We start from the raw sequence: 57,671 nt of genomic DNA, 5'->3' as shown, positions 1-57,671 counted from the left end.
AGCTTTGCGTTTTCCAGTTCTTCATCTGTGAATTTCCGAATCCGACCCCGGCTATACAGATTGATAGCACCCAACACTGTATTGCCAAATTTAAGAAAAATCGAGAGTACGCTTACCAATCCCTCTTCTCGAATCAGACCTACATCACCCTGAGGCGTTTCCTGAATATTCTCAAAATAGGCATGCTCCACTCCGTTCTCAAGAAAAGGACGGATACTGCGAGAGGGAATGACCTGTCTTTTTATGTAATCCGTCTTAAACCCATAGCCTGCTTTAATCAGCATCTGCTTTTTTTCCACATCCCAGTGCATGCAGGAAACAGCATCCGCATTGAAAAATTCAGAGGCGGCTTTTGCCAAGGATGCCAGTGTCTGGCTGATCGGAGTCTCTCGGGTCAACTCAAATGAGGTTTTCCGGATCATTTCCAATTGATGTTTATATTTCCGGACATCGGATGCCAAACGCTTATTTTCTTGTAAAAGGGTTTGATTCCGGCCCAGTTCTGCGAACATACTTTTTTTCTTAATCCCGGTCTTTTTCACGACCGGTTTTTTCACTGTTTTTTTTGCCGGTTTGACAATCCGCTTTTTTTCAACCTGCTTACGTCCGGCTGAAACAGATTTTCGGGCAACTGTCTTTTTTTTAATTTTTTTTTGTATTGGCATAGCGTCTCCACACTGGCGACCAACTTCGGAAAAAACTATCAAACGGTATCTTCTGACAATATTTTATCTTTGTACAAACCAAGCTTTCCTATTATATGCAATGCCGGGAGGTAGAGCAAGGAAAACCATGAAACCAATGGACAATACTCGACACCAAGCATAAAGTATGTTATTTTATCGCGCTAACACGATAAAACCACAAGGATGTTTCATGACCGCAAGCATGCAGCAAAGAACACAAAAACTTGGACACGCACCTGTTGGGCGCCTGCTTTTCCAATTGGGCATCCCCGGTATGATATCTATGTTTATTATGACCCTGTACAATATCACCGACACCTTCTGGGTTGCCAAGCTGGGACCTGATGCCATCGCTGCCCTCACTGTAATTTTCCCCTACCAAATGTTATTGGTGGCCATTGGTGTCGGATCCGGCGCCGGATTTTCCTCACTCATCGCCAGACGCTTTGGCGAAGGCAAACACGAGGAAACCAACCACATCGCCGGTCAGGTCTTCCCCCTGACAGTAATCTTTGGCCTGCTCTTTGCTTTGGTGACCACTTTTTTTCCGCGACCCTTCCTAAACTTGCTGGGCGCCACCAGCGATATTTTCCCGCTCGCCTACAATTATTTGTTTTTCATCGGGTTTGGCGCCGGGTTTACTTTTTTTTCCATGATGAGCAACAATATTTTCCGCGGATCAGGCAATACCCTCGCACCCATGATTTTCATGGCCGTGGGTGCCATTTTAAACATCCTGCTTGATCCTTTCTTTATTTTCGGCCTGGCATTTTTCCCCGCCTGGGGTGTCAAAGGCGCTGCCGTGGCCACCCTGATCTCCCAAGGATGTGCTGCATCGCTAAGTTTATTTTACCTGCTTTGCTGTTCCGGATACCGGTTTCGTCTTGCTTATCTCATTCCGCACAAAACCATTCTTCTCAATATCTACCAGGTCGGATTCCCAACCTTTATCATGCAGACTGTCGGCTCAATTGTCATGACAATCGCCAATCATATTCTCGGCGGATTTGGCGCACACGCAATCGCCGCCAATGGACTGGTTTTTCGTTTAATGGGATTAATTGTGATGCCAATCGCCGGCCTGGCCCAAGGACTGATGCCGATTGTCGGATACAATTATGGCGCAAAAAAAATCCCGCGATTGTGGCGGGCGGTCAAAATCGCTTCCATCAGTTCTTTTGCAATCATCGGTGTAGGGTACTTATTTTTACAGTTATTTCCGGCTTTCTGGATCAGCTTATTTACGCGTGACGAAAGTTTTCTGCCCCTGGCAACACATGCCGCACGGGTGGCCACGTGTATGCTCCCCCTGATGGGACCACCCTTTATGTGGATCACAACTTTTCAGGGACTGGGAAAAGGCAGGGCTGCCATGCTGATTTCTTTATCACGCCAACTGATTTTCTTATTACCTTGTATACTGATTCTCCCCCGAATTTGGGGATTAAACGGCCTATGGATTTCAATACCCGTCTCTGATTTATTGGCTTTTATCATTGCAGGACTCTGGGTCCGAAAAGAATACCAATTCCAAATAAAAACCGAACCCCCGGCAACAGGTCCCACGCCGGACACCTTTGCGCTAACCGATCCGGCGGGTTAATTAATCCTCTTTTAAAAGCACCTCCGCTTCCGATATATCCGTGGGAAACAGATTATGGGGCACAGACTCTTTTCCTTTTGCTTCAGAAACCCGGTAGCGGGCGCATGCGGCATAATCCCCATGACAATATTTTTCTTTCAGTATTCCGGCAATATTAGGCATATTTTCCATTTGATCCTTAAAAAAAGGACATGCTCCAAGTTTTGGGCAAGCAGCCATATTCCAACACCTCTTTCGCTTCGCTTATTTTAGCATCGACACATTCTATCAAAAAACAAATGCATAATTAAAAAAAACGTCCAACAACTCATTTAAAAAAAACATCTTAGTATTTGCAGTACAAGCTAATTCATGTCAGAATATGTTTTTTGATTCGATTAATAGTATACAAGATTTCATGCGTGTCGGCTGTAAAATGACCTTTGGGTCATGCCATTTATGTATGTAAACAAGGAGTGGGATCATGAAAAAAACCAAGCTAAACTCCCGGGCTGTCGCCAAGAAAAAAAACAGTTTAAAAAAGTCCATTTCAAAAACCAAACCGGCAAAAAAAGCCAGACCCACCTTGGACAGTTCGGCACGTAACCGCATCATCAAGTTAATCAATTCTTCGTTGAACATCGACGAAGTCTTAAATCTTTCCATGAAACTCATGGAAAAAACCCTCAACGCCACCGCCTCATCTATCTTGCTGCATGATCCGGATAGTGATGAGCTGAAATTCTACCTTGCCACCGGCGCCAAAAAAGATATGCTCAAAGTCATCCGAATGCCGGCGGACAAAGGGGTTGCCGGAAAATCATTCCAAACCGGAAAAACCTTGCTCATTCCCGATGCTTCCAAAAGTTCTTTTTTCTATAAAAAAGTGGATGATAAAACAAAATTCGTTACAAAAAATCTTATCGCAACACCCTTGCCCATCAAAGGCAAACGAATCGGCGTACTCGAAGTCCTCAACAAAGCTTCCGGTACCTTCACCCAAACCGATATGCAAAAATTAAAAAATATGGCCCAGGAAATTTCGGTTGCCATCGACAATGCCCGGCTTTATGACGAAGTCAAACAGGCTTACATACAAAGTATGCTCAACATGGCCAAAGCAGAAAAATTCCGCGATCATGATACCGGACTGCATATTGAACGCTGCGGAGAGTATGCCGTCCGGCTGGCGCCGCAACTGGGTTTCGAAGAAAAAGAGCTCGAAAATTTGCGTGTTTCCATGATGATGCATGATATTGGCAAAGTCGCCATCCCGGATAGCATTTTGCTCAAGCCGGGCAGACTGGATGACGCTGAGATGGAAATTATGAAAACGCATACAACCAAGGGTGCGCAAATACTCGGCCAGGCTCCCCTGCTGCAACTCGCCATCCAGATTGCGACCTGCCACCATGAAAAATGGAAAGGCGGGGGGTATCCCAATAATTTCCAGGGAGAAAATATTCCTTTGGCTGCACGCTTGCTTGCCATTATCGATGTTTTTGACGCCCTTGCATCCAAGCGTCCTTACAAAGACCCCTTTCCGCCGGAAAAAGTAAAAGCCATTCTCCTGGAAGGCCGGGACACTCATTTCGATCCGGCTATACTGGATCTCTTTATTGCGCGGTTTGATGAAATGCTCGAAGTACACCGGAGTATGTCCTAACGATTATCCGGCAGCTTATTTCCCCGGTCATGTTTCAGCTGGTTGCCATCATCAGGGGCACGAAACAAGTGCTCCTGATTTTTTTAATCCTAAAAGCAGCAGGAGTCACTACACATAATGACAGGTTGGATTGCTTTTTTACAGTTAATTGCTGGTGGTGTTTTTTTATGGCTGGGTGGCGAAGGAGTTGTGCGGGGTTCCGCTTCTTTCGCGATGCGTCGCGGTATTTCCCAACTTGTCATCGGAGTGACCATTATTGGTTTCGGGACCTCTGCTCCTGAGCTTTTCGTCTCCATGATCGCCGCCTTGCAAGGCAATCCGGATATTGCCATCGGCAATGTTCTGGGATCCAACATCGCCAACCTCGGGCTTGTTCTCGGCACCTCCGCCCTGCTGGTTCCTTTGATGATTTCTGCAACAATCATTCGTTTTGAAATCCCTCTCGTAATCTTCACGGCCGGCCTGGCCTGGCTGTTTAGTCTCAATGGACAGCTTTCGCGCCTGGAAGGACTTTGTTTGCTCGGTCTTTTGGTTTTTTTTCTGCTGGTAATGATTTTTCGTGCCGGAAAAAGCAAACCCAGTGCGGTTAAGACGGCTGACATCGCAGACACAACGCTGCTTAAATCAGTTTGGTTTGATTTCGGATATTTAATCATTGGACTGGCAGCCCTGGCGGGCGGTTCAAAATTCTTTGTGAGCGGCGCTTCCACAATTGCCCGATTGTTCGGCATCTCTGAATTTTTAATCGGATTGTCCATTGTCGCCCTGGGAACATCTTTACCGGAAATGGTTGCCTCAATAATTGCCATCTTCCGGAACAAAGCCGATTTGGCAGTAGGCAATCTGGTAGGTTCAAACATCTTCAACATACTGCTTATTCTCGGTCTGGTCTCGAGCATTACGAACATTCCTATTCCAAGCAATGCCCTGGCTTTTGATTTTCCGGTGGTCTTTATTTTCTCGCTTCTGCTTTTACCCCTGGCTTTCACACAAAAACGCATCTCCCGCTGGGAAGGATTGCTGCTCTTATTACTCTATTCCGGCTATATAGGCTTCATTATACGACGCGGATAACACTTTTCTTTCATACAGGAAGTTAGCATGGCACATGTTCTCTTACTATTCATTGATGGTATTGGTTTGGGACAAAACAATCCTAAACACAACCCGTTTGCCGCCACCCAAACAACCTTGGGTTCAGGTACGCCGCTTTATTTCCCTCTCAACCCTTCAAAAAATGCGGCAATCGTGGTCCCCACCGATGCCGGTCTCGGCATTTCAGGCCTGCCGCAAAGCGCCACCGGACAAAGCACGATTTTATCAGGTGTCAATGCCGCTGCGCTTTTGGGCCATCATTTACCCGCGTATCCGAACAAACGCCTGGCACAGTTGTTGGCTGAAAAAGGCATCTTCACATGGTGCCGGGAGCAGGGCTTTTCCGCCACTTTTGCCAATGGCTTTCGCCGCGAGTACTGGGACATGGTTGCCAATGGCAAATGGCGGCACTCTGCCACAACCCTTTCTGTTTTGGGCGCACAAGGATACTTCCGCGATGAAAAAGATTTTGAAAAAGGTGCGGCGGTTTATCATGATATTACCGGCTGGTCACTGAGACACTCGGGTAAAAAAGTCCCTTCAATCTCCGTGCAGGAGGCAGGCAAACGTATTGCTCAAATCGTCAAAAAAAACCACTTCACCTTATTTGAATATTTCCTGACCGATATGGCAGGACACCGCCGGCAATGGGATATGGCAGTAAAACTTCTGGAAGAACTCGATGGCTTTATTCATAATATTCTGCGTGAAATCAATCCGGAACAAACGACGGTAATCCTTACCAGCGACCACGGTAATTTCGAAGATTTTTCAGTTAAATCCCATACAAACAATCCGGTGCCTACTATTATCTATGGACACCAGGGTTTGACTTTGGCACCAAGCATCAAGTCATTGACCGATATCGTCCCAACCATCCAAACACTGCTGCTCAATCGCCCGAAACGAAATCAACCGGGTGTACAAAAATCAATTTAACAGCCGACTAAAAATGGAATAGCGCTTGCGCAGATAATATTTGCGGAGAATAAACCGCTGATAACGATTTACTGTTTTATGATAACAATGGTGCTTACCCGCATCATCACCGGCAGCTGCCCGCATTTCCAGTAACCGTTGCGCGATAACTTCTTTTTTTCTGAATAAATTAAGCAACCGTTTTGTCACAATCCTGAACTCCTTACAAAAATAGGGTGGTGAATAACCAACTGCAAAAAAAATAATTTATTATGGAATGTGTGTTCACTCATTAAGTGTCGTCACAATCATCATTTTTATTAACTTTTTTTTAGAATTTGCTAAAATAATCCAAGCACTTTGTAAAACGCCATTAAAAAATGAGGGTTGTGTGCCATGAAACCGTCCTTGCCTCGTTTGCGAGATCAATTACATAAGAATGCCGACCCTGAGAAAGCCCGCATTTATCAACGCTTTTTCAAAACCGGCCCCGGCGAGTATGGTGAAGGTGACTGTTTTATCGGCGTTTTGGTGCCGCAAATCCGAAAACTTGTCAAAATAGCCGTGTCCCTCCCTCTAGTCCAATGCAAGAAATTGATTATATCACCCATTCATGAAGAACGAATGCTCGGTGTGCTGATTCTCGTTGCCAAATTCAAGCAAAGCCCGGAGCCTGTTCAAAAAGAAATCTTCATCCTCTATACAACCCTTTTCAACTATATTAACAATTGGGATCTAGTGGATTCTTCTGCCGAACATATTACGGGTAGTTTCCTCTTTCACAGGGACCAACACCCGCTTTTCCGATGGGCCAAGTCAGCGCATCTCTGGACCCGCCGAATAGCCATCATGTCGACTTTTCATTATATTAAGCACTTTGAATTTGAAACAACGCTCCAACTGGCAGATCAACTACTCAAAGATTCTCATGATCTGATTCATAAATCCGTCGGATGGATGTTAAGGGAAATCGGTAACCGAAACTTAATGATTGAAGAGAATTTTCTCAAATCCCGCTATAAAACGATGCCAAGAACAATGCTTCGCTATGCAATTGAAAAATTTCCTAAAAGACGAAGAAAACAGTACTTACTCGGAGACATATAAAAGCACAAATTTTATCTATTTTTTATCATTTTTCATCAAATCCAACACTCTTTATTATCAAATTGAATAGAAAGCTTGCTAAAAAATCGAGAAATCTTGAATTTACTGCCATAAGGTACATGAAAACAGGACTTACTAAGCCGAACCCCACCCGCTTCTTCCAAAATACCTTGCTTTGCTTTTTTTCCATATAATCGGTAATTAAATTGCGCCTTTTTGTTTTGCGGTAAATTTTTTAGTGAAAAGGTAAAAATGGTATGCGGTTTGATCTTGAAGACCTGACTGGCTGAAAAATCATGCAGCGAATTCCAGTATACCATTTTTCCATCTCTAAAAACCAACTGAACAATCGCATTATCCGGTTTATCCAGTTCATCTACAGACCATATTATAGGACTAATTTTCACTTTCAACATTTTTTCAATTGCCCGGACCGTCTCTGTGCAGGCATCAATAGAATTGGTGCCAGCCACCAAAATAAATAATTCCATTTCAGTTTGAACGGTTGCTTCAGATTTTAGAAAACTTCCATAGATAAAAATACCAACCATGAAGTCTTGCTCAATAAGTGTTTCTTTAACAATATTTATTATTTCCTTTGGAGATAAATCTGACATGAATAACCTCCTTCTATTTTTCTTATTATAAGATAAAATTTGTTTACAAGTCAAGGTTGAACGTGTCTTATAATAAGATCAAGCAATAAAAATCGCAGCACTCTTTCAACACCTACGTGATAATTTCGAGCATACTTAATTATATCATTTTATTTATTGCTTATTATTCTCTTATAATAAGACAGCCCGATTTACTATATATAACTACAGTGATAACTTTTAGAAATAATTCTTGCTTTTTTATATTCTTATCATAAGATTTTACATCTTCATGATTTTATAGAGCAAATTATTCTAATTCGTGTTCTGCAAAGTATCTTTATTTCTTATTATAAGATTTTTTACTGCATAAATTAGTATTGCTCACCCCAATTAGTCTTCTTAAGTGGCCACAGCGCTCAGCACAACTATATTTAATTTTATAAATGAAGTCCGGGAGACCGCTCTCTCTCCTGTGAAAGGCAAGGTATTCCACTAAGTACTTCGACTGAAATATGCATCCCCAAGATACTGCATATCCTGTCCATTTATTATTCGGATTAATTATCAGCTTATTAATTTATACATTTTAAAAAATAGCTCTATAAATCCCATCACACATATTGCCAAGATATTTCCTGGATTTTATAACTTTTCTGGATTTTATAGCGCTGATTTTTAGATTCGTCTGCTTTTCAAACTCAAAAACCCTTTAAAATAAACGTTTTTTGCCTCGCCAATATAAAACACTTGAAAATAAAGAGTTTTACAGTGTAGTGCCCGTTTGCGACACATCCCTGCCAAAAATCCTCAAAAGTGGCTGGCACCTTTTTGCTATGAATAGATTTGCTTCAATACTAGGACCATGCTACTATTATTTCAAAATTTATTTATTCAAGTGGATACCTATGAATGAACAATTCAAGGCATCATGGATTTAATACTTCAAGCGAGTCCAAGTGCTAAGACAGCCGGTTTGGTCAGTCACGATGGCATTCTCATTATGAAATCATCCAAGCCAACGTTCCAAGACACAAACGAACTGGAATTCCAAGCAGCCAGACTCTATCAATTCTCCAAGGCATGGTGGGACGAACTTGACTCCGGGCCGCTAAAAAAAATGATCCTCTCCGGAAAAAACACCACTTTCATTGCTTTTCCGATTGATGATGATGTATTACTTTTTATTGAAGCACTCAACACATTGAATCTTAATTGGGTTAATCAAAATATTTCGCATATAATAGCCAAAATCAAAAAAATCCTTTAGCACCGTCTTGCCCGCACACAAACCGGTTCAGGACTCACCAAATAGCCGATATTTTTTGAAAAATCATAGGTGTGTTTTTTTAATCCACTACCTACATCTGAAACCATATGATTGTCACTAGATCATGCCGCCCCACAGGGCAAAGTTCCGCACTTCAATCATCTTTTCAATCAGGGCTTAAGGTGAATTCTATATAATGTATCCGATTCTATCCATAACTCTTAGCATAATAAATAAAATGCGTTCTGGAATGTTTTTGTTATGTTTCTTTGAAGTTTTTGGATATTTATGCTATTCTTTTTTAATAGTCAATTCCTTATCCCTGGAGGTTCATCAATGAAAAGAATGTCTGCTCTGGTGATTACCCTGCTTACCATACTGGTTTTTACCCAATCTGCACTTTCTGCAACAACTCAGGATTTTTCAAAAGCTCTGGAAACGCTGTCAGATGATTTCTCTGTGGCATCAACCTGGATCAACAATCAATTGGCGAAAAGCATTGCTTTTGGTGCCAGTGGAACCATTCAACGGCCAGCTGCTGTGAAAACCCTACCTGGATTTGAAATTGGTATTACTGGCGGTCTTTCGGTAGCGATTGATGAAAGCGCACTGGTTGATATTGATACGTATGCCATTTCTTCAGATTTTTTAAATCTCCCCGCCTTTTTCTTTTCTCAAACCGGCATGATTCATGGCAAAATAGGCCTGGTAAAACTCCCGGCGGTTGGAAAAATTGATATTGGCGCAGGTTTCAGCAATTACGGATTAAACTATTCCGATGATTTCGACGGTCAATTTTCCCAATGGCAACTGGAGGGAAGAATTCAGCCGGAATTACCGGTTCCCTTTGATTTGAGTCTCAGTTTAGGTGTCGGCAATATGAAAGGCAATTACCGTGTACAAAACGGTCATACTGAAGAATTGAATTCTATTGAATACAATGGAAATATTTATACCCAAACCCTGGATACTGTGGTTTTCATGAGCAGTGACTGGGATATGACTGCCTACTACGCCAAAATAATCATCAGTCAAAACTTAATTTTTGTAACACCCTATGCCGGTATAGGACTCCAGACCACAACCGGTGCTGTCAATACGATTGTGGGTTCAACCGGCACGATTTCCCTGGATCCCGATCTTCCCGGTCCGATTGAATCCGAAAGCCTGACCGTCACAGGTCCTGCCGGCACAACCGCCGGTTCATTTGACTTCAAACTCTTGGGCGGAGTACAGTTCAATCTTTTCCCCATGGTCAGTTTAAATATTTCCGGTGAATATGGTAATAATGTCTATGCAGCATCACTTGGCTTGATTATCGGGTTACTGTAGCCCTCACAGGAGACGACATCTATGATCACGCAAAACAATGTCCAAGACTTAAAAAAATGGTTTGCAACATATGTACACGCCTTTGTCGACCGCTTCCCGGAAAGCCGGCATAATCTCCTGCTCAAATCAAATCACAGCATCAATGTGTGCAAAGAAATTCTTCATTTAGGCAAGGATCTGGAACTGGCGAAAGAAGATCTTCGTCTGCTTGAAATTACCGGACTTTTTCATGATATTGGACGCTTTGAACAATATGCCCAATACAAAACATTTGTAGATGCCAAATCTGAAAATCACGCCAGCCTGGGTGTCCGCGTTCTGTGGGAAAATAAGGTTTTTGACTGTCTTGAGGATGAATCCGAACGCGAGCTTATCCTGCGCGCCATTTCCTACCATAACCGGATTCATTTACCGGATCACGAATCGGAAAAATGCCTGATGGTTTCAAAAATGCTCCGTGATGCGGACAAGCTGGATATTTGGCGGTTGGTAACAGACTATTACCATAACCCACAACAAGAAAAAAATCCCGGGATTGAGCTTGATCTTCCCGATCATCCGCATATTTCCGAAGAAGCGGTCTCGGACATTATGTCTGAACGGCTGGTAAAAAAAAGCAGCATGAAGACGCTGAATGATTTTAAACTCTTGAAAATCGGTTGGGTTTATGACCTCAATTATCCCAAAACCATTCAGCTCGTCCTGGAACGCCACTATATTAAAAAATTACTTGATGTGCTTCCCCGCTCGGAAAAAACAACAAGGGTTGCCGTTAAAATCCAATCCTTTCTGGAAAAATACCGCTACTTGTCCATGCAAAACTAATTTTTCCAGCTGCAAGGAGACCCTATGACCAACCTGGTATTCATCCATGGTGTTGATTCGCAATCCACGGGATACAGCAACTTGCTATTTAAAAATATTCTCAAAGCATACAAAAAACAGCTTCTGATAAAAGGCCTGAAAAATTCAGTTGCCCTTGAAAAAACCGGACTGATGATGCAGCATGAAATTCTCTGGGCCAACCGTACCACCAATCTGACCAGCCGGTATCTGTCATTACAATATAATATTCCCCGTAGAAAGGGAAAATGGAATTTCCTGTATAAGGCCATTGATCCACTAGCCATCCAGACGCTTTTTTACACCAAAGACAAGGGGCATAAAACCGGCCCCATGAGTATTCTTCGCACTGTCCACCAGTCTTTTAAAAAATCCTGTGGAAACAAACCGGAAAAAACCATTGTCATCGCCCACTCCCTGGGCTCTGTCATTGCCTTCGACTATCTGTTTGGCTTCAGACGGTATAAACTAAGTAAACAGGTTAACATCGCCGGGCTCTTCACCCTGGGATCACCTATCCCGCTTTTCGCTTCCGCAATGGGATATGCGGAAAACCCTGTCACCATGCCGCCCAATCTTGCTCACTGGATTAATATCCTTGATCCGGATGACGGAGTTGCCCGCCATTGCCGTCTGCATTTCAAACGTTTATTCGTAGAGGACAAAGAAATCAACACCGGCTGGGATCCGCTGGGATCACACACCAGTTATTGGAAGTCTTCCGCAGTTGCCGAATTCATCGCACAACGCATGATTCGCTGGAATATCTGATCAATCCCATTTCCTCCGCCTGAAGAACACGCAAGGATAAACTCACCCCGGCAGTGCACCCTTTTTCCGCTTAAGTTATTCTCTTACGGGAACGAAACTAGCAAGATAGTATTATTCCCTGTTTGAAAGAGGTGATTTGCCTTGCAAAACCTTCCGCAACGAAAACACACACGCGTTAATGTCAATCTTTCCGTTTCCTGCCAATTCACTGATGATAAAATTCAAAAAAACATCTATTCATTGGGCCGTGTTTTTGATATCAGTTCAGGCGGCATGAAAGTCTGTTTGCCCATAAATTCAGATCCCAACCAAGGAGATAAATTTCAATATTTAATTAATCTGCCCCGGCCCTTTTCCCGGCTGGCCGGCAACGGAAAAATTCGCTGGATGCAAACCGATGAATCCCGGCAGCAGCTATTCTTGGGGATGACATTTACCGGTCTTTCCGCATCACAGATGCAGGACCTGGAGAGTATTATAGAGGAATTGTCAGAAGAGGACCTGGAGCCTATAAGAAACTATAATTGACAAATGATCAAACTAGAGTTGTTCTTCCTGATTCAATTGCCGCCGGCAACGCTGTCTATCCGCTCTATCCAGCCATGATAAACCATTGCCATAAGTTTGCTTCAAATCATAATAACGAATTTTTTCTTTCAGGGTTGCCGCTCCTGCCTGATATCTTTCTTTATAATACGCATATTGAACGTTACCGGGCAGACTTTCCAAATAATCTTCTGAAGATTGATATAATGGCGGTTGGCCGGTCAAGGGCGCGGGTGTTATGGATGCGTTCTCCGGGAGTATCTGACGATTGACATCTCCACCACTATTCCTCGACCCAGTCTGATCCCGCATATATTTATCTACAGATTTGTTTGGTGGTGCCAGCACAACCTGCCAATCTCGACCGCCACTCCCAATTACATTCAATGTTGCTTTATCCAGAATTTCAGCCCGGGCCCGGGCCGTGATATCCGGCAATTCAAAGCCCAATCGCTTTCCGCCAATAATAGATTTGGCGATTTGAAGTTCCACACGTGATTGCACATACCAGGTATGCGTAGGTTCAATGGAAAAAAGCACCGGAACTGCATATACCATAAACGGAACAACCTTAATATCATAATAGAGCGATGTCAGCATATGTCCGGCACTTACTGGAAACATCTCATAACGACTATTTTTCCCATCAATACCATTGGCTTCCGCTATTCTATCAATCCACTTCCGGCCGGTAATTTTATCGTTAAAATCGTAGAGTCCGCCTAAATGGTTCGCGGATGCCCCCACCATGGCTGCAATAGCCACCGCAAGTTCAGGAGGCGTTTTATAGCCATTTTTTTCACTAATCACGCCTACTTGCCGAACACCCAGCCATAATACCGCATTCCAATTCGTGATGCCGTTCAACATCCGCGCCTTCAAAGTCGCTGCGGAGAGCGCAATATTATCTGCCGCATTTTGTGCACGTACCTTCATGACGCCAATATAAATAACATTGGTCAATACCAAAGAGAACATGACCAGGAGCATCATCATCACAATGGTCATATAAAGCACATTGCCCCGTTCTTCTTTTCGCAAACGCTTTAGAAGCTGCTTCACCGCTACTCTCCTGCCTGAAAAAGATAGCCGGGTACTTTTTGCGTAATCGCAACATCCCCAATCACCGGTATAAGCGCATTGAGATGATGGACAACACGATATGCCCCATCCTCATAGTCAAATTCTGTGGCACCGCTGCTTAGGGTTTTACAAATTTCTTGGGCAACTTGCCGCCCGTTTCCCAAATCCTGTTTATCCATATGCGCCTGCCGGGCAGCCTCATAGACAGCCACCTTTACCACAATCGTACTGATCCCGATTTGTATGAGTTGGAGACAACCTCCAAAAAGTAACAGGACGATCGGGAGCGCAAATGCAGCCTCGACCATAGCCTGGCCTTTTTGGCGGCGAATCAAACACTGTAGTTTTTTTCTCCATAAAATCACGATACTTGCTCCTGCCCTGCTTGGTAAATTATTAGACTCATAGCGCTCCAAATAAAAGTTGTCCACTGTCACTGAATTGCCTTGGATGCTGGTTTTTTCCCGGAAAACCGGCACTGTATCCACACGCTAGCGCCGGTAATGCCGACAAAGTCAACCACGCCCCATGAACACTTGGGGTGCGTTTTTTCCTGAAAAAACCAGCATCCAAGGCAATCTTGATTGATCACTTATTCTCTAATTTGGACGCATATGTATTAGACTAAAAAACAAGATAAACCATGCACCTTTTTATTTTTTTTAATCAGCGATTAGTTGTTCCAGCTCATCAATCATTGAAGAAATCAGCACAAAACTTTTCCGCCAAAATTCAGGATGATTGATATCCGCTCCTGCGATGGCCGCAATCCGGGCCGGTTTTACTGAAGAGCCGGCTGCGAGTAATCGCTTAAATTTCGGAATAAAATCCACACCCTCATCCTTATATTGCTGGTAAAGCGCCATCACGAGTAAGTTGGCGAAATTGTAGGAATGAACATAAAACGGCACCGAAACCATATGCGGGATCGCTGCCCATTCCCACTGGTATTCAGCAGGAATAATCACCGCATCACCAAACATCAATCCTAATTCATGACGGTAGGCAGCACACAATTCATCCGCACTCATCAACCGTTCTGAAATCGTCCGGTGAATGGTCCGCTCAAACCGCGAAAACATATTCTGCCGATGCGAGGTGGCAAATATCTCCTCCAGTTTGCCGGCCAAGAGAGATATTTTTACTGCTTTGTCCGTTTCCTGTGAAAGCAAGTTTTCGGTTAATATCATTTCAGAAAAAATCGAAGCTGTCTCTGCCAGCGGAAGCACAGAATGAAAATTAACCAGTTTTTGCGGCATACTCAGCATGGCATGAACGGCATGCCCCAACTCATGTGCCATGGTGGAGACATCCCGTAACCGGCCTAGAAAATTGAGCATCACATAGGGTTTCAACGTCGGGACAGAAGATGAGCAAAATGCACCGCCCCTTTTTCCCGGCAGGGCAGGCGCATCGACCCGGTTTTCTTCAAACATAGAAAGCGCCAATGTATAAAGTTCCTGATCAAAACCACGAAAAGCATCCAGCACCATTGCTTGTGCCTCTTCCCAGGAATACCTCCGCGTGACCTGGGGCAAAGGCGCATAAATATCCGCCAATGTCATGTCCGGCAACGCCAATAATTTGGCCTTGATCCGGTAATAACGATGCACCAATTGGTTGGATTCTGTCGTGACATCGTGCAGCGCATCGATTGCTTCTTTGGCCAAATCATTATACACATTCATCACATCCATCGGGTTTTGAAAACCACGCAGTTTGCGCTCAATGTTATAGTCCTTCACCACCTGATTGAACACACTGGTGATGAGCAATTGATTGTCCCGATGACGTTCAAGAAACAGTTTCATGGCTCTGCGGCGCACATCAGCATCTGCGTGTTGGCGTAAAGCGCGCAATTCTTCACCACTGATGGTTTTAACCCGCCCCTCCAGCTCAAACTCAAATTTGAATTCCGTGGTAAACTCTTCATATAAATTTTGAAACGCCGTCTTTCCGGTTAAATCTTTTAAATTAATGATTTTCTCTTCCGGTTCGCTCAAATCATATTTCGCAGTCTCTTGCTTGCGCCTGATATAATAATGATAATCAGCAAGTTCAGGCGCGGATAAAAACGCTCGTGACTTTTCCGAAGAAATCTTCCCCAATTCAAGATCAAAAAATAATAAGTGATTTTCAATATCCGTTCCTTGTTCGCGAATTTTCATTTCAAACGCTTTGACCGCATCATTGGTTGTATCTACCGTGAGCAAGAGATTGGCATATTGACTCAGGCGGTAAACTGCCGAGATAATGGATTCCAGCAGCCCAAAAGCCATTGCCAAATGAGCAGGGGTCAAGCCGGCAATATTGCCTTTGTACTTTTCTTCAAATCCCACCGCCTGATGTCCGGCTTTTTCCAGTGTTCGATTGACATTGCCATCATCCATCCCGGAAAATAAATCCTGTAAATTCCAGCGGATTGTTTCCGGTGTGTTGTGTTTGGGTTGGGGCTGATGCATGCTAAACCTCACAGTCATTTATTTGAATGACTATTATAAATTTTTATTTCTTTCAGGTAAACCGGCAATATTGATTATTTCAAACAGGAAACAAACTCAGGGGCAAAGCCAAAAACTCCAATATTAAACATCGAATTATTTGGACTGTTCTTCAACATCAGGAAAAAATATCCTGATTTCAACCCGCCGGTTGCAGGCACGGGCTTTTTCCGTATTGGCGCGGCTCACCGGACGGGATTTTCCATAGCCTTGGCTGCGCACCCGGTCAGATGCAACACCCGTTTTTTTCAGGATATAATCCCCGACCATGGCAGCCCGCATGGCAGACAATTGTTGGTTATAACGCACACCGCCGACATCATCAGAGTGACCTGCACAAACCAGCTTGGACCGCTCGGGATATTTTTCAAGAATCGTATTGGCAGCCAATATTTTATCCATCATTGCAGGTTTGAAGGCAGCGCTGTCAAAATCAAATAATATGCCCGGAATCAAGATACCTTTCCCACCTGTCTGGGTAGCAAACAACCGAACCGGAATGGATCTGATTTTCCCCGACAAAAGAACACTGGTACGGTCGGCATAAACCAACTGAAGCACATAAGAATACCGCCGGTTTGTCGCCGCCACTTGCCCCTGGCTGTCTTTGCCGTCCCAAAGTATTTTCCCGGGCAATCTATCCTTGCCCGTCAGAGTACGCACCGTTTTTTGCGTTTTCTTTTCAACCATTTGCAGGGTCCATTGGGCAATCGGATAATCCTTGTCCAGTTGAAAGAGTACTTCCGGTTCTAAAATGCTGCCGTCTTTAAAGTACAACCGCCGCGGTGTTTGAAATGCCGGAATCTCCCGGGAAGCCGCCGGCTTACCTTCCGCCTTAAAGATAAGCTGATATTGATTTTTTTTCGGCATGAGGCGACCCTGCTGATTTTTCCCGTCCCATTTGAGATAGTCCGGTGGTTTCCCCATCCCTGTGATGCTTTTGACCATATTTCCTTTCTGGTCGCGAATTTCAAAACGCCAGTCCTTGATACGCGGGTCCACTTTCGGTGTTTTAAAGGTAACCGCACTCTCAAAATGTCGCGGGAGCTCTCTTAATTCCCTGACTTTGGCATGCCGGCCGGGCGCTTTCTCACCTGATGGCGGCACCGCCTTTTTTTCCTGCTGCAGAAAAACGTACGAAAGCGTAAAACGATGGGCAATCCCCAGGTTTGAAAACGGTTGATAGGCATAATCCAATCCAATATTTGCCAATCTAAAACCGGCCCCCAGCGAAAGCTCGCCTAATTCATTTTTAAAACGATATCCCCCTCGCAAAAACAGCATTTTTAAAAAACCATACTCCAAACCTGCCGTTGCATAACCATCTTCTTCAAGACCCAGCGGCTGAGTATAATCAGCCAGGATTTTCACCCGATGTCCTTCATACAAGGAAAAAAACAACCCAACGCCTGCCACCAACTGCATGGGCAACGGATCAGCCTCACTAATAAATGCCGTCCGGGCACCCACATTTTGCATTGCCAAACCCAATGCCAGCCAGCGCAATGGCGTACGATACCGCACACCCATATCCAGCGCTGCACCGATGCTGGAATACTCATCCAAACGGCTTTCCAGAACTTTGAGTCCCACGCCCGCCTCAACGTCTTTCCCGACAACATGCGAATAGGTAAGATGTAAAAGAAAATCGTGATAATCAATCGTGCCGACACGCATGCCTTGATCATCATACTCTGTAAAATCAGCACCCGAGGCATAAAACAGACGGCCTGACCAAGTACCGCCCAGCCAATTCGGGTAAGCGGCATCCAACTGTTCATAAACAAATTCATCAAACGCAATAAAATGTGTAAATGCAATTTCAGGATGGAGTTTCCCGGCCAATCCGGAAGGATTCCGGTTGTAGATGTCCAGCTCAACAAAATCAGCACACCCGGCAGATAATGCACCGGCCCGCGCCGGAATATCCAGCCGTAAAAACTCAGCACCACTCGAGGCCGTCCCGTTCGCAGGTCTCCCCAGGAATGCCGCAAGTAACAGCACAGTCATCAGCCCGACTTGGCGCTTTATCCGAATCGTTTTTGACACCATCAGCGAATAACCGCCACTTTCTTTTTGAGATTAATATTATCTGTTTTTATATAAATAAGGTAAACACCGGAGCGAACCGGAGAACCACTCGCGTTTTTACCTTGCCAGACTGCCTGAAAGATCCCGGATTCCTGTTCCTGATCTGAAATAACGGTCATAAGTTCTCCGCGCTGGTTATAAATTCTAATGGAAACGTGCTGGGCATGATCAAGCGGCACATCAATCGCCATCCCTTGATTGCCCCCAGCTTTAATCACATTGTTCCGGATACGCACCGAGGTTATACTTGGTTCAGGAACAGCGGTTGAAGTCGATGTCGCAACCGACGTGACGGTTATACTCGGTGTCTGTGTCGACGAATGATAGGGCGTTACCGTGGATGTAATCGTTGGTGAATAATCCGGGGTTTCCGTCAAGGTGGGTGTGTCTGTTGATGTCAATAGCGGTGTGGGTGTGTCTGTTGCGGTCATCGGCGATATTGGGGTCGACGAAAACGTGGGTGAAGGTGTCGCGCTGGCGGACACGGTCACCGTCGGCGAAAACGTGGGTGAGGGTGTCGCGCTGGCTGAAGCGGTCACCGTCGGTGATAATGTCGGCGTGAAAGACACTGTTACAGTCGGTGTTGGCGTTGGAATGGGATATTCCTCGTCAGCCCCGATATCCCAATTAATTGACCGAATCTCTCTGTCAATATCATCTGTAAATGGCATTGGCGTGTAGCCGCTCAAATTCATCCCATTATCTCTCGCACTGATATCACCCGGAGCCAGATGAAAATCACGTCCCGGATAATCGGCAAAGGCAACAATTGAATTATTCAACGCATTGGGTCCGGGGGCGTCACCAGACCTGATGTGACATCAAATATGCCTGAAAACCCGTCGCTACACCCCTGTGCAATATTATTCATTGCATAAACTATTCCGGAATTTTGCTGGAGTCCCCGGTAGGAATCCACAAAGGTATTATTTAGAATATGTGCTGTAAACTGCGAATCATCAATCTCAAGTGCAGCCACCCAATTGGTTCCGGACCGGTCAAAATTATAAAAAATATTGTTCCAGACAAATATAAGTCCATTGCCGGAATTATACAGTGTGATACCGGCATGCATGTTCTGATCTGTCGCGGTTCCGGAAAAAATGGAATGAGAAATATAAATTTCACTAGTACCGGGTGTCTCCAAATTAACGCATTTGCGCGAAACACTGGATACCGTGCTGATATTAAATTGAAGTCCTTCTATTCGAAAATAATCAATCTGAAAATAAATGCAGGTGGCATCGTTGGTAATCATACGGTAGGCACTATTATTCCACTTGCCATCATGACGCTGGCTTATGCCGACTTCCGTAGGGTCTTTGGGGGTAAAAATCCTGACATAGTGGGTTGCATCCGTTGTCCAGGATGCTCCGGCAAAAACCACCGGTGTGTTATCCGCCGCATCGGCATAACAGGCCAGATGCAGTACTCTGTTTCCGCTAATGAGATTCCATCCGTCTGCGGTTGCGTCAAAATTTCTCAATGCAGTAGGAATTCCCATGTTTTCAGAACCGCACTCAGCTTCAAAGAGCGATGTATAGGACCGGTAAATTTGCCAGTTTTCATCAGGAAACACTGTTGCAACCGGCGTACCGCCCGATTCATCCTGGACTATGAAAACTGAAGCAACGGAGCGCGATTGAATAAATGCCCGGGCATCAAGCAGACTGTCATTGTTGGAATCATAGACAATGATATCACCTACCCCGACATTGCCGGGCAGATCGAATGTAAATCCTGCGTTGGTGCCGGTAATCGTCAATAAATTACTGCTGCCGGTTGCCAGCGGCCCGTTCATTTCCGGACCAATAGAGCGATAAACCGGTGTTGCGGCATACAGCGCCGGCGACATGATAAACAGCGACAAAAGAAAAACCGTAAAAAAGAAAGATTTTTTCAACAACATAACAATTCCTTCCCGGGGTTCTCCAGCATCGAACATTTGTAAAACGCCCTTTTATTATATACCATTTCTTAGACTTGACCAGTCCCTAACTGGGTTTATTTAAGACATCTTTTTTTACAAAATAAAAACCGCATATTTTCATGGCTCCTAACGGGCGCGCTTGCGCTCCCAACGGGCGCGCTCACCGCGTACGTCAATATGCACAAACGGCCCGTGCTTTTCCGTACGATCATATAAACCCAACCCGCCTATTTTGTCATGATGACGCGGTTCTTCATCCAGTTGTTCCACCATAGCTATCAAACGCCGCACATCCGACATATTATTTTTCCCGTCACGGTTAAGGTCATCCATTTTATGATCACCATTCCCATCAACAAAAATATCCGCCGCCCGGCCCCACATATGCAGGCTATATTTAGCATTGCCCAACCGTTGGTTGTAATACGGTGTCCGGTAACCGCTGGAAACACTCAGGGTGTGGCAGGCAAACCCCTCCAAATTGACTCGGGCCAGCAGTACTTCAAGCTTGATGAGCAGACGCTCATCAAGCACCACATATTTTGGATATGCCCCGTCTTGACGGCAGATGAATTGCCGCAGTGTGAAATGGGGCATAAGCCTGTGATCAACATTGTCTTCCGTCACTTCAATAAAACCGCGAGGTTGCGGATATATCTCGCTATGACCGTTTGCCTGCGACGGATACTGCCCGATCCGGTAACCGTTCATGTCACCGCCTTGCAAGGCTTCAAACGGAACCATGACAAAACAATAAATAAAAACCGCTTCTTCACCATTAAGCTGAAAAATCCGTCCAGTATAATTCCCCGGCGTTTCGGGTACCGTCCAAACCCACTTACGTTCAGTTTGCTTTTGGGTCCTTCCAAATTCAGAATCAAAAAAATACTCGGTCCGCCATTTTGCATCGACCACTTGCAGCACGAGTGTTTCTCCGGGCAACGCAAAGACCGCCTGCTCATGATATCCCAGCATCATCTGATTGCAATGCACACTGAAACCGGCCCTGCCGGAATAAAAAAAATTTTCTGCAAATGTCCCGGAGGGATCTGACAGCATCAAAAATAAAACCATCACTAAAAGCGGGATCCATCGATCTTTCATTTTTTCCTTTCACTTCCCTGTCTGTTACGGATTCAATAGGAGATCTTCATCATACGTCCGGCTGCGCTTAATTTTAATACATTCCTGCGCCAAACGCTTTTCGAACTCCACAAAAAATATCATTTTGATATGATCGGCAAACTTTTCATCTTTGGCAATGCAGGAAACCGCTTCGCTGACAACCAAATCGGTTCCCACCTGCTGCACACCCAAGCTAATAATGATCCGGCTGTATTTGCCTTGGGTGTAAACACGGACAATCTGCTTGCCGGTGCGCTGAAGCTCCACCGTGTACCCCAGATTTTCTGCAGCTGTTTTGGCGGCATAAACGGTAATGGGTATACGCGGATCCAGCCTGGCAGGCGAACCGGGCAGTTCACGAAAACGACCACGAAATATCGTGCGTTCCCACAGTTGATTCAATCCCACATCAATGTGTTGCGTGGCTGGTTGCGCCTGCTTTTCATCTTTACCTGTCAAAATAATATCAAACAGGATTAATTCCTTATAAAAAACAATTTCCAGTTTCGCAACATAACGCCCCTGCTGATTTTGTCCTAAATAGCTTTCTTGATAGCTGGAACGGCCGTCAGATGTCCGGCTTTCAACCACCTGTTTCCCTTGAGCAAGATTTTTTTTGACCAAAGATGCAATAAAATTCTCCTGCGGTTTTTTCCTGATAAAGGTTGCCATAATGCTGTAATGATTGCCGGCTTTATCCGCAAATCCACATACGATCGCCGAACCGTCTTTTGAAATGGCATCCTGCAAAGAAGACACATCTACATCATCTGTCAAATCCACAGAGAAAGAACCGAGCGGTGAAATATAGATTTGATCGTGGATGCTTCCCTCCAATGGTTTTAATTGTTGTTCCTGCACTTTGGAGCATCCTGCCAGAAGAAGCAAAAAAACCGCCAAACAAGCAGCACGCGGTTTAATTTTTCCGGCAGCCATGACAATTATCACGATTGCACCAACCATTTTTTTGCATCCTCAATCGTGCCAAACGCCTCCAGCGTGCTGCCACCTTTTTGTTTAGTAACCATCTGAACTGCCTTAAAAAGATTTTTTTGAACACCGGTAACACCGACAACAGCATATTTATCAATAAAAAGGGTGGTTGCCAAAGAAGTTCTTTTCAGTTCCGCCACGTTTCGGCGGTCAAATTTTGCTCCCCGGATATCCGACAACACCAGAACAGACTTCTCCTGCTGTTCCAATATTATGGATTCAAATCGTTTCATTGCATCAATAAAGTCCTCAACAGACAAGTGCGTTAAATCGTTACTGAGTATTTTTTTCCCTGCATATTCAACCCATTCCAATGCGGTAATCTCCTTTCCAGGATTGCTTCCTTTTTTTATCATACGCAATCATCTGTATAAAATCGATAGAAAATGTAAGGGTTTTACTTTCTAATCATAATTGTTCCGAGTTATATTGATTTGCTCTATATGTTGTGGTATGAATGTTGTGAATTGCGTAGATATAGTATTTTATTAAAAAGTTTGCTTGACAAATATCAAATCCGCCGTATGATATGCACCTTAATTCAAGTTCCCCGCTCTGATCCGACACCCAACATTCGCCGGGCAAAAGAGCGGGCAACCAACAGAAGTCCCATCCTTCAATTATCTATCCGGTCAGGGGACTTGGATATGATCTGTAAAAAGTCATTATTACTATCCCGCTTCACTCCCGACTTAAAAGCCGGGGAATTCGCGGCCAACATATTAAACACCGGAGGTCTACCGTATGTCCCAATCATCTGCCACTGATTTAAAACTCCCCATCAACTCCATCCGCGTTCTTGAACGCCGCTATCTTGCAAAGAATGACAAAGGAAAAATCACCGAAACACCCCATAAATTATTCCGACGCGTGGCAAACAACATTGCATCCCCCGATCGGATTTACGACCCCCAGGCAGATATTTCCGCTGTTTCCGATAAATTTTTCAACCTGATGACTGATCTTGAATTTTTGCCCAATTCCCCCACACTCATGAATGCAGGCCGTGATCTCCAGCAGCTCTCTGCCTGCTTTGTCCTCCCGATTGAGGACAGTATGGAATCAATTTTCGAAACCGTTAAAAACGCAGCCTTGATCCACAAAAGCGGCGGCGGAACAGGCTTCTCTTTCTCCCGCATCCGGCCACAAAATTCACGGGTACGCTCCACTAACGGTTGTGCCAGCGGCCCGGTATCTTTTATGAAAGTTTTCAACGCTTCAACCGAAGCTGTCAAACAAGGCGGGACACGACGGGGCGCCAACATGGCAATTCTACGGGTCGATCATCCCGACATCCTTCAATTCATCCACTGCAAGCAGGACACGCAGGAACTGACCAATTTTAACATCAGTGTTGCCTTAACAGATCCTTTTATGCAGGCATTGGAAAAAGATCAAGACTTTGATCTCATTCATCCTAAGACGCAGGAAAAAGCCGGCCGGCTCAATGCCAAAAAAGTCTTTGACCAAATCGTAAAAAATGCCTGGCAAACAGGCGAACCGGGGATTGTTTTTATCGATCATATCAATGCAGACAACCCAACGCCGCACCTGGGTAATATCGAGAGCACCAATCCTTGTGGTGAGCAGCCCTTGCTGCCATACGAAGCCTGCAATCTCGGTTCCATCAATCTTTCTATCATGATTACAGAGACCGATGGTCTCAAGGTTGTTGATTATGCCAGATTAAAACGCGTCGTTCGCTCAGCCGCTCACTTCCTGGATAATGTCATTGATGTCTCTGCCTTTCCGCTGCAAAAGATTGATGACCTGGTTAAAACCAACCGGAAAATTGGGCTGGGGGTTATGGGCTTCGCGGATATGCTGCTCAAGCTCGGCGTTCCTTACAATTCCGAAAGAGCGCTCCAAATTGCTGAAAACATCATGAAATTCATTCAGGACGAGAGCAAACAAATGTCGCGCGAACTGGCGCAAAAACGTGGGCCCTTCCCTGCCTTTGGCGAGAGTCTGTATGCCAAAAACGGCGAACGGCCGTTGCGCAATGCCACCACAACCACCATCGCGCCCACCGGAACGATCAGTATTATTGCGGGTGTGAGTTCAGGTATTGAGCCGTTGTTCGCCGTCTCGTTTGTACGCAATGTCATGGACAATGATAAACTCATTGAAGTTAACCCGGTATTCAAACAGACCGCAGTTTTTCACGGATTTGACTCTCCTGAGTTAATGCAGGAAATCGCTGCCAAGGGTACTGTTCATGGGATTAATGGGGTTCCGGACGATATCCAGAATATTTTTGTAACCGCCCATGATATTACACCGCTCTGGCATGTGCGTATGCAGGCGGCATTCCAAAAATATACTGACAATGCCGTTTCCAAAACCGTCAACTTTTCCAAAAAAGCCAACACCCAAGATGTGGATGAAGTTTTCCGCAAAGCATTTCAAAGCGGATGCAAGGGTGTCACCATTTATCGCGATGGCAGCCGTGAAAACCAGGTTTTATCTGTGAGTGGCTCCGCTTCCCAGCAAGATACGGAAGAACTTCATAAGCTTGAACCGCGTAAACGACCTGATGTTATCCAGGGTTCTACGTATAAAATGAGGACCGGTTGCGGCAATCTCTATATCACATTAAACAATGATGAAACCGGTCTATTCGAGATCTTTACCCAGATGGGAAAATCAGGCGGCTGCGCAGCCTCTCAGTCAGAAGCCATCTCACGGTTGGTATCCATGGCATTGCGCGCGGATGTCAATCCGGAAGCAATCATAAAAAATTTACGCGGTATTCGCTGTCCGAATCCTGCATGGGCTGAAGGGGGCATGGTCCTCTCCTGCCCCGATGCGATCGGTCTGGCGATCGAACGCTATCTTAAATGGCGGCAGGGTGATGAGAGCACGGTCAAACTCTCTGGAAGTTTAGATGCGCTGGACCGTCTCACCGGAGCTTGTCCGGAATGCGGCGGTGCGATCGAGCACGAGGGTGGCTGTATGGTCTGTCGTGCCTGCGGCTTCTCCCGCTGCAGCTAATCGCTTGGGGCCGGTTCGATATCCCAGATTGCAACCCTGTCTTTATTGGTAGGCGGAAGTCCGGCAATCATGCAATAGGCCATATTCAATCGCATAAAATTTTCAGTAATTCTCTCGGCCTTGAGAATTGATTCCGGCTTAATGGTAAACCATTCACGATCCCGAAAATTCAACGGACAAACATCCACCCCCTCACGATCCGGATAGTCCAACGGGATACCATGGGTACGGCAAATAATCGGCCGGGCCGGATAAACGGCACAAGCATCTTCGATTAAAAAACGACAGTATTGGCCCTGACATACACTGGAAATTCGAGGAATACCCGAAAGCTGCCTCCCAATTACATAGGCTTCCAGCGGTGCAACCGAATTTAGCGTACAGCACTCGGAACAACCCTTTTGACAATGAATTTCTTTGGGGTACGCTTTGACCACACTTTCAAAAAAGCGATCACAATAATCACACAGTGCCTGATATTTTTTTAGTAATTCATCCATTTTTTCAAAACACATACTCACTCCTTGGCATCTTGTTTCCAAACGGCTCAGTATACCATTCATTTGCATTTTATTTATAAATAGTATATAGTCTCATTTTTCCACTAATCGCAGTTTCAAGGATACGCCTTATGCATACCCATCCCAAACTTTTAGCCCCGGCCGGCAATGATGAATCATTACAGGCCGCGATTCAAGGCGGATGCGATGCTGTTTACTTCGGCGTCGAAGCTCTTAATATGCGTGCAAAAAACACGGTCACCTTTTCTCTCTCCGAGATCAACCGGGTCGCCGGGCAATGCCGCAAGGCCGGAATCCAAAGCTACCTCACACTCAATACAGTGCTCTATGACCACGAGCTGGACCAAGCCCGCCAAATCATTGATACCGCCAAACAATCCGGGATCAACGGTGTCATTGTGTCGGACATGGCTGCCCTGCTCTACTGCCATCAGCAGGGGCTCGAAGCGCATATCTCAACCCAGCTCTCGGTCTCCAATCTCGAATCCGTCCTTTTCTTCAGTCAGTATGCGGACCGTATTGTGCTGGCGCGCGAACTCTCTCTGGCACAGGTCGCGCATATTACGCGGGAAATTCAGACACGCCAACTAACCGGCCCTGCCGGACGTCTCCTGGAAATCGAGCTCTTTGCACACGGCGCCATGTGCGTTGCCGTCTCCGGCCGTTGTGCCATGTCACTTTATTTGCACAATGCATCGGCCAATCGCGGCCAATGTCTACAACCCTGCCGTCGCCAATACCGGGTTATGGATACGGAAGACAATTTAGAACTGGTATTGAATAACAACTATGTGATGAGCCCCAAAGATCTTAACACGATTCATATTCTTGATAAAATCGCAGCCAGCGGTGTTTCTGTTCTAAAAATCGAAGGCCGGACACGCTCAGCGGAGTATGTTTATTGGGTGACCAAGGCCTACCGTTCTGCGCTTGATGCCCTGGTTGCAGGCACGTATTCCCCCGCCCTTACCCAATCCCTCGAGCAAGATCTTAAAAAAATCTACCACCGCGGTTATGCGGAAGGATTTTATTTAGGAATGGATTCCAGCCAATGGTCGGGTAAACATGGTTCCCATGCCACTCATCGAAAAGTCTATTGCGGAAAGGTATTAAACTACTATCCCAAGGCTTTTGCTGCCTGGGTCAAAATCGAGGCCTGTGACCTGGCCAATGGCGATGAGATCATTATCATCGGTCCAACCACAGGCGTGGTGACATTTAAATTAGAAGGAATGCAAAAAGAGGATAAACCGATTTGCCGGGCCAAACCAGGTGAAGACGTAACCTTCAAAGTCCCGAAGCGTATCCGTACCAATGATAGGGTGCATATTTTTCGCGCCATCCCACCCACGCTCTAATCCATCAACGACAGCCCCACTTATCAGCGGTTTTTTCATACGCTGCCTTTGTCAATTCATATGCTTTCTCCAACATGGACGGTTCCATCTCTAATCGCTGTAAAACACGGATCATACTGATTTCAGGCCCGCTGCATGTATAACTGGAAAATCCCATTTGTCGGCTCATATAATTGGCCAAGGTAATAACATCCACCAACCGATCCGGATGATCATCCGGCCGGTGATGCTCTGCAATAACCTGGCGGATGGTTCCGGGAATATTCCACTGTTCGGCAATCATGCTCCCCATCGCGACATGATCCATACCCATCACTTCTTTTTCCGCCGTCTGTTCATCTGTTTGGTGTTTTTCCATATAACCGCTGATCGCTGCGTTGGTTTCTTGATATCCCATCTGCCGGCTGATCACCACCTTACCCATGTCATGCATGATCGCTGCAGTAAAAGCAATATGAGGAATGGAAATACGCACGACATTCCGAATAGCTTCCACAGCAAATCCGGTTGACACACTATGTTTCCAAAGCCTATCCTCGGACAAATCACTCTTCCCGCAGCGATTTCGCATGTTGGCCATCATGTGATGCCCGACTGCCAGCTTAAGAACATTTTCCGACCCCAAGCGGACCACCGCATCCCATATATTATTAATCTCAATCTGAGCCGAGCTCCAAGATGAATTGGCCCAGCGCAATACACTGGCGGTCAGTACCGGATCGAGCTCAATGACCTGCGTGATCTCCTCGATATTATAACTTCCCTGAGAAATCAACTCCGTCAAATGCAGAACCGAAACCGGCAAGGGTGGTAAACTCACCATGGTGGTTGGATCGATTTTTTGTTGCATCCCGCCTCCTCTCACTACTATCGGCGGTTCTCTTCCTCTTATTGAGTCCACTTTTTATTTGCATGACTCGCACTGAAAAACTGGTATACTGTTTTTCACGTCCCCAGGAGGCTGATATCCCATGCATTGGTTGCAACAACTAAAACGCTGGAAAAACTTGGTCTTTGCCTTATGTTTTTTTATTCCGGTTATTATTTATAGCGCAATTCAACCTTCCAATCATCGCGACTGGTCCGAAGATCAGACAATCCTTTCACAGGCTGTGTTTGAGGGTGACCAGGTGAAAATCAGCAATATCCGCAATGTCACATACCAATCAGTATCTGATTATGCTGTTTCTCACTATGATAAAACCGTCCATTTAAATAATATCGAATCAGCCTGGTATGTCTGCGAACCTTTTTCATCCTGGCGGGGTTTGGCACACACTTTCATCAGCTTTGAATTTTCCGGCAATGATTACATTGCCATTTCCGTCGAGATACGCAAAGAGAAAGGCGAATCTTTTTCACCCATCAAGGGAATGCTCAAACAATTTGAAATCATGTACGTAGTAGGCGATGAAAAAGACCTGATCAAACTTCGTACTCAGTACCGGCGCGATGAGGTATTCCTCTATCCCCTCACACTTGAAAAAAAAACCCTCCGTCAATTATTCGTTCTCATGCTGAAAAAAGCCAACGCGCTGCATGAGCATCCCGAGTTCTACCACACCTTCACCAACACCTGTGCCACGACAATTGTGGGCCACATCAACGAAATCATCCCGGGCCGGATTCCTTTTCATTTTAATATTCTTTTTCCGGGATATTCGGATGATCTTTTCTACCAACTCGGACTTGTTGACACCCAACTCCCATTTTCCGAATACCGTGATTTCCATAAAATCAATTCGCGCGCCGATGCCTACGCAGACGATCCCGCCTTCTCAATTTTCATTCGAAAATTCAACGAATAATTAACCGATTTTGGGTAAAAAAATTCCCCAACCCTATTTATACATGCGTTCCAGAAGCCCAATACGCTTTTGGGTCATTTTATGAATCCCTTTCCGATCCACCTCAACGCTCCAATAGAACGGACTGGCACCGGAGCGGCATCCATAAGTGCTGGAAGGCGCACTCATAAAAACGGGTCCTTCCGCCGGTTGAAAAATATAACCGGCATGCTGATGTCCATACATCACCAGCGAGAACCCCATTTTCGCCATCAGGGGATAAACCCGTTTGGCATTCCGCAACCGCATCCCCGGTTGAAAAAGCGGAAAATTCAACCCATGGTACTGCATATTGATAATCGGATGGTGCATACATGCCAACCGGACGGTATGATTTTTTCTTTCTTTCAATTGCATTTCAACCGCATGAATTTGATGCAGCGGAAGTAACCCCGACGCACTGCCCGGCACATGTGAAGGTTGACAGGTGTCAAAGCAGGCCAAAACCACCTCCGACCCGAGATCTAAAACATACCCTCCCTGTTTCGGTATACCCAGGCTATCCGCAAATACTTCCCAATCTTTACGCTTCTGACGGACGCTGCGTCGCAGCGGCTTCTCCTTAAAAACCGGCGAGGTTGCATAAATATCATGATTGCCTGGAATACAAACAAGCCGCTTTTTTTTAATATACTGTTGAAAACCGGCTTGTACCAGATCATAGCCAACACCGTCATCCGTCACATCGCCGGTGATAATAATCCAATCGGGTTTATCCTTCATCAGGGTTTTTGCAACAGCACAAAACTGAATGTTTTCATTGTTGGGATCTTCTTTTAAAAGATATTCAATGGTTTTATCGGTTGGACAATGCTTTGCCAAATAAGCATGACAAGTACGACTATGGATAACTCTGCGATGATGTAATTTTTTGAGCACGGCATCTACCGTACCACCGTTTTTCACTTTTATAATCTCATGAATATACCCATCATCATCAACCAGGCGCAACGCATCATAAAATCGCAAGCGGCGTTCGGCATGACGTATATCAATCCGCCAGCCGTCGGACTTCCATACTGTCCGCCATCCTTTGTCCCGGGCTGCGCGGTCGCGCCCAATTTTCCTAAACTGGGTCATACGAATACCGTATTTAGAAACATGCAAATCCGTTAATTGTGCAATCTTCATGCGCCGTCCTTGCCTGCAATGGGTAACGCGCCCACCACTGTTTCCTTTTGTCGAATACAATGCTCTCCCGAGACTTATATTTTAAACCGCTGCGATTATCAGGCCGGCGCGAAACTGATCCGGCCGGACACGGAACACTCATTTATCAAAATATTCATTCATTTTCAGTTCTTATTAATTCCGCAGGAAGTTCGTTGATTTTTTTCGCGGTAATCATATTAGTGGTCTCCAACAATTCCGAGAGTGTTTGTGATGCCAAATAGGCGGCAATTCTCTCCGACGCCGCCGTTATTCGAATATCATCCGTATATCGATTCCGGGTAATCCTGCCTGCAAGGACCTTTTGTTTCACCGCTTTCTCAATCTGCGCTTCACGCAGTGTCCGAATATTTAATTGTGATCCTTCAGTAATTTCATACTGCACAATAAAGTAGCCGGTATCACTGTGCCGAACATGCTTTTTTTCGTCAGACTTGACCTTCTTAATATTTAAATACTTATCTCCATTCACATCGGAAATAAACCCGCGATAAATTTCTGAAAACCTGTAATAATCCTCCATCAACACAACAAGAATGTGTCCATCAGTTTCTTCCATAAACAGCAAATAATTTTCTTCCTGCGAGTTATCCGACTGCGTTGCGACTGTTTTCCAAAGACCCAACAATGCCGGGTCAGAACCCGGAACCGGATTTTCTGTAACGGGATGAAGCGAGGTGAAATAGCAACCGGAAAACAATAAAGTCGTGACAACCATTACAATTTTCAAAATCGCAGTCATTCCCCACCTCCCAGCGTGGACTTTAAACCCATCATAACAATTCTCCAATCGAATTGTCAATCAGGTGGATTTTTCCGGGAACTTATCCGGCAATTGTTTAGCGCAACTCTTATGGCGGCGCAAAAACTCAGCAAACTTTCCATCCTGCTTAATGATATGATCATGCAAATACTCTACCAAAAAAGGAAGTAATTTAACCAAAGGCAGCACATCTCCATTTTCCAGCCCCGTTTTAAATTCAGCCATTTTTTTTTGCATAACAGCATGCATCGCTTTGTGTTCTTCCAACCCCGGGTAACCGCAGTGCACCATGAGTGCCTCTTCTGCTTCAAAATGACATTTTTCATAAGTTTGCAGTTGAGAAACAATGTCCTGGATGCGTCGTGCATCCGCATCTTCTTTTAATACCAAATACAAATTATTAATTATGGAAATCATTTCCTTATGCTGATCATCCAATTCCGAAACATGGACACTCATTGATTTCTGCCATTTAATTAATTGATGCATGTGAATCCCCTCCCCGTAAATTTTTTCACTTAAAATCCATCCAAATCTTTTTTCACTCCCGCTCCAAAAAAATACTTTTTTCAAACATGATTACGCAGCATCAATTCCAGCGGCTGGGGATGAAGATAGTGTTGACCTGTCAAATTGTTATTCGGATACCGGCGCAAGTGATGCTGAAGCAGCGTCACGGGAACAACCAGGGAAATAGCACCGCGATAATAATTTTCAATGACCTCAACGGCCGCATTTTTTTCATCCATAGAAAACTTTTTTTCAAAACACCTTAAAATATGATATAAAACGTTGGTATTCTTCTTAATCGTTGTACGCATGGACAATCCCTGCATGAGTAACCCCAAATAATCCATAAACACGGCTTGGTTCAGCTGATTTCTCCCAGCCGACAAGTGGGCTCCCGCCTCCCCGTTCTTTCCGGTCAAAGCTGACATCCTACGCCCCAACCTGGGAACCAGGTCCGGACTATGTGCCATCAGCAACAATCTGTGCCTGCAGTGAAAAGCCATCAAACCCTTTACGGAACGGTCATTTACGATATAGTCCAGCCAACGGTGGTAAACAAAAACCCGGGTCATAAAATTCTCCCTTACAGCAGGGTCCTGCAAACGGGCATTGTCTTCTATTGGCAAATGGGGGAACAGCAGCATGAATGCTTGTGCAAAAATCCCTATGCCATTGTTATAAATTTTATCGCCTTCAACGACTCTTACCCCCCGCATACCGGAGCTGGGCGATTTGGTTTTGAACACGAACCCGCATAGCGGCTCTTTTTCCAACTTCACCAGTTTCTCTTCCATCCATTTTCCCATGCGTTTTGTGTGATCCCGGCCTGATTTTCGGGTTTTAAGTCGAATGCCCTCCGGACTGCGAATAAGCTGCATGGGTTCTCTGGGAACCGGAAGACCGCATTCCACTTCCGGACAGACTGGATACCAGGAAACATACTGACCCCATGTTTCTTTTAAATAATGATCCACCTTATGCCCGCCGTCATAGCGCACTTTTTCACCTAAAAGGCAGGCACTGATACCAACATTTATCACCATGGATGGTTCACTCCACAATAATCTCATTCTTTTTTTGTTATTTTACGCCCCGCCTTCCGGTTTGTCATTGAAAAAGCCTATTTCAACACTATTCCAGCACATTTATTTTTTTATTCAATTTCCCGCTCTGAAAAGCGGGTATTTGGATATGATCTGTAGAAAATCATTATTACTATTCCGCATTTCGCTTTTTAAACGAAATGTCCCCGACTTGAAATCCGGGGAATTCACGGCTAACATATTGAAAACCATTGCCGTCCAAATTAATCGAGCATCCTGTTTTCTATTCGCCCTAAACACTTGTTTTTAAAGAAAAACCGATACTGTACCCATACACTATAGTGTAGTGCGTCATAAATAACTTTACATTTGTCATTGCGGGCATAGTACACAAAAAGTGTTGGATGCACTACACTAGAGCCGGACTTGACGATATCGTCACCTAATGTCCCATCTTTGCTTGCGGTGCGTTTTTTCCTTTAAAAATAAGTGTTTAGGGCGATTCAACTAACTACTGTGTTTCTTACTTTTAACAAAAATAATTAAAAACAATAAATACTTTTCTATTATCCGGTGTCAATTATTTTAGAACATTATTGCTTACCATCATAAATCAACCGGCTTTTTCAGAAAAGGAGGGATTGGATATGATAACCCTGCTAAATCTCACCAAAAACTTTAGTAATGCCATTGAGCTCTATTTACAGAACTTTAATGTGACTGCGCCTATGGTGTTCAACCTTGTGAATGAAGAAAAAAAAACCAACAAAGTACGTCTAAACACCCACTCGTCATCTGGTCAATCCGGGTCACGGCCTGTACTATATAATGAAGGTTCCTTTGGCGGGATTGTCATAAATCTCATCATTGCTTTACGAATAAAAAAAGCAGCAACACACCCGGAATTACAAACAATTTTTCATTCACCTGACCAAAGCAGACCGGATAGAATGCAAGCGATGTCGAACACACTTTTTCTCCCAACTCCCGATACCCGGCCCCCAAACCGCACAAATGATTCCTTCACTCCCCGCCGGGAAGGCCCTGCTTAAACCGGGAACCTGTTGCATCTCTGTATGTTCCCGGTTTAAGCAGCAACCCTGACCCATCCCGGGTATTCTCTTTTGCATTTTTTTTCATTTTATCCTAAAATACTCTTGGCTGGTTTCTTTTGAAAAAAGGGGTTTCAATGAGCAGACAACTGCTTGCTACGGTATTATTTAGTTTCACACTGCTTAGTCTCCAAACACCGCTTGGGGGATCTGATCTTCTTTCCGCGCCTCTCCACCAGGCTGCTGCCAAGGATGACCGCAAAACACTTAAAAAATTACTGACCCAGGGCGCGAATATCAACCAACAAAACGCCCAAGGCAAAACAGCCTTGCTGGTCGCGCTGGAAAACCAGCACTTCAAAACTGCGGATTGGTTGATTACCCGGGGTACCGACCTGTCTCTCAAAGATGCAGACCGGCGTTCCGTGCTTTATCTTGCAATTCGCCACGGGAGCAAAGCGATTGCCTTCAGATTAATTCTCGGTGATTTTAATCCAAATGATAAAGCTGCGAACGGAGAAAGTGTCCTCGAACTTGCGGCGATGCAAGGTTGGGCCGATGTTGTGGGATTGCTCATCGACAAAGGCGCCAAAACCTCCCCCCCCGTTGATCGTATCGATTTATTACCAGCCTACAAGGCAGGAAAACTTGGATACAACAAAGTAGTCAAACGCCTTTCAAAAATGCAAACTGCCGGACCCTTTATCCTGGCCTTTTATGCCTCTCCCAAAACAATGAAAATTTCCCTGAGACACACCCAACAAACCATCCACAGTTTCCTGCCGAAAACCAAGGAAACGCTGCTCCACCTGGCATGCCACGGCAACAACCGGCGTTTAGCCGCTTATCTCATTAAAGCCGGCAGTGACATCAATGCCGCTGATCACAACGGTCAAACCCCATTGCATATCGCAACCCGGCATGGTTATATCCGCCTGATAAAATTACTGCTGCGCTCCAATGCCAAGACCACACTCCCGGACAACCATAATCAAACACCGCTAGATCTTGCGCACAAGCGACAATCAAAAAAACTTTTGAATCTTTTGCAACAATGAAAACAACCATGTTTTTTTATGTGGATTAGGCTTCCAACGGATTGGCTAGCCCTTCATCGCCATGGTCTGCGAAACCTTTTTTTGACGCAAATACCAGGAATCTGTAATCTGCCGGGCATGCGCAAACAGCTGCACGAAAGGCAGGGGCGGCCCCATGGATTCAGAGCCGTAGATAAACCTAAAACGGGCCGTCTCACTCTCCGCCTGATTGGAAAAATAAAAAATCATCTCACAACACCGCCCCTTGCGGTCTTTAACCTCGTAATTTCCCTGCTTATCAAAAATCGCATCCGGCACATATTCAAGTATTTTCAAAAACAAATCTTCGCGGCAAATTCCGGAATACATCGTCGAATCATCATTATCCTTGAGTCCGGTCCCAATCCGATTGATGGACCCATCGGAAGACAAAAGGACTGAAAAATTTATTTTTTTATCCATTTCCAGACGAATAATCATGACATGAATTGCATCTTTTTTTAACATGGTATCCTCCGCATACGTCTTGGCGCACCCATTATTCTGACTATAAAAATTAGACTCAAATAATGCATATTATATTTCACTTTTTTTACTTTTCGAAGGTTTTTTGTCCTTATCAAATGCAGACCAAAGGCGGGTGAAACGGTATTGTTAATCCCGGATTTTTTTTAATCAGTGTTTGTCCGACAGATCAAGTTGCAGAAAATGTAATAAAAACAGGCTATCCAGCCTCGATCGCTTTCATCTTTTTATCATACATCCTTACCTGCACATCCAGCGCGTGATGGACTTTTTCCAGTTCCCTATAAAGAAAATCCACCTGTATCTGAAGATCTTTATTTTTTTTTGGCAGTTCGGCAATCGCCTGCGTATCCCCCGTGGTGGCGGCCTCAACCATGCGGTCATTATTGCGGCTAATTTCCATCTCCAGGGTATCAATCATACTCTCCGTCTTTTTCACTTTAGCTTCCACCGGCCGAAGTGCTTTCGATTTTTCCTGGTTTAACTTTGCCCGGGCCTGACGCAGCGCTTTTTTCTCCCCGGAAGAAATTTCTTTTCTTTCCGGTATTGGCGCCTGGTCTACCTTTACGCTGAATATGGCCGGGCCAGCCCGGTGTAACTTGTCCGGCGTAACTTGTCCGGCAGATGCCGGATGCCGGATGCCGGGTTCTTTTTGTATCTCCTCATTCTGCCAGCCAATATCCTCAAGAAAATTTTGGTAGCGGCCATGATAGAATAAAACCCGATCACGATCAAAAATGATCAGCTTTTCCGCCAGGGTATGCAAAAAAATCTCATCATGGGTTACCAGCATAATCGAACCTGCATAATCCTGCATCGCATCCAGCAATGATTCACAACTTTCCAGGTCAAGGTGATTGGTGGGTTCATCCAGCAATAAAAGGTTAGTCGGTTTAAGCAGCAATTTCCCCAGCATCACCCGGCTCTTCTCACCGCCCGAGAGCACACTGATCTTTTTCAAAGCCTGATCACCGCTAAACAGCATCACACCCGCAACGGAGCGTGCGCGTTCCCGGCTCCGGTTCGGATCCGTGGTAATCAACTCATCTTCAATTGTGTTTTCCGAATTAAGCCGCTGAATGTTGGTCTGCCCAAAATAACCCACTTCCAGACGGGCATGCTGACGTATTCTCCCGGTATTCGGCGTGAGTTCTCCAGCTAATAAACGGAGCAGAGTGGATTTCCCCTTGCCATTTTTCCCGATAATTGCGATCCTTTCCCTCGGGCCAAGACTGAAATTAAGTTTTTCGATCAACCAGGGAAGCGCGGTATCATAAGCAAAACCCAGCTCTTCGGTATTTAGCATTTCCTGTCCTGGAAACTCAGCATTGGGAAAAGAAAATTCAACATCTGAAATTTTATCCAATTGCTCCATTTTTTTTTGTTTATCCAGACTCTTAATCCGTGACTGGACCATCCCGGCCAGCCGTGCTTTGGCCCGAAAGCGCCGGATAAATATTTCCGTTTCTTTCTGTTTTTTCTCCTCGTGCCGCCGGGTTTTTTCGTAAATCTCCTCTTCCTGCATAATCTGATTAAACAGCTTCGCTGTCTTGCCCTCAATCTTGCGTACCTTACAGCGATGAATTGCCAGCGTGTGTGATGTCACAGCGTCCATAAACTGACGATCATGGGTGATGAGCACAAACTCTCTTTGCCACGCCCGGAGAAATTTTTCCAGCCAGCGAATTGAAACAATATCCAGATAATTGGTCGGCTCATCCAGCAAAAGCAGGTCCGGTTCCCCTACCAGGGTTTTTGTAAGATTAAGCCGGATCTGGTATCCCCCGGAAAATTCGCCCGGCGGACGATGCATATCTTCCTCCGTAAAACCCAACCCGAACAACACCTTTTCCACCCGCCAGTGATCATATTCCTTGTCCGGAGGCAATCCCAGACACGCTTCCTCCAAAACAGTCGGTTGTGTGAATTGAAGATGCTGCTCCAAATAACCAATGGTGTAATCCTTGGGAATTGCCACCTCACCGTTATCCGGTTCCTCATTGCCCAATAAAATACGGAACAAAGTGGTCTTGCCGCTGCCGTTGCGTCCCACCAGACCGACACGGTCTCCCTCGTTAATATTAAAACTCACTTTGTCCAACAACACCTGTGGCCCGTAGGACTTGCTCAATTCTGCAATTTTAATCATAATAAAAAACGGTCCTTTTCATAACAGTATTCAAAGGGAACTATTATACATTGTTTCGAAAAAAAATGAAGATCCAGAATCAACCCGGCGACAGCCGCATAGGCGGGATATCAGGTAAACATGAGCGCTATGCCAATTATCATTGTTGTGTTGTCCACTGTCACTAAATCGTCCTGGATGCTGATTTTTTCAGGACATTCCTAATTGACCACTAATTCTCTAATTTGGACACATACAACAAATCATGTAGAATGGTCAGCGTAATTTACCAATCGCAAATTTCAGCCTTTCTTTGAATACAGTATCCACTTTAATCACGGCAAAATAGATCCCGGAAGTAACGTGCTCACATTCCCACCGCAACACTTCTGCACTGTTCACCGTTTTCTTGTGGGTTAAATCCGCTATTTTTTCACCGGTAATATTAAATATTCCGATATCCACTTTACCGATAATATTACCGGGTAAAACAAACTTCACCATACTTCTGCTCGGATTGCTCAGTAAAACGACTCGCGTAACCCGACTGTCCACTGGCGGCGGCGAAACTGCGGATGTCGGAATATGGCTTGGTGTATAGGTATTCGTCGGGGTTGGCGTATCGGTTGCTGGTAAAATCACATGTGTACTGGCAGCACTACTTGTCGGCGTACTCGTCAAAGTCGGTGTAGGTGTTACTGTAAAAGTCGGCGGCTTGGGGTTTGCGGTATATGTCGTCGTATCCATCACCGTTCCATCAACCCGAATATGCCGCAGCACCATACTCGTCCCGGTAACACTCAACTCGGTGTACCCGTGAAATGCAGCCTGGTCTTCATCAAATGAATAAGCCACCATGTATCCATTACTATCGTGGTTTTCATCGACAGCATACAATGGCGCCCCGCTATTCCCGGTCACAATTTGCACTGTGCCGGCAGTCGCATCCAAGGGTGGATTGGGATTACCGTCCAGCCCTAATTTTTCAGTTCTGACATAATAATGTGCATGCCCGGTAAAAATAATATCACACCCATTTTGATACAAAGGAACACCCCAGGTTGAATGAATGGCTGCTTCATAGACTTTGGGCCCAAAATCAAAAATAGGCCGGTGCCAAAAAACAAACAGCCATTCTTGCGGATTATTTCCAATGGACTGCATGAGCAGGGTGTACTGGGAAGACGTGAGTGATTCCTCGGAATTTAAAACCACAAACCGGGCATTGGCATAATCAAACACAAAATATTTTCCGTCATTGCCATACTGCTGATATTGACCGAAAAGATAGGTGTTCCAATTGGTAAGTCCGCCAGTCCCCAGATCATCATGATTTCCCGGCGCAGACATATATGCCGGCGGCGTCTGGGTCTGGTGGGTCCCTCCCAGCTCATCATCACAGGCTGCCTGCCAGGTATCCCATTGCGTCTGATTCCAGCCGTTTTCCACCACATCGCCGACATTGATAATAAAAGCATAACCAGCGGAACTGTTTTGGATGGCATCAAGTACCTGCCGGTGTTCTATATCATTGGTCCGGGTATCTCCATAAGCAATCCACTTCCAAGTCGTGGCACCATGGCTGGTCGCCGCTGAAACCAGCAAACACAGCACAAAATGAACTATTATTTTTTTCATCATCATGACCACCCTGCGATCAAACTGTGTCCATAAAATTCAACACTTTACCATTAGGCCATTTTTTTAATTTTCTCATATATCTATATATTTTTATATTCTTAATTATGAAAGAATCAATGGTAAACTTAATAGATAGTCTTATTTAAGGAGTCTTATATGTTTACTACAAAAAAATTATTCTTCATGGCCTTAATCGGATTATTGGTTCTCCCCAGCGCCTCCTCAGCGTTGTGGCAAATTACCACGGTCGGTAACGAGAGTGATGATTTTATGTCCGTGGCTGTAGGACAGGGACGCAATAATACAATTAGCGCGGTCTATGGAGGAAATAAAAATAATTACGCTTATGAATATATATGGACCGGTGGTTCTTGGGACCGGTTCGTCCTGACCGGAAATCATGATGAAATTTTCGGGATCGCACTCGGCGACGCCCGGAATAACGGTGAATCACGGCTTATGGCTGCCAACAAAGACAATGTCCTCTATGAATATTTTCATAACGGCACTTCCTGGGGCGAAACCAGCGCGGGCACAACCAATGATGAGATCAAATCCGTTACCCTTGGCGCCGCTCGCAATGACGGCGTACAGCGGATTTATGCCGGCAATAAGAGCGGCGAGGTCGACGAATTCACTTATTCCAGCGGCTGGTCGCATACCTCAATTCTCACCATGGGTGACGAAGTCAAATCTATCGCAGTGGGGCCGGGCCAAAACGGCGATACCAACAATTACCTTTATGCCGGCAGCAAAGCAAATTTTATGCGGGAATACCAGTGGAATGGGGCATCTTGGGGTGCTACCGGTATGAACATCAATTGCGGGAACGAGGTCTTATCTATTGCAATGGGTACGGCTCGTACCGGTTCTTCCGTTGTTTACCTTTATGCCGGTGATCAGGACGGAGAAATCTATGAACGCTATTACAATGGAACCAGTTGGGAAGCAGCGACGATTATTGCCAGCGGCATGGATCGTGTCTTCGGGCTGGCCATTGGCGACGGCCGTAGCGACGGGGTCACGCGCCTGTATGCCGCCACGCGGGGCGATCATGTTTACGAGCTGACCTGGTCAGGATCATCCTGGAGTGCTCCACTGGACATCGGGAGTCCGTCACCCAATGATTTGCTTTCCATCGCTGTGGGACCGGGCCGGAATGGCAGCACAGAAAACCAAATTTATGTAGGTTCAGTCGATACTTTGCTCTATGAATACAAGTGGCTCACCCCCACACCGACCATCACCTCAACCATCGCAGGTACACCGACTTTCACCCCAACCGCCTCACCTACTGCGACTGTGACCCTCACCGCCACGTCATCACCCACTGCGACCATCACCGCCACACCCACCCTGACGTCAACTGTCAGTCCCACACCAACCATCACCCTTACCGCTACTGTTTCGGAAACCCCCAGTCATACCCCGACGATCACGCAAACGTCAACACTAACCTCCACGCCGACTGCGACACCGACCGCGACTGTAACACCGACCGCAACCCCCACGTTCACCATCACCATCACATCCACCATCACACCCACGAGTACCCATACGCCGCCCTTCACGCCCACACCTACGAGCACAATCACGCTCACTTCTACGATTACTCCGACCTACACCGTGACACGAACCCGTACGATAACGCCGACTACAACGGTTACTTCCACCCCGCTGCCAACCCGCACAGCAACTGCGACACCCAGCATCACGCAGACCTCCACCATCACACCGACCCGTCTGCCGTTTACTGACATATCCCGGATCGTGGTGTACCCCAACCCGTACCGTTCCAAAGATAGTGTCACTCCCCGGGTAACGTTCACCAATCTCCCTCTCCAGGTAAAAATCCGCATTTACGACATCACGGGACAACTGGTCAAAGTAATTGAAAAAAACGATCCCAGTACGTCAATTGTCTGGAACCTGAGGAACCGCCGCGGTGCAGCCGTGGCTTCCGGAACCTATATCTACATTGTGGAAGGACCGGGAGGGACAAAACGAGGTAAGGTTGTTTTGCTGCTCTGATATAATTTAAAATCTAATGAATTTCATTAGATTTTTTTTAAAACCAACCCCGTTCCCAAGAAAGGTCTCAACAAAATCTTTTAACCATGATATAAGCATCACTTGTTTTTTCAACTGATACAAATCCAAAACGTTTATACAGGTGCTGCGCTGAATTACTTTCAGCAACACTCAGACTCAAAGCCGAATACCGCACCTGCGCTTGAGAAATCAACTTATCCAATAAAGTAGTTCCCACACCAAGCCCTCGATGCTCAGGCAAAACCGCCATGATGACCTCAGGAATTTTATGAGAAACAAAGCCAAATCCCTTATCCGCATCTTCCGGCCACAACCGGATCCAGATCGCGCCCAGTATCTTATCACCTGCATAGGCCAACAAGCCTTCATCACCAGCCCGTCCCCACCCTGCCACGTACCGGGCAATTGACGGATCCTTGAGTATTTTGCGGGAAAAAGACGGCTGCCCGGGCGAAACATACAGCGCTAAATAGAGCATATCCCATAGGACCGGCTCATCTTTCATTTTGATATCTCTATACTCCACAATCATCTATACATTCTACTCCCGATTCATAAAACATCCTGTTGCCAAGCCGGTCAAAATGCTTATTTTTAAAGAGAAACCGGCACTATCAGCACACAACCAAGCAAACTTCGACGATATGGCCCACTATGACGATATCCCTATTGATGATGCGTCCTGCATCCGCCGGACAAGTTTTTTTCTTTAAAAATAAGTATTTCGACCGGTCATAGTATCGGCTGTATTACTTCATTTAAACAAAATTGATATTAACTAAATGTTACGCCTATGTCTGTTTATCACGAATCCCTCCTCACAAGTGAACAGGTTCGCCCTGCCTCCGGCCCCTCATCTTTTGGCCAAAAACAATTCCAGCCAAAATTAATAATCCTGTGCCGTACCCTATTATTTTCACAGGCAAACCCTGCGGTAGAAACATAACAATACTTGTCGGATGAAATAATAATATGGTGGTCATCACCAAAAAGGGCCATTCATACCATTCATTTTTCACAATCAACCAACCCTGCAGCAATGAGGTAAATGCCAATGCACCCAGCAGGGCCATGACAAAAACAACCATCCCATACCACCAACCGGTGACATTGATCAGCAGTAATTCGCTGTTCATAATAAAGAAAAACGGAATAATCGCGGTTCGCATATCATACAAAAAACCGATCAAGCCGGTTTTAATCGGATCGGATTTGGCGATGGCAGCTGCTGAATATGCGGCCAAGCCAACCGGTGGCGTATCGTCTGCTAAGATGCCAAAATAAAAACAGAATAAATGCGCTGCAATCAAAGGAATCACAACCCCATAACTTCCGCCGACCTGAACAATCACCGGTGCAGTTAAAGATGCCATCACAATATAAGTTGCCGTGGTTGGCAGACCCATGCCCAGCACCAAACTGGCAATCGCTGTGATAAGCAGCAACAAAAAAACATTCCCCATGGCCAGTACTTCAACGATTTGGGTAATCATGCTGCCCAAACCCAGTCCTACAACACCCACAATGATGCCGGCGGCGGCAGTGGCCAGGGCAACACCTATCATATTTTTTGAACCTTGTACCATCCCCTGGCCGGTCAAAAGCAAGGCATTCAGCAATCCGGCTTTCACGCTCTTTTTTTGCTGTAGGGATTTTTTTATTTCCTGATAGATAATAATGGCAATTAAAATAATGATCGCGTGAAACGCAGCTGATTCTGTTGAACGGCGTAATACAATCAATTCATAAATTAAACTTCCAATGGGAATCAAATAATGTACGCCTTTTTTAAAATGTTCATTGAAACGAGGCAATGCGTCAACCGGCAATCCCTTGATTCCCAGCTTGCTGGCTTCCAAATGGGTCAAAAAAAATAAAGCGACATACGATACAAATGCCGGAATCGCAGCTGCTCTGACCACATCAAAATAGGGAACATTTACATACTCGGCAATAATAAAGGCTGCCGCACCCATAATGGGCGGCATCAATTGGCCATTGGTACTGGCAGCCACTTCAATGGCCGCCGCTTTTTCTCCCGGGTAACCCACCCGCTTCATCAGTGGGATGGTAAATGTCCCGGTTGTCACCACATTGGCAATGCTGGACCCGGAGATCATGCCGGAAAGGCCGCTGGAAACCACCGACGCTTTGGCAGGCCCGCCTTTATAGCGCCCCAGCAAAGCCACTGCCAAGCTGGTGAAGTAATGCCCTGCACCGGCTTTGTCCAGCAAGGCGCCGAGTAATACAAATAAATAAACCACGGTTGCCGAGACACCTAAGGGAATCCCAAAAATACCTTCATAGGACAATGCGGTTTGATTAATATACTTATTGATCGATACACCTTTGGCTGCCAAAATAGACGGCATGTAAGGTGCGATAAATACATAGATGGAAAACAAGAGCACAATCACAGGCAATGCCGGGCCAAGACTTCTCCGGGTGGCTTCCAGCAACAAGCCAATTAAAAGCATACCAACAATGATATCCCGTATAAACAATTGGCCCATTCGTGTTGACAATCCATTGAAATCAATAACAATGTACAATGCTGCCAAGCTTGCAACCACGACCAAGCCCCAATGACGCCAGGTTGGTTGAAATAGTGTTGTTTCTCCCGGCGGTTTGCTCTTTATTTTTTTAAACGGGATTGTGAGAAATAATAAAGACAAGGCAAAAGCCAGATGCAGCGCGCGTATTTTAATGCTGTCTAAAATAAGCCAGCTGGCTAAGGATAATTGAAACAAGGCCCAACTGATCGCAAGCGTGGCAATCGCTATTTTGTGATATGACGAACGATCAAAATTCATATTAATTTCCATATCGCAGGGACAGACCGATGCTTGTCCGGCGAACTTGTCCGGCGAATGCCGGATGCCGTATGTCTGCCCCCCCATAATACATTTTTATTGAATCATTCAACAACCGATTCCGGATCAATAAATTTATCCAAGCCGGCTTCTTTATAATATTTCATTGCACCTGAATGAATAGGTGCTGACAGTCCTTCCAGCATATTTTCCTTGGTCAACACCTGATAAGCAGGATGCATTTGCTTAAACGCCTCAAGATTCCCAAACACTTCTTTGGTAATGGCGTAAACGATGGCTTCATCGACATCCGCAGAGGAAACCACGGTTGCTTTCACACCAAAAGTCCGGCAATCAGTATCATTTTTTACAGCCGGGTATAAGGCTGCGGGAATAATGGATCTGGCATAATAAGAATATTGTTTTACCAGCGCATCAACCGGCTTGCCTGTAATATTAATCATGTTCACTTTGATTCTGCCTGAAGTCGCTTCTTTAATATTCCCTGCCGGATGCCCCACCGTATAAAAGAAAGCATCAATCCGTCCGTCTTGCAACAAACCCGGCGCTTCTACAGCCTTGACGTATTCCGCCCGGATGTCATCTGTTGTCAACCCAAATGCCTGCAAGGTATCCTTGGAATTTTGTAATTGTCCTGATCCGGGATTTCCCAAATTCACTCTTTTTCCTTTCAAATCCCCGACCTGAGTGATCGAACTTTTCACAGTAGCAATTAAGGTAATTGACTCTGGATGAATGGAAAACAAAGCACGCAATTTCTTCTGGGCACCGCGCGTTTCCCACTCCGCCACCCCGTGATAGGCCTGATACTGACGGTCTGATTGAACAATCCCCACTTCAATATCACCGCTTAAAACAGCATTCACATTATACACCGATCCGGCAGTGGATTCGACAGTGGCCTTGATTTTATAGTCACTGGATTTTTGGTTGATCAATTTAGCAATCGCCCCGCCGGTCGGATAATAAACCCCGGTCACACCGCCGGTACCAATGGTCAAAAATGTCATCGGCGCCTGTCCGCCGCATCCGGCAATGAAAAATACGGCCATCATTGATAAATATTTTAAATAATTCATGCGTCCCCCATGATTATGACATTGTCAGTATCATACGGATAAAAACCCATATGATCAACCGTATAAGCGTGATTAAAAAGACCGGGGGATTTGATCAGCAAAACGACATCACATCATCACCTTTCCCTTTTTATTCCAAACGCAACCCTTTAAATTGATTACGCATTTCTATCGATAGCGGTGCTTCACCACGGATATTCGTTTCCCGTTCAATCTTGTTTTGCAATTCAGCCTTCAAACGCATGCTGGAATAATGCGAGTAGGTCCATTTATACAGGGTCGCACCATAACTCGGACAATAAAGCTGGTAGTAGTTATCTGCACCATCTGCACCATTTTTCCCATCTGCGCCTTTTTGAAAAAAGAATCCGCCTTTTTCGCCCTTAGTTCCTTTTTCCCCCGAATTGGCGCTCAGTGAATAAGTGCCTGTCCATATGGAATCATCCCAAGATCGATAGGTATATGTGTATGTGCCGGGAGAGGTAAGATAATATTGATTATTGATTAAACCTGGTGCCGGAATACCGGGATCAGTAGATGAATAATAAAAAGGGCTGTACATCCAGGAATATGCAATATACACATCCCCATGCGTACCATCCCTGCCATCGCGGCCATTACTCCCACACCCGGTTGTAAGCAAAATCCCCAATAAATAAACTGCCACTATCTGGTTTCTCATTTTTAAACGCCTCCCATATTTTTTTAGTGTTTTGCGAAGTTCTGGTTATTTGGACTTATTTAGATAAAATTCCATGCGGATTATTTCATTTTTTTTCATATCTATAAAAAACGCGCCCTGGCGCGCACATTTTTTTCAACAGAAAACGCCGAAATGGTAACAATACAAAACCACACGATATACAGTAACCAACCCCAAAGACACATAGCCATTGCGTAAAAAATAATGTTCTGGGATAATGTTGTATTCAAAATTATTTTGGAGGTTCATCATCATGCCTGCTCAGGAAACCATCACACCATTAATTCTGGAATCAATTATTGAATCCGTCACTTTGTTCACCAATCAAGCCCAGGTCACACGCAAAGCCAAGACCACTCTCAAAAAAGGACTCCAGGAAATATTGATTGATATTGAAGCCTGCAATGTCGATGGCGACTCCGTCTCAGCCAAAATATTTGGCGAAGGTGAAATCTATAGCGTCCAATACCGCGAGGTCTATCTCCCGGAAGCACCCCAGGAAAATATCCGAAAACTGGATGAACAAATCGAGGAAAAAGGCACCGTACTCCGGCGTTTAGAAAAAAGCCGGAATGTCATCGACCAGCGCGATGCCTTCCTTCATTCTGTGGTTCATTTTTCCCAATCGGAAATCCCCAAAGATCTTAAGACTGCGATGCCGGGTGCAAACCAATTGGAAGAGACGCTTGTTTTTCTGGAAAAAAATGCTAATGCATCAAATGAAAAACGGCAGGAACTCGAAATCCAAATGGCTGCACTCAACAAAGAACTCACCGCACTGGGTCATGCACGTGAATCCCTTTGCAGCCAAGGCGACCACAGCAAGCGGGTCATTGAGGTTTTATTCAATGCCGCCAAGGAGCAAACAATTGAGCTGGAAGCAAGTTATATTGTTTATGATGCCGGCTGGCAGCCATTTTACAAAATCAATGTCCCCAATGATCTTAAAAAACCCACGCTAACCATGTTCTCCCGGATTGTCCAACAAACCGGCGAGGATTGGCTGGCTGCCAAACTGGCAATCTCCAATGTCATTCCCATGCAGGGAATTGGGCTGCCGGACATCCATTCCTGGATTCTTGATGTCTACCGGCAGCAGCTAGCTCCATCCATGGACCGTGCTGCCCGTCGCAAGGAAAAAAAATCGATGGACTATGATGATGAAATGGATGCCGCCGAATGCTGCGAACCCGCACCTGCCATGTCTGCGCCGGCACCACAGGCTGAATTTCTGGAAACTGAAAAAACCGAACTACCGCTGGCTTTTGAGTATTCACTCCCTCAAGCACTGGATATTGAGTCCCAGGACAAGGAGACCATTTTACCGCTCCTGACAAAATCCGTGCCAGGTGATTTTTTCTACCGGGTGGTCCCCCAGGCCAATACGCTGGCTTTCCTCGTCTGCCGTTCCCAAGCAGACAGCGAACTGCTCTCCGGCTATCTCAATGTTCATTTCGGAAGCCGCTATATTGGAAAAACTTATCTTCCGGATAAAAAACCTGGTGAGGATTTTCAATTCAGCTTAGGTGCCGACCGTCAAATCAAGGTGAAACGCGAATCCAAAAAAGACAAGGTCAAAGAAACATTATTGGGCATGGTCCAGCGCCAATCCATTGTACGCGAGCTCTCTTTTACCATCACACTGGAAAATTTAAAAGACCGGACGGTTCAACTGGAAGTGTTGGATACGATCCCGGTCTCGCGCACTGATAAAATCGAGGTCAAGGATGTTGACATAAATCCCAAACCGCAAACAAAAAAACACCAGGACCGTGAGGGTGTGTTGCAATGGTTGATTGACCTGGCGCCGGGTGAAAAAAAAGAGATCACACTTAACTTCACGGTCGTCTATCCCAAAAACCCGGGAATCATGGGATTATAATTTTTTTTAAAACTCAAGCAATGGCGGAAGAAAATAGGCTGCTACAACACCGGCTGCAATCATGATCGCGTACGGCATAGGATGTTTTTTCGAGAGCGGCTCAACAACTAATTTAGGAACCATTAAGGAACGGATAAAGCGGCCGATATTTTTCAGGGTTTTCCAGAGTTCACCTTTTACCAGCAAAAAAATGATTGCGAGTAGGCCCCCGGCCAGAGCCGCATACACCGCCGTATTAAGGGTAAATTGCCAACCCGTGAATACCCCAACCACTGCCATTAATTTAATATCCCCGGCCCCCATTCCGCCCCAGACAAAAGCAGGCAGGAAAACGAATAACCCGACAGCCAATCCAAGCAATGCTAAAAAAAGCCCGGACCAGCCTTGCAACGATGTATGCAAAGCCAGTCCGAGCAACAAAGACGGAAATGTCAGCCAGTTATAGACCTTGTGTCTGCGAAGATCTGTCACAACGGCAATAGCCAAAATGATACTTAAAATAATACTAATTTCTAAAGATAGTCCCAAAAGAGTCGCCTTATAAATTAATTTTCAAATAATTGTATATAAAAATCCACAGGCTTACCGGGCAAGCTGCCCATTGTGTTCGCGCCAGCACAATAAAACAGACCTGTGTGTATTGTTGAACAAATACGCTGCTGGGGTATGGCCTGGCAGGCTTATTCAGCAACCGGCGACTCATTGCAGGCTGCTATTTTTATGTCCCCGTAATATTTATGGCCCCTTTGCAGCAAAGCAGAGAAACAATGCGCACAGGTCTGGATCGTGTGATGATATAAAAACCACGAAATGACCTGATCAAGCTATTGAGCGCGTGTGCTGCCAAAGGACATTACCCAGGACGGGGATATGTATAACATAAAAACTGATGATGAAACCTAATGCGAAAAATGCCGACATCCGAATCCTGGCAGCGTACTTGCTCAATAGCTTAAACAGACTTCATCAAAAAATCATCTTTCATTTAATTTTTCCAGGACCGAATCATTTAGGATTGGCCTGATCCACTAATTCATCTGCTTTCTCTGTAAATAATGTACTTAATCTCGAACCAAACAACCGGATACTGCCGATAACCACCAAAGCTACCACCGCAATAATCAGGATATATTCCACCATGCCCTGCGCTTCTTCTTCTACCACCAATTTTTTCAACATCTTTTTCATCTCTATCACCTCGATATTTTATAGTTAAAACAATTTATCGCGTTTTCACCAGCACCTGTGCCATTTTGTTTAAATACTTGGCAATGGGTAGTTTCCAGGCAGCTAAAACCCCGGTCAAAGCCAGCACAATCGCGGCAGTCACCAGGATATACTCGGTCATGGCTTGGGCATCTTCCTCAATTATCAAGCGTTTAATTATCATAATCTATTTTCCCATGCATGGAAATAGGTTTTTCTACGTCTAATACATTAGACTGATATATTGTGATTTTATTGCACATAAGTTGTTTTTTTTTCAATCAAACTATATAATACTTTTTACCATCGAAGCAAGAAAAATAACCCGGGACGTGATAGGTCACATCTGGGTATGCAGCGACAATCATTTTAGTGGAGGATGCTTTATGCAGAAAATGCTCACCCCTCGTTTGGCCATTGGTCTTGGTATCTTCATTGCCGCTTTTATCCTGCAATGGAGTGCGATGAGTTATTTAACCGGCATTTCCAAAAATCAATTCAAAGCTGAGTCTAAAAAATATAAAACCCAGATTGCGCAGGACCTTTCCAACCAGCTGAGCCGCGCGATGACAGCAGAAGATGATTTGGCGGCACTCTCCGTGCTCAAGGAGAGCCGCACGACGCATCCCCAACTCCAGAAGTGCGCGGTATTTGAAAAAACCGGCAAGATTATTCTGCATAGTAATCCCAACATGTTGAGCCAGGCGACCAAACCGTACAAAGGTCCCCGCCCGGTCTCACCGGAAGTCAGCCGAACAAAGCAGGATGGACGATTGTATACCATCGTCCTGGTTCCCATGGTGCATGATGACGAGCTTTATTTCCGTGCTTTTTTCGATGAGACCGGTCTGGTCCAGAATTCCAATGCTTTCTCTGTACGTTTTTATATCCTGATTATTGCCGCGTCTCTCTTGATTGCGCTTTTTGCATTGCTGCGCTTGCGTCGCTATGACCTGACAGATCCTCGCCGGCGGGCCGAGATCCAACCAACAAGTCAGTCAGCGAAAAGCGGAAGTGCCCGGCATACTGCCGAACTCTTACTCTCTGAAATGCGGCATGCAGTACTGGCGATTGACCGCAACAATAAGATTATCGCAGCCAACAGCCTGGCGCTTGAACTGCTCAACTGCCGCGTTGAGGAATTAACCGGCATGCATGTCATGCAATCACCCCTGCCGCGTCCCATGATGAATTTTTATCAAACAGCGATCAAGCAGCCGGGGCATCCCCAAGAAGAACGCCTTGTCTTGGGCGGCAAGGGACCGGCCCTGCCGGTGAAAATTGTTTTTACACCGGCAAGCGAAAACTGGGAAATAGCGCTTATCTCCCTGGCATGAAAAAGCTAATCTGCTCGCAAAAAGGCCAGTCTTTTGTTGAACTGGTGCTGGTAATGTTTCTTTTCACGATGTTTATCATGGGCATCATGCAGCTTGTCATGATCGGCAGCGCCCAGCTCAAATGTGAGATGGCAGCGCGCAGGGCTGCTTGGTTAGAGAGCGATTTTAATCATACCAAATGGGAAAAACAAAAAAAAGAATTACGTGGTATCTTCCCTGAGCATAATCCTGATAATAATCCCCATTCTACAGGCAGGCGTGAAAAAGGCAGAATCAAAACAGTAACCTATACGGTTCCCGCTATTGGCTTTTTCCGAATTGCCAAACCAGATGGGTTCGAAGTCTCCGCCACCAATGCAGTCATTGCATATAATGAAGCTCCCATTGCCAGCAAAGGGTTACAAGTTATTACTGATTGGGCCAAAAAGCAACTCGGAATATAAACATATCTGGATTATTTAATTCACAGAGAACAATCGGCGGAACCAGCTGTGGGGACGGTTGCGTTCTTGCGCCAGACGCTCATCTAAGCGCAGATCAAATCCCTTACCGGTCTTGGGGACTTCCCATTGATTCATCATACTGGAGAGATTACGCTCTTGCGCCACTTCGCGGTGGCATTCCGCACAAAAATCCAAATGTGCATTCATTTGCCCGGTTTCTTTCCGGCTTAGGTTATCTTTTATAAAATCATGGATATTTTCGCGGCAAATTTTACAGTCCATACCTACCTCACACCAACCGGTTCGGTATAAGCTGCCAGCTTGATACGCAGCTTGGCCCTGGCTTTAAAAAGAATAGACTCAACTGCCAGAGGATTACGATTTAAAATTTCACTAATTTCAGGAATAGAGAGTTTCTCCCAGTGGTCAAGTAATAGGGTCAACCGCTCCTCATTGCTCAATGCTGCCATGGCGCGTCGGATTGTGGTCTGCGATTCAATGGATTGGGTATGATATGCTTTGAGGTTTTTCCGGGTTACAGGCTCAAGTTTAAGATTCCCGCCCAAGTGGCGGCTGCTTTGCAGCACCTGATTGACAATCGCAAAAAGCCAGATGACAAAAGCGCCTTCCGGCTGGAAGGAATCGCGCGAAACATAGATCTTATGAAAACTATCCTGACAAGCTTCTTCCGCAGCTGCTTGATTCTGAAAAAAACGATAGCAAAGTGCATAGACACGGTTTTTATAGCTGATGAGCAGACTTCTAAAAGCACTCTCATCGCCATTTTGAAACCGTAGCATCAGATGGGTGTGTTTATCATATTTTCTTTTCGCAGACATGGTTGCCGTCCTTTGACTGCCTGTGATTTCCCACTTATGTCTTTGCGTACAAATAAAAATCCATTCAAACACTTCAACTTAAATTATGTAACTTCAAGTTAAAGCACAATGCTTCCCTGACGTAAAATAACTACCTTGCGATTACTTACACGCACAATCGTGGAGTGTTTTTTTTGCTTACACATCCCAGCATCTAATAAAACCGTCGAAAATGCAACTATCTTTTTGTGAATATGCCTGGCAACGACAGGTGCCGGCTCGCCGGAACGGTTTGCTGAAGTTACTGCCAAAGCACCGCCTGCCTTGGCAATTACCTGCCTGGCGACCCAATGATCCGGCACACGCAGGGCCACGGTACGTCCGCCACCGGCCAACACACCCATTTTCGAACCTTTTTTCACGGGCAGTACAATAGTCAAGCCACCGGGCCAGTGCAGCTGCATAAGCTTTTTCGCCGTCTTACTCACCTTTGCAATTTTTTCAGCCTGCCTGTGATGACTTAATAATATAGGAATGGGGCTGTTTTTCGAACGGCCTTTGGCACGAAAAATCCGTTCAACAGCCGTACGCTCCGGTACCGCAGCCAGACCATAAACCGTATCTGTCGGAATCACCACCAACCGCCCTTTTTTCAATTGCGCGGCAGCCTGATTAATCGCCGGGCCTGCCAACTTTGGATGCTTGATAGAAATTTTTTCAGCAGTCGCATTGTGCAAAATTTCCGAAAGCTGGTAAATATTTTCCATTTTATCCACCAGCAGAGTATGCATGCCGATATCTGCGGCAGGTGCAAGATCCAGATCAAAGCGGTCCCCAATTGAAAGACAAAAAGCATAATCCACTGACATGGCTTTGGCTGCAATCGCATACAATTTGGATGAAGGCTTATAAATACCGCTGTCAGTAAGTGAGGCCACATAATCAAAACAATCATCAATACCCAGGGCGCCTAAAGTCGCGTGCATATTCTTCGCATGATTGTTGGTCACAATGGCCAGCTGGAACGATTCCCGGAGTTTATGCAGCACACGGCGCAGTCGGGGATCAAATTTCAATATTTCTCCGGGCAGTACTTTGGCACCGTGAAGACGCGCCCATTTCCGGTCGCACGCGCCCAGCTGGGTTAGTGTAAAAAGTTTAGAAGGCATGCGCCCCAGCTTACGAATTAACATACAGTAGGTTTTTTCAAACAGGTACTTGGCTTCCGAATAGGTCAGATTGCGTTCCCGGGACAAAAACCGGACCATGGATTCATCATAACGGCGGTTCAGTTCACTGCTGCGGTAAAGCGTTCCATCCATATCAAAAATTAAGGCACGCAGCGGCGGGAAGGGTGATTTTGTTTTTCGGTTCATATTTTCCCTTTAAAATAACTGTAGGGGTACAGTATACCGCACCTCTCAAGAAATAGCCTTTCGGGCTAAAATATGCAGGTCGTTATTTGCTAAAGCTACAGCTTTTTTTTTAATCACGCGATAATAATATTCCCGCTCGGTTTTTGTCATTTTTTTACCATGAGCACGTTTCAAAAATATTTCTTTCTGACGGGCAGTGAATATTTTAGACATTGCATATTCAAGCGAAAGTTCCTCATAATCCATTTTCATTTGCTTGTCACGAATCGTGTTTTGACTAAAATAATTATTAAAAGTGTTTTCAAGTCTCTCGGGTTCCAGATATTTTTCAGCAATGTAAATTTTCTCTCTGGTTGCCAACTGAGCAACAATGAAGTCTATTTTTTCTTCATCAATAAATTTTATATTGTCATAGAGCGCATTGATCCAGGAAGTTTTTAAATTCATATGTTTATAAAGTGCTAAGGAGATCAAAAAAAGTGAATAAAAATCATTATAGTCTTTTTTATTCTTCAATATAGTTTGGGTTGTGTCAAAATCAAAAAGATGGTCTTTGCTTGCATTGGCAAGCACAATCGGGAACCCTTCCCACAAGCGATCATCATGACTCTTCGCCAATTCCGCAATTGTTTCATTTGCCTGTAAATCATCCACATGAAACAGAGGAAATCCCAATTTAGTCAACCGCTGTAATAAATCAGTATTTTTCACAGATTTACTCCTTCACCCTTTTCAAAAAACACTCCAAATTGCGAACAATTCTTTCTTCCGAGACATCGTACATCGCAGTTTCCAAAAAACGTTCCTTAAGCGCGGTTATATCAGTTTTATCCTGTTTGCTTTGACCAACATAAGACAATCATCGAAATCAACCGGTGCCCCACGGAAAAGCTTACTGATAATCAGATCATAATAATTCAATATTCCTAAATAAATAAAAGTGAATTCCTCATAAAAAACATTTCCGTTATCCCTTAATGGCGTCTCCAACAACTCTGTGGTATGTATTTTATTGCCGCAAAACAGGTCAAAAATAAACTTTCCACCCCGAGTCATCCCTGATCCTGTCGTTTGCTGATATCCCAAATCCGCCAGTGTGGTCAGCAAATACTTATACTCCGCTATTTCAGGAACCATAAAATCAATGTCCTTGGTGGACGGCTTGATTCCCAACAATGTTAAGGCTGTTCCGCCGCATGCAATTAAATGCACCTTGCACTTTAAAAATGAATTCCATCCCTCTAATTCAGCTAATAATTCATTTTGCCCTATCCGGTAGTTCAAGTACGCTCCAATTTTATAACTGCGAACCTTGGCTGGAAGCTTTGTGTATAAACCTTAACCATGGTGCGCTGATATAGTACATATATATGTACTATATCATACATCTTTATGTACATAAAATACACTAATAATAAAGTATATGTCAACTCATTTCATATTGATAAATCAGGCCGCATCAGAATTCCAAATATTCAAAAGAGAAACACGCGTTGTTAACCAAGAGAACATACTCATTTACAGTCATACTAGCGTAAGCCGGAGTTCGGGAAGATGAATTAACTTTTTTTATCGAGTTCTACTTTCCCACTAATAATTTTCTCGGAAGTTATACCGTTGGATAAATACTTACCAGACAATTTATTCCCCTTGTCATTCATTTCCAATACTATATATCCTTGGTGGTATTCTGCAGGATTTGTGCTTTTAAAAAACATTTTCAGATATCTACCGTCATAGCTCCCATCATATATTTTATGCATTAAGTTCGTCACGTCAGACGTGTAATTAGTTGAGCCTCTAAATATTTTTCCTTTTCGCTCAATTTGGCAAGTAATTTTAAAATTCATAACGCCATGCTCCTGTTTCTCATAAAATGTTCCAGTACCCTCCCATTTCCCACATATCGCATCAAGCCGATCCTTTTCTACGTCTGCTCGTTCTGATTGTTTCTTGTGATTTTTGTAAATTTCAATGCCGAAGTAAAATGCACCTGCAATAACAGGACTAATAACAGCACCAATTATTATCTCCATGTCCACTTACGCTCCATCTCTAAATACCGAACTCCAACCATTACATTCAATTCCCGAGTCTCCCCATTCTTCCACACCAAACGGGACTCCAATTTCATTTTAATTTCTTTACCAGCCGGCGAATTCGTTTGGCCAACCGCACTGCTTTTTCAGCCTCCGCCACATCAATCGGTTCAATATCACCTGGATACCGAGCTATGGTTGCATACTCTGTCAGCCTGGCCTTTTCTTCCGAGGATATATTAAAGGACATTTGTTTCGGAAACAGCAAAAGCAATTGTTCAATATCATGTGTTTTGGGAAATGGCTTGTTGATGGATATCAAGTAAGCTTTTAAATATTTCTCGACGCATTGTTGGCTATGAAAACACACTATTTCAGTCGGACAATCTCTTTGGATTTCAAGTGTGTGTTCAGCCACTTTCAAATCGTGTTCCGCTTTCTTCTTCCATTGCCTAACAACTTTCTCAACATCTTTTTTATCGGGCATAAAGAATTTTACCTTCTCGCGCCGCAGGATACGCCACGGTTCCAATGATATTTTTGTTACGCCGAAATTCATCATTTGATGTAACAATGATATCTTTAGAAACGCCAACATCTTGCAGCAACATCCGGATAGCAATCTGCTGTTCATGCTTGGACCGAACATGCTCCATGATGATCAATAAATCAACATCACTGTCACGCGTGTTTGTGCCACGTGCATAAGAACCGAATAATATAATTTTTATCGGATGGTATTTTTCAACAACCCGTTCAATCATTATTTTAATTTTCTTTTGAACACCGGCAGTTGTCATTTCCGAAATTCCCTAAAGCTGAGATAACTATGTATAGCATATTCCTAAAAAAGTGTCATTGCCTAATAAATTTATCCCATATTGAAAAACATCCTGTTCGATAGCCGATCAGAATGCTTGTTTTTAAAGAAAAACCGATACTGTATCCACTCGCTAGAGCCGGCATTGCCGATATGCTTTACTTTTATCCATCCCATTTTGTGTTGGTGCGTTTTTTTTCTTTAAAAACAAGCATTCTGGTCGGCTATACTACGCGTTGAACGGCTTAAAAGGATGTTCTTCAATATATCTTTTATTCTTTACATCGTATCAATATATTTATCAATCCCAAGCTGCTCAAGCTTGTCGGCTTTTTTCTCCACACCCTGATAGAGTTCCTGACGGAATTTCTTCAACGACTTGGCAATATCAGCATATTTTCCGGCCAATATCTGGGCTGCAAATAAACCGGCATTGGTCGCCCCGGCCTTGCCGACCGCCACGGCTGCTACCGGAACCCCGGAAGGCATCTGAACAATCGAGAGCAAAGAATCCTGACCGTTAAAATAAAGCGTCGGCATGGGAATGCCGATCACCGGAACAATGGTTTCTCCGGCAATTACGCCCGGCAGATGTGCCGCACCACCGGCACCGGCAATAAAAACCTCGACCCCGCGTTTCTCCATATCTTGTACCCAAGTACGCACCCTTGCCGGTGAGCGATGGGCGGAAGCAATCGTGATATCATACCCCACACCAATGTATTCTAAAATATTAACCGTCTCCTGAATCACCGGAAGATCCGAATCACTTCCAACAACAATACCTACCAAAGCTTTCTCCTGCATCGTGTTCCTCCTTGATACTCTTTTCTTCCGTGCACGACCTGCCAACACTTTTTCACACATACCGAGTATTCTTTGTTTTCAGACCAAACACGCATTTACCTACACTTATTTGCTAGCGGAATCTGTTATGCGTGTCAAAGCACGATAGGCGATATCCTTACGAAAATGTGCGCCTTCAAATTTTATCTTCTCTGTTGCTTGGTATACTTTTTCCACTGCCTTAGACAGGGTCTGATCGACTGAGATCACACCCAGCACACGGCCGCCGCTGGTAACCCAGTCTCCGTTGCTGCGGCGGGTGCCTGCATGCCACACCATGACATCTGACATTTTTTCCGCTTCTTCAATCCCGCTAATCACCAACCCTTTGGGATAGTCTCCCGGATACCCAGGTGCGGACATCACCACGCAGACTGCTGCGGCATCCGCCCAGGTCACCAAGTCCGGAGTCAGTTTGCCCCGCAAACAGGCCTCTGCTACTTGTATCAGATCAACGGTAAGCAGCGGCAGCACCACTTGTGTTTCGGGATCACCAAAACGGCAGTTAAATTCAATCACCTTGGGCCCCTGCGCCGTAATCATCAATCCGGCATACAAGATCCCTTTATAGGGCGACCCCTCTTTTTCCATACCCACCATCGTCCGTTCTAAAACTTCTTCCTGTATCTGCTGTTTCAATGCATCCGTGACAACCGGCGCCGGCGCATAAGCGCCCATACCGCCGGTATTGGGGCCCTCGTCATTGTCAAAAATACGTTTGTGGTCTTGTGCCGCCACCACCGGCACAACGGTCTTGCCGTCACAAAAAGCCAAAATACTCGCTTCTTCGCCTTCCAAATATTCCTCAATGACGACCCGCTCTCCGGCATCCCCGAAAATTTTCTCTGTCATGGCATCCATAATTGCCCGCACCGCTTCCTCACGTGTCAAGGCGACCGTGACCCCTTTGCCAGCAGCCAATCCATCTGCCTTAATCACCACAGGAATGCCAAAGTCATCCAATGCCTTGACTGCATCCGGCGCATTGGTACAAACAGTATACTTGGCAGTAGGGATATTATATTTGGCCATAAATTCCTTGGCAAAGGTTTTACTGCCCTCCAAACGCGCTGCCGACGCAGAAGGACCAAAAGCAGCCATCCCCTCTGCCTGAAGCCGGTCGGTGAGTCCCAGTGTCAAGGGAACTTCCGGCCCGATCAATACCATATACGGCCTTTCCTTTTTAGCCAGATTGACCAACCCCTCAATATCATCCACAGGGACATCCACACAACGGGCAATTTCGGCAATCCCGGCATTGCCGGGAGCAGCCACAACTTCACGTACGCCTTTGGATTTTTTGGCAGCCCAGACCAGTCCGTATTCACGGCCGCCACCGCCCACTACCAGAATTTTCATTGTGATTCCCCCTGCGATTCCTTCCAGACAATAAATTCTCGAATTTTATATTGCAATTTTTCAGGCAACTCTAAAAACTCGACACCCACCACACGCCGACTCCGCTGAGAAAGCCGCCGGATCACACGTGCTTTAACCTGCTCAATTTTTTCC

Annotated in this window: 58 protein-coding genes and 1 pseudogene (2 of these 59 cut by a window edge); 19 read left to right on the top strand and 40 right to left on the bottom strand. The window is 45.1% G+C overall.

The features are described 5' to 3' along the window. Positions 1-665, bottom strand: partial view of an HD domain-containing protein gene (locus tag K8S19_06520; GenBank protein ID MCD4813331.1) — the 5' end (the start) only. 1,165 nt of this gene lie to the left of the window's left edge; only the first 665 of its 1,830 coding nucleotides appear in the window; the start codon lies at positions 663-665; its stop codon lies beyond the left edge, outside the window. A gap of 211 nt (positions 666-876) precedes the next feature. Between K8S19_06520 and K8S19_06515 the strand changes: the two genes are divergently transcribed. Continuing rightward, on the top strand, positions 877-2,289 hold the full coding sequence (locus K8S19_06515; GenBank protein MCD4813330.1) for an MATE family efflux transporter: 1,413 nt from the start codon (positions 877-879) through the stop codon (positions 2,287-2,289). On the opposite strand, the gene K8S19_06510 is transcribed toward K8S19_06515, so the two are convergent. Further along, positions 2,290-2,508: a hypothetical protein gene (locus K8S19_06510; protein ID MCD4813329.1), complete on the bottom strand. Its 219-nt coding sequence runs from the start codon at positions 2,506-2,508 to the stop codon at positions 2,290-2,292. Positions 2,509-2,752: 244 nt separating this feature from the next. Between K8S19_06510 and K8S19_06505 the strand changes: the two genes are divergently transcribed. The 3 genes from K8S19_06505 (at position 2,753) to K8S19_06495 (ending at position 5,968) form a co-directional block, all read left to right on the top strand. Then, positions 2,753-3,934, top strand: a complete 1,182-nt coding sequence (locus K8S19_06505) for an HD domain-containing protein (protein MCD4813328.1) — start codon at positions 2,753-2,755, stop codon at positions 3,932-3,934. A gap of 117 nt (positions 3,935-4,051) precedes the next feature. After that, the gene (locus K8S19_06500; GenBank protein ID MCD4813327.1) at positions 4,052-5,008 is read left to right on the top strand and encodes a calcium/sodium antiporter; all 957 of its coding nucleotides are present in this window, start codon (positions 4,052-4,054) and stop codon (positions 5,006-5,008) included. A 27-nt stretch (positions 5,009-5,035) separates the two neighbouring features. Then, positions 5,036-5,968: an alkaline phosphatase family protein gene (locus K8S19_06495; protein ID MCD4813326.1), complete on the top strand. Its 933-nt coding sequence runs from the start codon at positions 5,036-5,038 to the stop codon at positions 5,966-5,968. On the opposite strand, the gene K8S19_06490 is transcribed toward K8S19_06495, so the two are convergent. Continuing rightward, positions 5,960-6,157: a hypothetical protein gene (locus K8S19_06490; protein ID MCD4813325.1), complete on the bottom strand. Its 198-nt coding sequence runs from the start codon at positions 6,155-6,157 to the stop codon at positions 5,960-5,962. The two genes, K8S19_06495 and K8S19_06490, sit on opposite strands and share 9 nt — an antisense overlap. Positions 6,158-6,343: 186 nt before the next feature. Here K8S19_06490 and K8S19_06485 point away from each other — a divergent pair, with 186 nt between their 5' ends. Beyond that, entirely contained in the window at positions 6,344-7,054 is a 711-nt protein-coding gene (locus K8S19_06485) for a DNA alkylation repair protein (GenBank protein ID MCD4813324.1), read from the top strand. 35 nt (positions 7,055-7,089) lie between these two features. On the opposite strand, the gene K8S19_06480 is transcribed toward K8S19_06485, so the two are convergent. Further along, the gene (locus K8S19_06480) at positions 7,090-7,671 is read right to left on the bottom strand and encodes a hypothetical protein (protein ID MCD4813323.1); all 582 of its coding nucleotides are present in this window, start codon (positions 7,669-7,671) and stop codon (positions 7,090-7,092) included. 910 nt (positions 7,672-8,581) lie between these two features. On the opposite strand from K8S19_06480, the gene K8S19_06475 reads away from it, so the two are divergent. From K8S19_06475 to K8S19_06455, 5 genes are all read left to right on the top strand, one after another. Next, positions 8,582-8,920: a roadblock/LC7 domain-containing protein gene (locus K8S19_06475; protein ID MCD4813322.1), complete on the top strand. Its 339-nt coding sequence runs from the start codon at positions 8,582-8,584 to the stop codon at positions 8,918-8,920. 336 nt (positions 8,921-9,256) lie between these two features. Beyond that, the gene (locus tag K8S19_06470) at positions 9,257-10,252 is read left to right on the top strand and encodes a hypothetical protein (protein ID MCD4813321.1); all 996 of its coding nucleotides are present in this window, start codon (positions 9,257-9,259) and stop codon (positions 10,250-10,252) included. A 21-nt stretch (positions 10,253-10,273) separates the two neighbouring features. Continuing rightward, positions 10,274-11,077 carry an HD domain-containing protein gene (locus K8S19_06465; GenBank protein MCD4813320.1) on the top strand — a complete coding sequence of 268 codons (804 nt, stop codon included), beginning with the start codon at positions 10,274-10,276 and terminating at the stop codon, positions 11,075-11,077. 24 nt (positions 11,078-11,101) lie between these two features. Next, positions 11,102-11,866, top strand: a complete 765-nt coding sequence (locus K8S19_06460) for a hypothetical protein (protein MCD4813319.1) — start codon at positions 11,102-11,104, stop codon at positions 11,864-11,866. A 141-nt stretch (positions 11,867-12,007) separates the two neighbouring features. Then, a complete protein-coding gene (locus K8S19_06455) occupies positions 12,008-12,394 on the top strand; it encodes a PilZ domain-containing protein (GenBank protein ID MCD4813318.1) in 387 nt (128 codons plus the stop codon). 12 nt (positions 12,395-12,406) lie between these two features. Here K8S19_06455 and K8S19_06450 read toward each other — a convergent pair whose 3' ends face one another. The 9 genes from K8S19_06450 to K8S19_06410 all read right to left on the bottom strand — a co-directional run bounded on the left by K8S19_06450 (position 12,407) and on the right by K8S19_06410 (position 22,491). Beyond that, positions 12,407-13,474 carry a Tad domain-containing protein gene (locus K8S19_06450; protein MCD4813317.1) on the bottom strand — a complete coding sequence of 356 codons (1,068 nt, stop codon included), beginning with the start codon at positions 13,472-13,474 and terminating at the stop codon, positions 12,407-12,409. Between the two features lie 2 nt (positions 13,475-13,476). After that, complete coding sequence (locus K8S19_06445; protein MCD4813316.1) at positions 13,477-13,860, bottom strand: pilus assembly protein; 384 nt, start codon at positions 13,858-13,860, stop codon at positions 13,477-13,479. Between the two features lie 297 nt (positions 13,861-14,157). Continuing rightward, positions 14,158-15,957, bottom strand: a complete 1,800-nt coding sequence (locus K8S19_06440) for a M3 family oligoendopeptidase (protein ID MCD4813315.1) — start codon at positions 15,955-15,957, stop codon at positions 14,158-14,160. A 135-nt stretch (positions 15,958-16,092) separates the two neighbouring features. Next, on the bottom strand, positions 16,093-18,048 hold the full coding sequence (locus K8S19_06435) for a PorV/PorQ family protein (GenBank protein ID MCD4813314.1): 1,956 nt from the start codon (positions 18,046-18,048) through the stop codon (positions 16,093-16,095). Further along, positions 18,048-18,869, bottom strand: a complete 822-nt coding sequence (locus tag K8S19_06430) for a hypothetical protein (GenBank protein ID MCD4813313.1) — start codon at positions 18,867-18,869, stop codon at positions 18,048-18,050. Before K8S19_06430 ends, K8S19_06435 begins: the two co-directional genes overlap by 1 nt. Then, a complete protein-coding gene (locus K8S19_06425; protein ID MCD4813312.1) occupies positions 18,866-20,032 on the bottom strand; it encodes a hypothetical protein in 1,167 nt (388 codons plus the stop codon). Before K8S19_06425 ends, K8S19_06430 begins: the two co-directional genes overlap by 4 nt. Positions 20,033-20,143: 111 nt before the next feature. Further along, positions 20,144-21,121, bottom strand: a complete 978-nt coding sequence (locus K8S19_06420; GenBank protein ID MCD4813311.1) for a DUF882 domain-containing protein — start codon at positions 21,119-21,121, stop codon at positions 20,144-20,146. Between the two features lie 24 nt (positions 21,122-21,145). Further along, a complete protein-coding gene (locus K8S19_06415) occupies positions 21,146-22,105 on the bottom strand; it encodes a hypothetical protein (protein ID MCD4813310.1) in 960 nt (319 codons plus the stop codon). Beyond that, positions 22,087-22,491 carry a hypothetical protein gene (locus K8S19_06410; GenBank protein MCD4813309.1) on the bottom strand — a complete coding sequence of 135 codons (405 nt, stop codon included), beginning with the start codon at positions 22,489-22,491 and terminating at the stop codon, positions 22,087-22,089. Before K8S19_06410 ends, K8S19_06415 begins: the two co-directional genes overlap by 19 nt. Positions 22,492-22,879: 388 nt before the next feature. Here K8S19_06410 and K8S19_06405 point away from each other — a divergent pair, with 388 nt between their 5' ends. Continuing rightward, positions 22,880-25,129: a vitamin B12-dependent ribonucleotide reductase gene (locus K8S19_06405; GenBank protein ID MCD4813308.1), complete on the top strand. Its 2,250-nt coding sequence runs from the start codon at positions 22,880-22,882 to the stop codon at positions 25,127-25,129. Here the strand turns inward: K8S19_06405 and K8S19_06400 are convergent. Next, the gene (locus tag K8S19_06400) at positions 25,126-25,644 is read right to left on the bottom strand and encodes a hypothetical protein (protein MCD4813307.1); all 519 of its coding nucleotides are present in this window, start codon (positions 25,642-25,644) and stop codon (positions 25,126-25,128) included. The two genes, K8S19_06405 and K8S19_06400, sit on opposite strands and share 4 nt — an antisense overlap. Before the next feature lie 116 nt (positions 25,645-25,760). Here K8S19_06400 and K8S19_06395 point away from each other — a divergent pair, with 116 nt between their 5' ends. After that, on the top strand, positions 25,761-27,008 hold the full coding sequence (locus K8S19_06395; protein MCD4813306.1) for a U32 family peptidase: 1,248 nt from the start codon (positions 25,761-25,763) through the stop codon (positions 27,006-27,008). 4 nt (positions 27,009-27,012) lie between these two features. Here the strand turns inward: K8S19_06395 and K8S19_06390 are convergent, their stop codons facing one another. Further along, positions 27,013-27,858: an HDOD domain-containing protein gene (locus K8S19_06390; GenBank protein ID MCD4813305.1), complete on the bottom strand. Its 846-nt coding sequence runs from the start codon at positions 27,856-27,858 to the stop codon at positions 27,013-27,015. 121 nt (positions 27,859-27,979) lie between these two features. On the opposite strand from K8S19_06390, the gene K8S19_06385 reads away from it, so the two are divergent. Beyond that, on the top strand, positions 27,980-28,816 hold the full coding sequence (locus tag K8S19_06385) for a DUF4105 domain-containing protein (GenBank protein ID MCD4813304.1): 837 nt from the start codon (positions 27,980-27,982) through the stop codon (positions 28,814-28,816). A 33-nt stretch (positions 28,817-28,849) separates the two neighbouring features. On the opposite strand, the gene K8S19_06380 is transcribed toward K8S19_06385, so the two are convergent. The 4 genes from K8S19_06380 to K8S19_06365 form a co-directional block, all read right to left on the bottom strand. Beyond that, positions 28,850-29,986 carry a metallophosphoesterase gene (locus K8S19_06380; protein ID MCD4813303.1) on the bottom strand — a complete coding sequence of 379 codons (1,137 nt, stop codon included), beginning with the start codon at positions 29,984-29,986 and terminating at the stop codon, positions 28,850-28,852. 154 nt (positions 29,987-30,140) lie between these two features. Next, positions 30,141-30,767, bottom strand: coding sequence for a hypothetical protein (locus K8S19_06375; protein ID MCD4813302.1), 627 nt, complete (start codon positions 30,765-30,767; stop codon positions 30,141-30,143). Between the two features lie 60 nt (positions 30,768-30,827). After that, positions 30,828-31,277: a bacteriohemerythrin gene (locus K8S19_06370; protein ID MCD4813301.1), complete on the bottom strand. Its 450-nt coding sequence runs from the start codon at positions 31,275-31,277 to the stop codon at positions 30,828-30,830. A gap of 80 nt (positions 31,278-31,357) precedes the next feature. Then, entirely contained in the window at positions 31,358-32,341 is a 984-nt protein-coding gene (locus K8S19_06365; GenBank protein MCD4813300.1) for a DUF523 and DUF1722 domain-containing protein, read from the bottom strand. A 647-nt stretch (positions 32,342-32,988) separates the two neighbouring features. Here K8S19_06365 and K8S19_06360 point away from each other — a divergent pair. Then, complete coding sequence (locus tag K8S19_06360; protein MCD4813299.1) at positions 32,989-33,393, top strand: hypothetical protein; 405 nt, start codon at positions 32,989-32,991, stop codon at positions 33,391-33,393. Positions 33,394-33,530: 137 nt separating this feature from the next. Next, a complete protein-coding gene (locus K8S19_06355; protein MCD4813298.1) occupies positions 33,531-34,451 on the top strand; it encodes an ankyrin repeat domain-containing protein in 921 nt (306 codons plus the stop codon). A 45-nt stretch (positions 34,452-34,496) separates the two neighbouring features. On the opposite strand, the gene K8S19_06350 is transcribed toward K8S19_06355, so the two are convergent. From K8S19_06350 to K8S19_06340, 3 genes are all read right to left on the bottom strand, one after another. Then, positions 34,497-34,937, bottom strand: a complete 441-nt coding sequence (locus K8S19_06350) for a hypothetical protein (protein ID MCD4813297.1) — start codon at positions 34,935-34,937, stop codon at positions 34,497-34,499. Between the two features lie 217 nt (positions 34,938-35,154). Continuing rightward, positions 35,155-37,104 (bottom strand): ATP-binding cassette domain-containing protein, encoded by a 1,950-nt coding sequence (locus K8S19_06345; GenBank protein MCD4813296.1) that lies wholly within the window; start codon positions 37,102-37,104, stop codon positions 35,155-35,157. A gap of 255 nt (positions 37,105-37,359) precedes the next feature. Then, complete coding sequence (locus tag K8S19_06340; protein ID MCD4813295.1) at positions 37,360-38,727, bottom strand: metallophosphoesterase; 1,368 nt, start codon at positions 38,725-38,727, stop codon at positions 37,360-37,362. A gap of 153 nt (positions 38,728-38,880) precedes the next feature. Between K8S19_06340 and K8S19_06335 the strand changes: the two genes are divergently transcribed. Then, positions 38,881-40,755: a T9SS type A sorting domain-containing protein gene (locus K8S19_06335; GenBank protein MCD4813294.1), complete on the top strand. Its 1,875-nt coding sequence runs from the start codon at positions 38,881-38,883 to the stop codon at positions 40,753-40,755. A gap of 67 nt (positions 40,756-40,822) precedes the next feature. Here K8S19_06335 and K8S19_06330 read toward each other — a convergent pair whose 3' ends face one another. The 4 genes from K8S19_06330 to K8S19_06315 form a co-directional block, all read right to left on the bottom strand. Next, entirely contained in the window at positions 40,823-41,308 is a 486-nt protein-coding gene (locus tag K8S19_06330) for a GNAT family N-acetyltransferase (GenBank protein ID MCD4813293.1), read from the bottom strand. A 286-nt stretch (positions 41,309-41,594) separates the two neighbouring features. Further along, on the bottom strand, positions 41,595-43,601 hold the full coding sequence (locus K8S19_06325) for a TRAP transporter permease (GenBank protein MCD4813292.1): 2,007 nt from the start codon (positions 43,599-43,601) through the stop codon (positions 41,595-41,597). Between the two features lie 92 nt (positions 43,602-43,693). Continuing rightward, a complete protein-coding gene (locus K8S19_06320) occupies positions 43,694-44,689 on the bottom strand; it encodes a TAXI family TRAP transporter solute-binding subunit (protein MCD4813291.1) in 996 nt (331 codons plus the stop codon). Positions 44,690-44,819: 130 nt separating this feature from the next. After that, positions 44,820-45,371, bottom strand: a complete 552-nt coding sequence (locus K8S19_06315) for a hypothetical protein (protein MCD4813290.1) — start codon at positions 45,369-45,371, stop codon at positions 44,820-44,822. A gap of 274 nt (positions 45,372-45,645) precedes the next feature. On the opposite strand from K8S19_06315, the gene K8S19_06310 reads away from it, so the two are divergent. Further along, on the top strand, positions 45,646-47,274 hold the full coding sequence (locus tag K8S19_06310; protein MCD4813289.1) for a mucoidy inhibitor MuiA family protein: 1,629 nt from the start codon (positions 45,646-45,648) through the stop codon (positions 47,272-47,274). 6 nt (positions 47,275-47,280) lie between these two features. On the opposite strand, the gene K8S19_06305 is transcribed toward K8S19_06310, so the two are convergent. The 3 genes from K8S19_06305 to K8S19_06295 all read right to left on the bottom strand — a co-directional run bounded on the left by K8S19_06305 (position 47,281) and on the right by K8S19_06295 (position 48,664). Next, entirely contained in the window at positions 47,281-47,802 is a 522-nt protein-coding gene (locus K8S19_06305; GenBank protein ID MCD4813288.1) for a prepilin peptidase, read from the bottom strand. Between the two features lie 477 nt (positions 47,803-48,279). After that, positions 48,280-48,462, bottom strand: coding sequence for a Flp family type IVb pilin (locus K8S19_06300; protein ID MCD4813287.1), 183 nt, complete (start codon positions 48,460-48,462; stop codon positions 48,280-48,282). 34 nt (positions 48,463-48,496) lie between these two features. Next, positions 48,497-48,664 (bottom strand): hypothetical protein, encoded by a 168-nt coding sequence (locus K8S19_06295; GenBank protein MCD4813286.1) that lies wholly within the window; start codon positions 48,662-48,664, stop codon positions 48,497-48,499. Between the two features lie 202 nt (positions 48,665-48,866). Between K8S19_06295 and K8S19_06290 the strand changes: the two genes are divergently transcribed. Both K8S19_06290 and K8S19_06285 read left to right on the top strand, forming a co-directional pair. Then, on the top strand, positions 48,867-49,817 hold the full coding sequence (locus tag K8S19_06290; GenBank protein ID MCD4813285.1) for a PAS domain-containing protein: 951 nt from the start codon (positions 48,867-48,869) through the stop codon (positions 49,815-49,817). Next, on the top strand, positions 49,814-50,260 hold the full coding sequence (locus K8S19_06285) for a pilus assembly protein (protein ID MCD4813284.1): 447 nt from the start codon (positions 49,814-49,816) through the stop codon (positions 50,258-50,260). The genes K8S19_06290 and K8S19_06285 overlap by 4 nt, the downstream gene beginning before the upstream one ends. 15 nt (positions 50,261-50,275) lie before the next feature. Here the strand turns inward: K8S19_06285 and K8S19_06280 are convergent, their stop codons facing one another. The 11 genes and pseudogenes from K8S19_06280 to K8S19_06230 all read right to left on the bottom strand — a co-directional run. Then, positions 50,276-50,542 (bottom strand): zf-HC2 domain-containing protein, encoded by a 267-nt coding sequence (locus K8S19_06280; GenBank protein ID MCD4813283.1) that lies wholly within the window; start codon positions 50,540-50,542, stop codon positions 50,276-50,278. A 2-nt stretch (positions 50,543-50,544) separates the two neighbouring features. Beyond that, positions 50,545-51,099: a sigma-70 family RNA polymerase sigma factor gene (locus tag K8S19_06275; protein MCD4813282.1), complete on the bottom strand. Its 555-nt coding sequence runs from the start codon at positions 51,097-51,099 to the stop codon at positions 50,545-50,547. Positions 51,100-51,197: 98 nt separating this feature from the next. Next, positions 51,198-52,454 (bottom strand): threonylcarbamoyl-AMP synthase, encoded by a 1,257-nt coding sequence (locus K8S19_06270; protein ID MCD4813281.1) that lies wholly within the window; start codon positions 52,452-52,454, stop codon positions 51,198-51,200. A 45-nt stretch (positions 52,455-52,499) separates the two neighbouring features. Then, positions 52,500-53,165 carry a hypothetical protein gene (locus K8S19_06265; GenBank protein ID MCD4813280.1) on the bottom strand — a complete coding sequence of 222 codons (666 nt, stop codon included), beginning with the start codon at positions 53,163-53,165 and terminating at the stop codon, positions 52,500-52,502. Positions 53,166-53,169: 4 nt separating this feature from the next. After that, positions 53,170-53,738, bottom strand: a pseudogene (locus K8S19_06260) (hypothetical protein). A 275-nt stretch (positions 53,739-54,013) separates the two neighbouring features. Continuing rightward, positions 54,014-54,490, bottom strand: coding sequence for a hypothetical protein (locus K8S19_06255; protein MCD4813279.1), 477 nt, complete (start codon positions 54,488-54,490; stop codon positions 54,014-54,016). Between the two features lie 94 nt (positions 54,491-54,584). Further along, positions 54,585-54,980 (bottom strand): HEPN domain-containing protein, encoded by a 396-nt coding sequence (locus K8S19_06250; GenBank protein MCD4813278.1) that lies wholly within the window; start codon positions 54,978-54,980, stop codon positions 54,585-54,587. Beyond that, on the bottom strand, positions 54,970-55,293 hold the full coding sequence (locus tag K8S19_06245; GenBank protein MCD4813277.1) for a nucleotidyltransferase domain-containing protein: 324 nt from the start codon (positions 55,291-55,293) through the stop codon (positions 54,970-54,972). Before K8S19_06245 ends, K8S19_06250 begins: the two co-directional genes overlap by 11 nt. A 299-nt stretch (positions 55,294-55,592) precedes the next feature. Then, a complete protein-coding gene (purE, locus tag K8S19_06240; GenBank protein ID MCD4813276.1) occupies positions 55,593-56,120 on the bottom strand; it encodes a 5-(carboxyamino)imidazole ribonucleotide mutase in 528 nt (175 codons plus the stop codon). Positions 56,121-56,225: 105 nt separating this feature from the next. Further along, a complete protein-coding gene (gene purD, locus K8S19_06235; GenBank protein MCD4813275.1) occupies positions 56,226-57,518 on the bottom strand; it encodes a phosphoribosylamine--glycine ligase in 1,293 nt (430 codons plus the stop codon). Continuing rightward, positions 57,515-57,671, bottom strand: the end of a protein-coding gene (locus tag K8S19_06230; protein ID MCD4813274.1) for a PilZ domain-containing protein. Its footprint extends 191 nt past the window's final position; 157 of the gene's 348 nt are visible here — the last part of the coding sequence; its start codon lies off the right edge, out of view; it ends in the stop codon at positions 57,515-57,517. Before K8S19_06230 ends, purD begins: the two co-directional genes overlap by 4 nt.

The organism is bacterium, assembly GCA_021108215.1.
Taxonomy (GTDB): domain Bacteria; phylum Oederibacteriota; class JAAXVQ01; order JAAXVQ01; family JAUVAV01; genus JAIORK01.
The sequence above is the reverse complement of the archived record's forward strand: the minus strand, read 5'-3'. Positions and strand labels throughout refer to the sequence as shown.

What these genes read in the sequence shown, in the direction of transcription:
- K8S19_06515 (MCD4813330.1), top strand. Translation starts at nt 877, where the DNA reads ATGACCGCAAGCATGCAGCAAAGAACACAAAAACTTGGACACGCACCT.
- K8S19_06510 (MCD4813329.1), bottom strand. Translation starts at nt 2,508, where the DNA reads ATGGCTGCTTGCCCAAAACTTGGAGCATGTCCTTTTTTTAAGGATCAA.
- K8S19_06505 (MCD4813328.1), top strand. Translation starts at nt 2,753, where the DNA reads ATGAAAAAAACCAAGCTAAACTCCCGGGCTGTCGCCAAGAAAAAAAAC.
- K8S19_06500 (MCD4813327.1), top strand. Translation starts at nt 4,052, where the DNA reads ATGACAGGTTGGATTGCTTTTTTACAGTTAATTGCTGGTGGTGTTTTT.
- K8S19_06495 (MCD4813326.1), top strand. Translation starts at nt 5,036, where the DNA reads ATGGCACATGTTCTCTTACTATTCATTGATGGTATTGGTTTGGGACAA.
- K8S19_06485 (MCD4813324.1), top strand. Translation starts at nt 6,344, where the DNA reads ATGAAACCGTCCTTGCCTCGTTTGCGAGATCAATTACATAAGAATGCC.
- K8S19_06480 (MCD4813323.1), bottom strand. Translation starts at nt 7,671, where the DNA reads ATGTCAGATTTATCTCCAAAGGAAATAATAAATATTGTTAAAGAAACA.
- K8S19_06475 (MCD4813322.1), top strand. Translation starts at nt 8,582, where the DNA reads ATGGATTTAATACTTCAAGCGAGTCCAAGTGCTAAGACAGCCGGTTTG.
- K8S19_06470 (MCD4813321.1), top strand. Translation starts at nt 9,257, where the DNA reads ATGAAAAGAATGTCTGCTCTGGTGATTACCCTGCTTACCATACTGGTT.
- K8S19_06465 (MCD4813320.1), top strand. Translation starts at nt 10,274, where the DNA reads ATGATCACGCAAAACAATGTCCAAGACTTAAAAAAATGGTTTGCAACA.
- K8S19_06460 (MCD4813319.1), top strand. Translation starts at nt 11,102, where the DNA reads ATGACCAACCTGGTATTCATCCATGGTGTTGATTCGCAATCCACGGGA.
- K8S19_06440 (MCD4813315.1), bottom strand. Translation starts at nt 15,957, where the DNA reads ATGCATCAGCCCCAACCCAAACACAACACACCGGAAACAATCCGCTGG.
- K8S19_06435 (MCD4813314.1), bottom strand. Translation starts at nt 18,048, where the DNA reads ATGGTGTCAAAAACGATTCGGATAAAGCGCCAAGTCGGGCTGATGACT.
- K8S19_06425 (MCD4813312.1), bottom strand. Translation starts at nt 20,032, where the DNA reads ATGTTCGATGCTGGAGAACCCCGGGAAGGAATTGTTATGTTGTTGAAA.
- K8S19_06420 (MCD4813311.1), bottom strand. Translation starts at nt 21,121, where the DNA reads ATGAAAGATCGATGGATCCCGCTTTTAGTGATGGTTTTATTTTTGATG.
- K8S19_06415 (MCD4813310.1), bottom strand. Translation starts at nt 22,105, where the DNA reads ATGGTTGGTGCAATCGTGATAATTGTCATGGCTGCCGGAAAAATTAAA.
- K8S19_06410 (MCD4813309.1), bottom strand. Translation starts at nt 22,491, where the DNA reads ATGATAAAAAAAGGAAGCAATCCTGGAAAGGAGATTACCGCATTGGAA.
- K8S19_06405 (MCD4813308.1), top strand. Translation starts at nt 22,880, where the DNA reads ATGTCCCAATCATCTGCCACTGATTTAAAACTCCCCATCAACTCCATC.
- K8S19_06400 (MCD4813307.1), bottom strand. Translation starts at nt 25,644, where the DNA reads ATGTGTTTTGAAAAAATGGATGAATTACTAAAAAAATATCAGGCACTG.
- K8S19_06395 (MCD4813306.1), top strand. Translation starts at nt 25,761, where the DNA reads ATGCATACCCATCCCAAACTTTTAGCCCCGGCCGGCAATGATGAATCA.
- K8S19_06390 (MCD4813305.1), bottom strand. Translation starts at nt 27,858, where the DNA reads ATGCAACAAAAAATCGATCCAACCACCATGGTGAGTTTACCACCCTTG.
- K8S19_06385 (MCD4813304.1), top strand. Translation starts at nt 27,980, where the DNA reads ATGCATTGGTTGCAACAACTAAAACGCTGGAAAAACTTGGTCTTTGCC.
- K8S19_06380 (MCD4813303.1), bottom strand. Translation starts at nt 29,986, where the DNA reads ATGAAGATTGCACAATTAACGGATTTGCATGTTTCTAAATACGGTATT.
- K8S19_06375 (MCD4813302.1), bottom strand. Translation starts at nt 30,767, where the DNA reads ATGACTGCGATTTTGAAAATTGTAATGGTTGTCACGACTTTATTGTTT.
- K8S19_06370 (MCD4813301.1), bottom strand. Translation starts at nt 31,277, where the DNA reads ATGCATCAATTAATTAAATGGCAGAAATCAATGAGTGTCCATGTTTCG.
- K8S19_06365 (MCD4813300.1), bottom strand. Translation starts at nt 32,341, where the DNA reads ATGGTGATAAATGTTGGTATCAGTGCCTGCCTTTTAGGTGAAAAAGTG.
- K8S19_06360 (MCD4813299.1), top strand. Translation starts at nt 32,989, where the DNA reads ATGATAACCCTGCTAAATCTCACCAAAAACTTTAGTAATGCCATTGAG.
- K8S19_06355 (MCD4813298.1), top strand. Translation starts at nt 33,531, where the DNA reads ATGAGCAGACAACTGCTTGCTACGGTATTATTTAGTTTCACACTGCTT.
- K8S19_06350 (MCD4813297.1), bottom strand. Translation starts at nt 34,937, where the DNA reads ATGTTAAAAAAAGATGCAATTCATGTCATGATTATTCGTCTGGAAATG.
- K8S19_06345 (MCD4813296.1), bottom strand. Translation starts at nt 37,104, where the DNA reads ATGATTAAAATTGCAGAATTGAGCAAGTCCTACGGGCCACAGGTGTTG.
- K8S19_06340 (MCD4813295.1), bottom strand. Translation starts at nt 38,727, where the DNA reads ATGATGATGAAAAAAATAATAGTTCATTTTGTGCTGTGTTTGCTGGTT.
- K8S19_06335 (MCD4813294.1), top strand. Translation starts at nt 38,881, where the DNA reads ATGTTTACTACAAAAAAATTATTCTTCATGGCCTTAATCGGATTATTG.
- K8S19_06330 (MCD4813293.1), bottom strand. Translation starts at nt 41,308, where the DNA reads ATGATTGTGGAGTATAGAGATATCAAAATGAAAGATGAGCCGGTCCTA.
- K8S19_06325 (MCD4813292.1), bottom strand. Translation starts at nt 43,601, where the DNA reads ATGGAAATTAATATGAATTTTGATCGTTCGTCATATCACAAAATAGCG.
- K8S19_06320 (MCD4813291.1), bottom strand. Translation starts at nt 44,689, where the DNA reads ATGAATTATTTAAAATATTTATCAATGATGGCCGTATTTTTCATTGCC.
- K8S19_06315 (MCD4813290.1), bottom strand. Translation starts at nt 45,371, where the DNA reads ATGAGAAACCAGATAGTGGCAGTTTATTTATTGGGGATTTTGCTTACA.
- K8S19_06310 (MCD4813289.1), top strand. Translation starts at nt 45,646, where the DNA reads ATGCCTGCTCAGGAAACCATCACACCATTAATTCTGGAATCAATTATT.
- K8S19_06300 (MCD4813287.1), bottom strand. Translation starts at nt 48,462, where the DNA reads ATGAAAAAGATGTTGAAAAAATTGGTGGTAGAAGAAGAAGCGCAGGGC.
- K8S19_06295 (MCD4813286.1), bottom strand. Translation starts at nt 48,664, where the DNA reads ATGATAATTAAACGCTTGATAATTGAGGAAGATGCCCAAGCCATGACC.
- K8S19_06290 (MCD4813285.1), top strand. Translation starts at nt 48,867, where the DNA reads ATGCAGAAAATGCTCACCCCTCGTTTGGCCATTGGTCTTGGTATCTTC.
- K8S19_06285 (MCD4813284.1), top strand. Translation starts at nt 49,814, where the DNA reads ATGAAAAAGCTAATCTGCTCGCAAAAAGGCCAGTCTTTTGTTGAACTG.
- K8S19_06280 (MCD4813283.1), bottom strand. Translation starts at nt 50,542, where the DNA reads ATGGACTGTAAAATTTGCCGCGAAAATATCCATGATTTTATAAAAGAT.
- K8S19_06275 (MCD4813282.1), bottom strand. Translation starts at nt 51,099, where the DNA reads ATGTCTGCGAAAAGAAAATATGATAAACACACCCATCTGATGCTACGG.
- K8S19_06270 (MCD4813281.1), bottom strand. Translation starts at nt 52,454, where the DNA reads ATGAACCGAAAAACAAAATCACCCTTCCCGCCGCTGCGTGCCTTAATT.
- K8S19_06255 (MCD4813279.1), bottom strand. Translation starts at nt 54,490, where the DNA reads ATGGAGATAATAATTGGTGCTGTTATTAGTCCTGTTATTGCAGGTGCA.
- K8S19_06250 (MCD4813278.1), bottom strand. Translation starts at nt 54,980, where the DNA reads ATGCCCGATAAAAAAGATGTTGAGAAAGTTGTTAGGCAATGGAAGAAG.
- K8S19_06245 (MCD4813277.1), bottom strand. Translation starts at nt 55,293, where the DNA reads ATGACAACTGCCGGTGTTCAAAAGAAAATTAAAATAATGATTGAACGG.
- purE (MCD4813276.1), bottom strand. Translation starts at nt 56,120, where the DNA reads ATGCAGGAGAAAGCTTTGGTAGGTATTGTTGTTGGAAGTGATTCGGAT.
- purD (MCD4813275.1), bottom strand. Translation starts at nt 57,518, where the DNA reads ATGAAAATTCTGGTAGTGGGCGGTGGCGGCCGTGAATACGGACTGGTC.